Raw genomic sequence first — 45,691 nt, 5'->3', positions numbered from 1 at the left:
CTCCCCACCCCGCGACCGCGGGCGCCTCGACGCCCGGGTGACCTGGGAGGATGGTGTCATGACATATCCGGAGCCGCGCTACAAAGGTGAGACCGGCGAGCTGAGCGCCACGTACCGCCCGCTCGCCCATGAGCCCGAGCTGGTCTACCCGACCGGCAACACGGTCCACTACCTGGCCACCGGCGCCACCACCAACGGCCAGTTCGGCCTCTACCGCTGGGTCATGGGCCCGGAGCCGTCCGGGCCGAGCCCGCACTTCCACAAGTCGATCTCCGAGTCGTTCTACATCCTCGAAGGATCGGTGCGCATCTACGACGGCTCGCGCTGGATCGACACCAGCCCGGGCGACTGGGTGCACGTGCCGGAGGGCGGGGTGCACGGCTTCCGCAACGAGTCCGGCGCGCCCGCCACCATGCTGCTGCACTTCGCCCCGGGCGCGCCCAGGGAGGGCTACTTCGAGGGGCTGCTCGACCTGGCGGGCAGGAGCGAGGAGGAGAAGGCGGAGTTCTACATCCGCCACGACACCTACTGGCTGCCGTAGAGGCGGTAGGTGGACAGGATGTTGAGCCGGTGCAGGTCACGGCAGAGGGCGAGCATGCCTTCCTGCGCCAGTTCCCGCGGCACCGGGTAGCGGGCCAGGGCGGCCGACAGCGCCGGATCCAGGCGTTCGGCCCACGGGTTAGTGCACACCGCGAACGTCTCCTCCAGGCGGCGGCCCGCCTGCACACTGCCCAGGACCTCGTCGTGCAGCCGCTCCAGGTAGCCGATGAACCAGTCGATCGCGGCGGGCCCGTCGCCCATCGGGCCATGGCCGGGGACGATGGTCTCCAGCTCGGGCAGGGCCTCACGCATCCTGCGCAACGACTCCGCGTACGGCTCGGGGCCGCCCTGGAGCAGCATGTGGCCGACGCCGGCGTGGCAGACGAAGTTGCCGGTCCAGGCGGTGCGGGTGTCGGGGACGTACACGACGGTGTCGCCGGGGCCGTTGCCTGGGCCGAAGTGGTGGAGCTGGACCACCCGGCCGCCGAGGTCGATCTCGGCATGGGAGTCGAACGTGAGGTCGGGCCGCCGCCACGTGGTGACCGCGTCGAGGAGGGCGCCGTCGCCGTACATGTTGGCGGACCTGGTCTCCTTCTCGTACGCCAGGTCGCTCATGTTCTCCTTGTTGACCCGCGACGAGACGATCACCACCTCGTCGGGGAACGCGGCGTTGCCGAAGGTGTGGTCACCGTGGTAGGTCGTGTTGACCAGGTAGCGCAGTGGCCGGTCGGTGAGGTCGGCGACCGCCGCCCGGATCTTCGCCGACACTTCTGGCGTTATACCGGCGTCGATCACCAGCGCCGCGTCACGCCCGGCCACCACCCCGTTGTTGTCCTTGGGCGGGATGGTCGCCATCAGCGCGTACACGCCCTCGGCGAACTCGTGGGGCGCCAGCTCCAGCCCCACCGGCGACAGGTTCGGCCCGCCGAAGCCCTCGGGCCGCTCGGCGATCTCGCGCTCAGGAATCCGTGATCTGGACATCTTCGCTTCCTTTCCCTTCGTCTCTCTCTAAACTAATCGAACGATCGATTAATTTTCAAGGTGATTGGATGTCCTGGTGAGCACCACCACCGGCCGCCGCCGTCCCGGCCGCCCTTCCAAGGCCGAGGCAGGCGACACGAAGGCCGCGCTCCTCGACGCCGCGCTGCGCCTGTTCGCCCAGAAGGGCTACGCGGGCACCTCCGTCCGGGCCATCGCCAGGGAGGTGGGCCTGAGCGAGAGCGTCCTGTATGCCCACTTCGACGGCAAACGCGCGATCTACGACGCCGCCATGGCCCTGGCCGGGCCCCAGGCCGCCGTGGTGGCCGCCGACGAGGCGCCGCAGGACCCGGCCGCCTTCGTCGAGTCCTTCGCGGCGCGGGTGCTGGCGGCCTGGGACACCCCGCGGTCCTGGCAGGTCGTGAGCCTGGCCTCCCGCGACGGGCTGATCCACGACGAGGCGCTGAACGCCGGCATCGAGGACGCCCTCGCCCACTTGTCAGAGGTGTTCGGCGGGTGGTTGTCCGAGGGGCGGATCCGTACGGACCTGGGCGGTCCTGACGACCTCGCCTACGCCCTGCTCGCCCCGATGGCGCACGCCCGCGTGCTGTGGCTGCACTCGGACGCCACCCCGGCGCAGCGCGAGCGGGCCCGCCACCGCATGACGTCACACGCGGCGTTCTTCGCCCGCGCGCTCCAGAACCCCGGCGATCAGGCGCCGAGCTCGCCGTAGTCGCCCGCGCCCGCCAGAGCCCCGAGTTCGGCGTGGTCTCCCGCGCGCTCCAGAGCCCCGAGGCCGGCGTGGTCTCCCGCGCGCTCCAGAGCCCTGGCGGGGTCAGGCTCTGAGTTCGGCGTAGTCGAGGGCCTCCACCAGGCTTTCCAGGTCGCGCATGAGCTGCTCGGTCCGTTCCTGGCCGAACGCGAGCGCGATGAGCCGGTGGTGCTCGGCCACCGCGCCGTCCACCCGGGCGAGCAACTCGGCCCCCCGGTCCGAGACGAGCACCGCCACCCGCCGCCGATCGCCCATCGACGGCCCGCGATAGACCAGGGCCCGATCGATCAGCCGGTCGACGGCCTTGGTCAGCGTCGGCGCCGGCATCAGCACGGCCTCGGCCAGCACGCCCATCGAGTCTCCGTGCCCGTCGGCCAGCGCCCGCATGATGCGCCACTGCTCGACCGTGACCTCCTCACCGGCCAGCACCGCCGCCAGCGCCCTGTTGACGCTGCGGTCCGCACGGCTGAGGAGATAGGCAAGTGAGGACCCGAGCCCAGAGGTGGTCATGGTGCAGGTCCTTTCGTGGGGGTGCTAAGAGGGAGGATACTCGTACGCGTGGCGGCGATCGTCGATCCTTGGGAAGCCCGGCTCCTGCCCTCGACCTCGATCAGAATCGGCCTGGTCGTGCCCGTATCGGGGGTGCTCGGCCTGGTGGGGCCGTGCGCGATCAACTGCGCCGTGCTGGCCGCCGAGGAGCTCAACGCCAGGGGTGGCGTGCTTGGCCGGCCGGTCGAGCTGGTCCTGATCGACGGCGGGCGCCCGGCGCGCGAGGTGGCCGCCGAGGTCGCCGAGCTGGTCGGCTCTTGCACGATCGAGGCGGTCGCGGGCACGCACGCGAGCGACGTGCGGGTCGCGGTGGTGGCGGCGATCGCCGGGCGGGTGCCGTTCGTCTACGGGCCGCCCTACGAGGGCGGCGGCCACGCGCCGGGCGTCTACTTCCTCGGCGAGACCCCGGACCGGCAGCTGACGCCGGGCATCGAGTGGCTGGCCGGCCCGCGCCGGGCCCGCCGCTGGTATCTCCTGGGCAACGACTACATCTGGCCGCGCCTCGTGCACGCCGCCGCCCGCCACCGCCTGCACGCCCTGGGCGCGACCGTGGTGGGCGAGAGCCTCGTCCGCTTCGGCGAGGCGGTGCACCGGCTCGACCGGGTGGCCGCAGCCCGGCCGGACGCGATCCTGCTGACGCTGATCGGCAGCGATCTGATGGCGTTCAACCGCGCGTACGCCGCCGGCGGGCTCGGCGCGGCCCGGCTGTGCGGCGCGCTGGAGGAGCACGGCCTGCTGGGCATCGGCGGCGACGGCACCGGCGAGCTCTACGCGTCGATGGGCTACTTCCGCGACCTGCCGACCGAGGCCAGCCTCGACTTCGCCGAGCGGTACGCGGCCAGGTTCGGCCAGGACGCCCCCATGCTCAACGCCCACGGCCACGGCTGCTACGAGGCCGTCGCCATGCTGGCCGCCCTGTCGGGCCGGGCCGGTTCGCTGAGCGTGCCCGCGCTGGACGCGGTCGCCGACGGCACCGTGATCACCAGCGGGCGCGGCACTCTCACGCTGCTCGATCGGCAGGTGCGCCATCCGGTTCACCTCGGCCGGGCGGTCGGCCTCGATTTCTTTCTAGAGAAACCTTTTCACTAGAAAACTTTGGCTCTAAGGTGCGAAACGCCCCCCATGCAGCTAGGAGCCGTGCATGAGCACTATCGAGCAGTTCGGCTACCGCCAGGAACTCAAGCGGTCCCTGGGTTTCGCCGATCTGATGATCTATGGCCTGATCTTCATGGTGCCGATCGCGCCGTTCGGGATCTTCGGCAACGTCTTCTCCGTCTCCCACGGGATGGTGGCGCTCGCGTACGTCGTCGGTCTCGTGGCGATGGCGTTCACGGCGCTGTCGTACGCGCAGATGGCCAGGGCCTTCCCGATGGCCGGCTCGGTCTACACCTACGCGGGCCGCGGCATCGGCGCGCCCGTCGGATTCCTGGCCGGCTGGGCGATTCTGCTCGACTACGTGCTCATCCCGTCGTTGCTCTACCTGATCTCGAGCATGGCCATGAACTCGTTCGTGCCCGAGATCCCCGTCTGGGCGTGGCTGGCCGCGTTCGTGGTGCTCAACACCGTCGTCAACTATCTCGGCATCCAGATGACGGCCAAAATCACCCGGATCATGCTGGTGGCCGAGCTCGCCGTGCTGGCGATCTTCCTCGTGGCCGGCGGCGTCGCGCTGGCCCAGGGCCACGCGCAGACCGGCGCGTTCACGCCGATCTTCGAGTCCTCCGGGTTCACCTGGAGCGTGGTGCTGGCCGCCGCGTCGGTGGCCGTGCTGTCGTTCCTCGGCTTCGACGGCATCTCGACGCTGGCGGAGGAGAACCGGGAGGACGCCCAGCGGCTCGGCCGCTCCATGGTGGCCGCGCTCGGCCTGGCCGCGGTGCTGTTCGTGGTGCAGACGTGGGTGGCGGCGCTGCTCACCCCCAACCGCGACAGCCTGATCGCGAACGGCGACGCGGCCGGCAGCGCGTTCTACGACACCGCCGAGTTCGCCGGCGGGGCCTGGCTGTCGGTGCTCACCGCCGTCGCCACCGCGATCGCGTGGGGCTTCGCCAACTCGCTGGTCGCCCAGGCGGCCACCTCCCGTCTGCTGTTCGCGATGGGCCGCGACCGCCAGCTCCCCTCGTTCCTCGCCAAGGTGGACCCCAAGCACCAGGTGCCGGTCAACGCGACGCTGGTGGTCGCCGCCATCTCGCTCATCGTCGGCGTCTTCATGAGCATCAGGACCAACGGCGCCGGCGAGCTGACCCAGCTGGTCAACTTCGGTGCGATGACCGCGTTCCTGGTGCTGCACGTGGCCGTGGTCGTGCACTACGTGATCAAGCAACGCAGCCGCAACTGGTGGGCGCACCTGATCGCGCCCGTGATCGGCTTCGCCGTCCTGGTGGCCGTCGTGATCAACCAGGGGGTCGCGGCCCAGGCGGTCGGCGGCATCTGGCTGGCCGTCGGCGTGGTCATCCTCGGCATCTCCTACGCACGGGGCCGCAAGCCCGCACTACCCACGGAGGTCAAGTGAACGTTGGAGGTCGATTGAACGTTGGAGGTCAAGTGAACGTTGGAGGTCGATTGAACGTTGGAGGTCAAGTGAACGTCGTCTCCTACCATCCCGCGCCGGAGGAGCTGAGCTACACCTTCGGGGGTCGCGCGCCCGTCGGCAAGGTACGGCCAGGCACGATCATGGAGCTCTACACCGAGGACTGCTTCGCCGGCCGGGTCAGGACCGTGGCCGACCTGCCGTCGCGGGTGTGCGAGTTCCCCTACCTGAACCCCGTGACGGGCCCCTTCCACGTCGAGGGCGCCGAGCCAGGCGACACGCTGGCGCTGCACTTCATCAAGATCACGCCGGCCAGGGACTGGGCGGTGTCCACCACGTTCCCGCACTTCGGGGCGCTGACCGGCACCCACACCACGGCCATGCTCCAGCCGCCGCTCGAGGAGCGGGTCTGGCGCTACGACATCGATCTGGACAAGGGCGTGGCCGTCTACCACGCCCGCAACAGCGACTTCAGCGTGGCGCTGCCGCTCGACCCGATGCACGGCACCGTCGGCGTGGCGCCGGGCGCGAACGAGGCCCGCATGACGATCACGCCGGACGCGCACGGCGGCAACATGGACACCCCGGAACTGCGCGCGGGCGTCACGGTCTACCTGGGCGTCAACGTCGAGGGCGGGCTGTTCTCGATCGGCGACGGCCACGGGCTGCAGGGGCACGGCGAGGTGTGCGGGACCGCGGTGGAGTCGGCCATGAACACCGTGGTCGCCGTGGAGCTGATCAAGGGTGTGGCCACGCCGTGGCCGCGGCTGGAGGACGACCTGCACCTGATGTCGACCGGCTCGGCCAGGCCGCTTGAGGACGCGTACCGGATCAGTCAGCACGACCTGGTCACGTGGGCGTCGGAGCTGACCGGGCTGGACACGCTGGACGCGTACCAGCTCGTCAGCCAGGCCGGGCAGGCGCCGGTCGGGAACGTGTGCGACACCAACTACACGATGGTCGCCAAGATCCCCAAGGTGTACCTGGGCGACTCGGCGGTCTACGAGACCGCGCACGCCCGGCTGCGCGCGCTGGGAGCCGAGTACACGGGTTAGCCGCGGGTCTCCCGTTGGTAAACCTGCTCGTGTCGCAGGTCAGGGCATTGATCACCGGCCCCGTACAGTAGGCGGGTGCTCAGGTTGGTGCTGTCCCTCGTCCTGATCGATCCAGCCGCCGTCTCCGAGGTGCCGCAGCGAAACGTGCCTCAGTCCCGCGTGCTGACACCCGACGGCGACCGCCTGGGCTACGCGCCTGTGCCGCGCCCCTACACGGGGGTGCGGCGGCTGTCCGGGGTGCTGCTCGGCCAGGATCCCGTCACGCGGACGGACGTGTTCTGCGGCGGCACGGTGATCGGCTCGCGCAGCCGCAGCCTGGTGCTGACGGCCGCGCACTGCCTCTACCGCGAGGGACGGCCGCTCAGGAACCTGGCGTTCCTGCCGGCCTACGACCGGGGGCGGCCGCGGCTCGGGGTCTGGCCCGCGGTACGCGCGTGGGTGCCGCCTCAGTGGCGGAACCAGCCGTACTCCGCGGACCTGCTGCCGTACGACGTCGGCCTGGTCGGGGTCATACGCCGCAAGCGCCCGCTGGAGGCGGTGACCGGGCGGGGGCTGTCGCCGATGGCCACCGCGCGCGGCACCTCACTGCGCGGCCTCGAACTGCTCGGTTACCCCGTCGGCAGGGGCTATCCGGGCACCCGGATGTACCGCTGCCTGGGCGACACCGTCGAAGGGATCTCCAAGGGTCCCGGGCTGATGGTGACGCGCAACTGCCACGCCGCCGCGGGCGGCAGCGGCGGCCCCGCGCTGTACGGCGGCGCGCTGGCGGGCGTCGTGTCCTCCTCCAGCCCGTACAAGGACGCCAAGGGCTACACCGTGCTCACCAGGCTGGGCGGCAGGACGTTCGAGCGGATGTTCGCCAGGGCCGACCGGTCGATGCGGCTCAGGCGGCCCGGCTGACGATCTCCTCGCAGAGCGCGTGGGTGAGCAGGGCGTCACCGGCGTCGACGCGGCGGCCCTCGCGGACCGCGGCGAGGAACTCCAGGCAGATCTGCTCGATGCCGCGCTGCCTGGCCACCGGCACCCAGTCGGGGCGCCTGGTGACCGTCTCGCCGCCCCGGTAGTCGATGACGTCGCCGAGGTTGACCACCCGGCGCTTGACGCCGCCGCCCATGACCTCGCAGGACTCCTCGCCGGCGCCGCTCATCCTGTTCATGAGGCCGACGGCGGTCCAGCCGTCACCCGACAACTCCAGGACGATGTGCTCGATCAGGCCGTCCTTGACGCGGGTCCTGATCGTGGTGCCGGTGGCCGGCTCGAGGGCGAGGAACCTGAGGGTGTCCACCACATGGACGAAATCATCAAATATCGCCTGCCGGGGGTCGTCGGGGAGATTGTCGCGGTTCTTCTCCATCAGGATGAGATGACGGGGAAGGGCGGCAAGTCCGACATATCCGGGGGCGTAGCGCCTGTTGAAGCCGACCATCAGCGACCTGTCCTCGGCCCGCGCCAGGCGTACGAGGTGCTCGGCCGCGCCGAGGGTGTAGGCGATCGGCTTGTCGACGTAGACGTGGATCCCGGCGCTGAGCAGCGGCTCCACGATCTCCGGATGAGCCTCGGTGGCCGCGTGCACGAACGCCGCGTCGACCCCCGCCTTGATCACCTCGTCCACGCCCGTGGACCGCTCCCCGATCCGGTAGGCGTCGCCGAGCCGGTCGAGCCGGGCGCTGTCGCGGGTGCAGAGGTGCAGGTCGAGGGCGGGCTGGGCGGCCAGCACCGGAAGGTACGCCTTCTCCGCGATGTCGCCCAGGCCGATCATGGCTATCTTCACGCGTCGAGCGTAACCTTCAGCGCCGCCTCGATCGGGGTCGGCGCGACGCCGAACGTCCGCTCGAATGCCGACGAGTCCAGCACGAAAGGAGCGGTGAACTGATATCGGACGTGCCCCAACTCGTTCAGCATGGGCGAGAACAGGCCCGCCGCCCGCACCAGGGACCACGGCAGTTGCCGCATCCTGGGCGCCGGCCTGCCGAGCACGGCGGCCATCCGCTCCCCCATCTGGCGGAACGTCAGCGGCGCGCCGGTCGGCACGTGCCACGGCCGGCCCCAGGCCCGCTCGTCGGCGCCGGCCACGATCAGCGCGTCGGCCACGTCGGGCAGGTACGTCCAGCTGTGCGTCACGTCGACCGGCCAGGGGACCGAGACGGTCTTCCCCGCCCTGAGCGGCACGGTGAACCGGTCACCCAGGTAGGACTGGTCGGTGGAGCCGGGACCGAAGTAGTCGGAGCCGCGCACCTCTGTCGCCCTGATCCGGCCCGCCTCGTGCGCGGCCAGCGCGTCCTGCCACATCTTGGCACGTACCCGGAACTTGGGATCGGCGGAGGCGAGCGGCAGGTCCTCGGTCATCGGGCCGGTGACGGGCCCGTACGGGTAGAGGTTGCCGAGCATCACGTACGCCGCGCCGCTCGACTCGGCGGCGGCCAGGAACGACTCGGCCATCGGCGGCCAGTCGGTGAGCCAGCGGTGATACTGCGGGTTCACGCAGTTGTAGAGGACGTCGGCACCCTTGGCGAGGTCGATCAACCGTTCCTTGTCGGCGACGTCCGCGGCGGCCTTGACCGCTCCCGCCGGCCCGCTCCCCGAGCGGGTCACCACGACGACCTCGTGTCCCTGTGCGATCAGCTTGGCGGCCACGTGCGAGCCGACCTGGCCGGAGCCCACGACTACATGCTTACCCATGTTCAGACCTCGTTCCAGAAGATGCGGAGCACCGCGTTGACGATGAAGAGGGCGGCGAAGACGGCGGCGGGGACGGCCTGGCCCGCGGCGTAGAGCGCCACGGCGCCGCCACCGAACCAGATGATCTCCAGCGCGGCGCGGGCCAGGCCGGTCAGCGGGAACGTGGCGTTCGCGCCGCCGCCCGCCCCGAACAGGGTCCAGGCCGCCACGAACAGCGCCGGCCCGCCCAGCCCGGCCAGCAGCTTGACCGCCCAGTTCGGGCTGAGCGTGAAGCCCCAATAGGCCACGGAGACCAGCACACCGAGCTCGAGCAAGAACATGAGCGCCATGTTGGCACCCTTCGCGATGGTGAGCATTTCCGACCTCCAGTAGGTGACCGCCGTTCGCTTACGAGAGCAACGCTCTCTCAAAAGAGCGCCGATCGTCAAGAGCGGTGCTCTCGTTTATTTACACCGCTCTGGTAATCTGGCGCTCATGACAGCCAGCCGTACCGCAAGGGAACGCGTCAGAGCCGAGCTGACCAGGGAGATCACCGACATCGCGCGCCGCAGGCTCGCCACGGAGGGGGCGGGCGGCCTGTCGCTCCGGGCCGTGGCGCGGGAGATGGGCATGGTCTCCTCCGCCATCTACCGATATTTCCCGAGCCGCGATGACCTGCTCACGACACTGATCATCGACGGCTACAACGCGCTCGGCGAGGCCGTCGAGCGCGCCGACGCCGACTGCCCGCCGGACGACCACCCGGGCCGGTGGCTGACGGCCTGCCACGCGGTGCGCGCCTGGGCGGTGGCGCACCCCCACGAGTACGCCCTGATCTACGGCTCCCCCGTGCCCGGCTACCAGGCCCCGCAGGACACGATCGCGGCGAGGCTGCGCGACGTCACCGTGCTGGGCCGGATCCTCGCCGACGCCTGGAAGGCCGGCGCCGTGCGCCCGCCCGCGATCGAGCCGCCGGCCGGGCTCGCGGCGGAGGCGGGGGGGTTCCGTGAGCTCATGCCGGAGGTCCCCGACAGTGTGATCTGGGCCGGCGTCTCGGCGTGGACCGCGTTGTACGGATGGGTCGGCTTCGAGGTGTTCGGCCAGTTCAACAACACGATCGAGGACCGGCGCGCGGCCTTCGACCACTCGATGCGACTGGCGGCCGCCACCATGGGGCTTGCTTAGCGAAACTTACTAAGTTTTACTGAATACATGGCACGAAGGACACGAGAGCTCGGCCGCTTCACGGACGTGGCGCTGCTGGTGCTCATCAGCCTGGCCGAGGGACAGAAACACGGCTATCGAATGATCAACGATATCGAGGCGTTCTCGGGGACCTCGCTGGAGCCCGGCACGCTCTACGGCGCGCTGATGCGACTGGAGGAACGGGGCTGGATCGAGGCGGTCGAGTCGGCCGAGCGGCGCAAGCCGTACCGGATCACCGAGGGCGGTCGCGAGGCGCTGCGGGAGCAGCTCGCCACGCTGCGCCGCATCGAGCAGGCGGGCGCCGAACGCGTCAGAATCGTTTGGGGGACGGCATGATTCGGGTGATCGCGGAGGCGGTGCTCAGCCTCTATCCGAGGGCGTGGCGGCAGCGCTACGGCGCGGAGGTCGCCGACCTGATCGCATCGCGGCCCGTGCGCCCGCGCACGGTGCTCGACCTGGTCCGGGGCGCGGCCGACGCGTGGCTCCGGTATCGGCGTCTGCCTGGGCGCGGGCCGGTCAGGATCCCGCTGCCGCTCATGCTGGCACTCGCGGGGGCGGCCCTGTGGTTCCTCTGGAGTCCGGGGATCCTCGACGCGGCCGGCCTGCGGGCGACCTGGGCGCAGGCGTCGGGCGCGGTGACGTTCGCCGGGCTGTTGCAGGAGACGGCGAGCAGGTTGTTCGTCGTGGCCGGGCTCGTGGGGGTGCTCTCGGTGGCGCCGCTGCTGATCAGCGCGTACGCCGCCAGGAACGACCCCACGCAGGGCCTGGTCACCCGGGCCACGGCGCAGCTGGTGGTCGGTACGGGCCTGGTGCTGGCCGTGCCGGTCGCGCTGGTGTTCGCCGGCCTCGCCTTCGGCCTGATGGGTTCTCCGGCCGGGCCGCTGGGTGACGCGATGACCGGCGGATTCGTGATGCCCGTCATCCTGGCGCTGGTGCTGGGCCTGCCCATGACGGCCTCGGCCGCTCCAGCTCTCGGGGCCCAGGTGCGCGGCAGCGGCGTGCAGCTCGCGGTGGCGGCCATCTTCAACGGTCTGGCATGGCTGTCCGTGGGGGCCTTGGTGGTGCTGGGCCTGCCTGGGGAGTCGTGGACGTTCGTGGCCGTGGTGGCGGCGAGCGCCGTGCTCAGCGTCGGGATGTCGGCGGTGGTCGCTATGAGCGCGCTCAGGCGGGGCCGCGCGATGACAGGCCGGCTCAACCACGCCTGAACAGCAGGGCCGCGCGATGACAGGCCGGCTCAACCACGCCTGAACAGCAGGGCCGCGCGATGACAGGCCGGCTCAACCACGCGTGAACAGCAGGGCCGCGCGATGACGGGCCGGCTCAACCACGCGTGAACAGCAGGGCCGCGCGATGACGGGCCGGCTCAGCCACGCGTGAACAGCGGCACCAGCACCTCGTCCACGATCTCGACGACCAGTTCGTCGGGGATGGGCGTGCCCTGGAAGAGGAAGTGGTGGCGCAGCAGCGCGTGACCGGCGTCGAGCCGGCGCGGGGTGACCGCCTCCGGGTCGACCTCGCCGCGATCGACGGCGCGGCGGACGACCTCCGCCACCATCTTCCTGGCCGCGCCCTGCGAGTTCTCGCGCAGGGCGCTCAGCGGCGACTCGCCTCTGAGCGCCTCGCCCAGCAGCCCGCGCATCGCCTCTCCGGCCGGACCCGACAGCGCCGTGGCCACCCGGCCCAGCATGGCCACCAGGTCGTCGCGAAGGTTGCCCGTGTCGGGCGTCGACTCGGGGGTGGGCAATTCGTGGTAGACCGCGTCCATCACCAGCTCGATGCGGGTCGGCCAGCGCCGGTAGAGCGAGGCCTTGCTGGCCTTGGCCCGCTCGGCCACCCGCTCCATGGTCAGCCCGGCGTAGCCGACCTCGGCCAGCTCGTCGAGCACCGCCCGGTAGATGGCGGCGCTGAGCGCCTCGCCCCGGCGTCGTGGCAGCTTGCGGTGGTCGGTGACCATGACAAGCATCTTAGGTAGCCGCGGAGACCGTGCCGGCGTTTCCGTCCACGGTCACGATCTGGCCGTCCGTCAGTACGGCGGTGCCCTCGCCGGTACCCATGACGGCCGGGATTCCATACTCCCTGGCCACGATCGCCGCGTGCGACCCGGCGCCGCCGGTGTCCACGACCACCGCCGCGGCCTGCTGGAACAACGGCGTCCACGAGGGGTTCGTGTACGGGCAGACGAGCACGTCACCGCCGCCGAGCTTGCCGAACTCGGCCGGTCCCCTGATCACCTTCACCTGGCCCGTCGCCACGCCGCCGCTGGCGGGGGATCCGGCGACCAGCGCGTCTCCCGTCGCCTTGGCAGGGAAGACCACGGCGGGGTCGAGGAGCCGTACGCCGGCCAGCTCCTCCCGCTTGGCCGCCCGCGCCCGCACCGTCTCCCGCAACCGCTCCCTGCCGGCTCCGGCGGTCACGTCCTCGACGGCCGCCAATTCCTCGTCCGTTCCCACAATCACGTCCTCGATGGCCTCCAGGTCCTCGTCGGTTCCGGCAGTCACGTCCTTGATGGCCTCCAGTTCGTCCAGCCGTAGGTGGAACACGTCCTCCGGCCGGTCGAGCACCCCTGCTTCACCGAGCCGGCGGCCGATCTCCAGCAGCGACCGGCGCAGGATGGGCTGCGGCAGCATGAAGTAGAAGTGGCTGTCCTCGCGGAACGCGATGCCCGCGCGGGCCGCCTCGACCCAGCGCCTCATCCTGGCGCGCCGGCGCCCGGAGCGCAGGAGGGGGTGGGCGAGCAGCCGTTCGAGCGCATCATCCCGCTCGTCCAGTTCCTCCGGCACGTCCGGCTCCTCCGGCACGTCCGGCTCCTCCCGCGCGAGCGGCTCCTCCCGCACGTTCGGCTCCTCCCGCGCGAGCGGCCCCTTCCACGCAGGCGGCTCCTCCCGCGTGAGCGGGCCCTTCCGCGCGGGGGGCTCGGCGGCCAGGGTCTCGATCAGGGCGAGTACGGCCTCCGGGGCGTCCGCCCAGGTGGGCGTGGTGACGAGGATGGGACTGGCGATCTCGCGGTGGCCGTACTCGGCGAGGAATGCCCGTAGCCGCTCCTCGAACTCCGGCGGCCGCGGGTCCGCGTCGAGCGCGCCCGTGCGCCTGGCCAGCTCGGCCAGCTCCGACAGTGCCCGGTTGGCGTCGATGGTCCGGGTACGCGCCCCGTACAGCAGATCGCCGAACAGCTTGCCGCGCCCGAGCAGCTTGACCGCCACCAGCAGCCGCAGCAGGGCGAGCCCGGTGCCCGGCAGGTAGTCCACCCGCAGGTCGGCCACCGGCTCCACCAGGTTGAGCGCCTGCCTGGGCAGGCGGATCAACCGCGCCCACGGCAGCGCACCCGGGTCGCGGGCGGCCAGCTCCCTGGTCGCCGCGAGGTAGTCGCGGAAGCGCGGGTCCTCCGTCCACCGGGCCGGATCGTGGCGCCTGGCCTTGGCCACCAGCCGGAACGGAGTGGCCAGCATCCCTACCGTCGGATGCGGCGACGGCGGCACGAGCCGGTAGACGACACCGTCCTCCTCGCAAAGGAACCCCTCGAACGCCCCGCGCACCCCGAAGCTGCCCGTGACCTTGGCCATCAACCCGACCGGCCCGTACGGGATCCAGGTGGTCATGTCGATCGGATAGGGCCGTTCCGGAAGGTATTCCAGAAGGACGGTGGCTATGCGGCGGCGGACGGGGTTGAGCCGGCCGACGGGCGGCGGCGGCAGCGCCGTCATGGGGCGGGCCTGCAGCAGGTGGATCCGGCCGCCCGCATACGCCCACTCGATGTCCTGGGGGCGGCCGAAGTGCTCGGCGACCCGCCTGCCGAGCCTGGCCAGCTCCGCCAGCGCGGCGGCGGGCAGCGGCTCCCCTGCTTCGGCGTCGCCGGTCTCCCTGGTGACGCCGCCGCCGGCCGTACCCCGGATGACGACCTCGCGGCGGCCCGGCGTGAAGGCGGTCTTCCCCGAGTTGTCGATCACATAGTGGTCGGGCGTGACGAGCCCGGACACGACCGCCTCGCCCAGTCCGCTGCTGGCGTCGATCACCAGCTCGGTGCGGTCCCCGGTGACCGGGTTCGCGGTGAACATGACGCCGGCCGTGTCCGCCTCGACCATGCTCTGCACGACCACGGCGATCCGTACCTCGGAGTCGTCGATGCCGAGCCGGGCGCGGTAGGCGATGGCGCGGTCGGTCCAGAGGGAGGCCCAGCAGCGGCGTACGGCGTCGAGCAGGGCCTGCTCGCCCATGACGTTCAGGTAGGTGTCCTGCTGGCCGGCGAAGGCGGCGCCAGGCAGGTCCTCGGCGGTGGCGCTGGAACGCACCGCCACCGGCCCGCCGCCGAGCGCGGCGTAGGCGTCGATGATCGCCTGCTCCAGCTCGTCGGGCCACTCCTGGGCGGCCAGCTCGTAGGCGTGCGTGGTGACGACGAAGCCATCCGGGACGGGGAACGCGTTCCTGACGAGCTCCCCCAGGTTGGCCCCCTTGCCACCGGCCATGGCCAAGTCGCCGCAGTCGAAGGCGTTCAGGGGTGCGACGAGTTTCACAGCTTCTCCTCGACGTGGGCGGTGGTGCGGAGCGGGCGCGCCGGCAGCGCCAGCGCGAGGACGAACGCCACGACGAGCAACGGCGACATGGCGGCGAACACCGGCGGCACGGCGACCGCGAAGGCGTCGCGCACGCTGTCCGGCAGGTGGGACGGCTCGGTGGTGGCGAGGCCGGTTCTCGAGGTGATCAGCGCCCCCACCAGCGCGACGCCGGCCGACGCGCCGATCTGGCGGAGGAAGGTGACCGAGGAGGTGGCGGTGCCCAGGTCCTCGTACCGTACGGCGTTCTGCGCTGCCAGCACCATGACCTGCATGACCAGCCCGACCCCGAGCCCCGTCAGCAGCATCGCCCCCGCGAGGGCGACCGGCGCGTCCCCCGCGAGTCCGATCAGCCCGAGCCCGACCGCGGCCAGCGCGGTGCCCGCGACGGGGTACGGCTTGTACGTCCCGGTCCGCGTGATCAGCCGCCCTGACACGACGGTCGTGGTCAGCACCCCCGCCATGAGCGCGGTCACCATCAGCCCCGCCTGCGTGGCGCTGGTCCGCAGCGCGATCTGCAGGTACGCCGGCATGTACGTGATCGTCCCGAACAACGCGAACCCGATGAGCAGGCTGATCGCCACCGGCACGGCGAAGGCCCGGTCACGGAACAGCCGCAGCGGCAGGATCGGATCCTTGGCGAACCGCGCGCTGACCCCCCAGGCCACGAACCCGGCCGCCGCCACCACCAGCCACCCGACGCCCCTTGTCTGCCCCACCATGACCACGCCCACCACGGCGACCCCCAACGTGACGGCCCCCGCGACATCGAGCGGCGCCCGCGCACCGGCCCCGGAGGGGTCGACCGGCCCTCGTGCACTGGCCCCGGGGGCGTCAAGCGGCCTCCATGTGGCGGCGCCCTGGGCGTCGAGCGGTGCCCGCGCCGTGGGCTTGGGCAGGCGGAGGGTGACGGTCAGCACGACCAGCGCCAGCAGGCCCAGCGGTGGGTAGATGGCGAAGATCCACCGCCAGCTCAGCCGGTCGATGAGGAACCCGCCGATCAGCGGCCCGCCGACGGCGGCCACCACATAGGCGGCCCCGATGAGCCCGAGGTAGCGCCCCCGTTCCCGTGGGCTCACGATCTCCCCGATGATCGCCTGCGCTCCGATCATCAACCCGCCTCCACCCACGCCCTGCACAGCCCGGAAGGCGATGAGCTGCGGCATCGACGTCGCCACCGCGCACAGGACGGCGCCCGTGACGAAGACGACGATGGCGACCTGCATGGTGGGCTTGCGGCCGTACCTGTCGCCGAGCTTGCCGTAGACGGGCATGACGACGGTGGCGGCGACAAGGTAGGCACTGACGACGGCGGGCATCTGATCGAGCCCGCCCAGACTCCCCGCCACAGCGGGCAGTGCAGGCGCCATGATCGTCTGGTCGAGCGCCCCCAGCAACATCGCCAGCATCAAACCCGCCAACACGAGCCCCATGACGACCACCTTAGAGAACGAAGCGTTCTCTAATCAGAATATGGTTCATTCGGTAGAAACGCAACGTTCACCAACAGAGACCCGAACACCAAGCGGATCCCGGGTCTCGGCCACCACGACCGCCGGACATCGGATTTCTCCGTACGCTGTCCTTGCCACCTGCGACGGAGGAGATCACCCATGCCGGCCTCGACGGAAGACAACTGGCTCCACAGCATCCGTCCTCAGCTCAGCGGCATCTCCGCGGAGGAGTACGAGAAGCTTCCAGAAGAGATCTCAAGGGCGATTGAGATCGTGGACGGCCACGTGGTCTACCGCGAATCTCCGGCACCCAGCCACCAGATCGCCAGCAGACGGTTGGCCAACGTCCTGGAGCGCTGCGCCAGGCAGGCCATGAACCGTGGGCACGACTGTGTCACCGTCAACAACGACGTCGACCTTCGGTTGCGAGACGTGCCTCTGCTCAACCGCCGCCCAGATGTCGTGATGTACAGGTGCTTGGACCGGGATCGCGGCGAGAGACTTCCCGCTCAGCACTCAGCACGCGCTGCTGGTGGTCGAGATCGTATCGCCCGGCTCGGAGACACAGGACACGACTGACAAGCTTGGCGAATACGCGAAAGCAGGCATACCCCACTACTGGATCGTCCGCCTCGACCAGACCGGCGTATCCACCATCGAGCGCTACCGGCTCGACCCCGCCTCGATGCTCTACAAGAACGTGGGAACGTTGATGACAGAAGCCGATCCCGCCCCCACGATCACCAATCCGCTGCCCCTCACCATCGACTGGGCGGAGTTGCGCTTCTGAGTGCGACATTCACCGGTTGGCCTCGAAGCGGCCGAGGGCGCTGTTCGCGTGAGGCGTTATGGAAGCCTGCCGGCAAGATGCCGGACCCTTCTCCGCCACCGCCTGATCCACCGAGCCGGTACGGCCCGCGGCGCGAGAGCGCCGACATCGAATGGCCCCCGATGAAGGTGGGAAGGCGCGTCCATCGGGGGCCGGCCCGGCCTGGAGCCATGGGGAAGATCCCGGCCGGACGTTTCTGCACGGCTCAGCCACTCACCTCGGGGAGATCGGCACCGGCCGAGCAGTCAGCCAGAGCCGTACCAGTCCACTCATCCGGTGACCGGTTCGGGAGCGGAAGAGCCGATCGGATGGCGCACCAGACGGTACGGCCCAGCCCACGGCCGTGCTCGCGGACACCCCAGTCCTGGGAGATCTCACGGACGATCAGCAGCCCCCGGCCATCCTCCGCCGCGGGTTCCTGACGGATGTGCGGCCCGGAGAACGCGGAGCCGGGATCGCGTACCTCCAGGTAGACCATCTCCTCCGTCACGCTGAGGGTGACGCCGATGAGGTCGTACGGCCTGGCGTCGGAATGCCGGATCGCATTCGTCATGAGCTCGGACGCCGCCAGTACGACGTCGTCCACCGCAGGATGGTCGTCCCCGAGCCATCTCCGCACTTCGGAGCGTGCATGCGAAACGGATTCGCGCATGCCCAGCAGATGAATCGAACCGATGACCTCCGGCTCCGCGCTCGCTGCTTGCAAGGTTTCACCCCACTCGAAGAAGTCGGCCTCAACGGCCTTCCAACCATGGCAGCGCCTAGCTACAGTAAGTAGTCGATTGACTTCGCTAAGCCATCCACCGTTTCGGTGAAAGCTTCGTTGAAATCGCGGCGATCCCCCAGGAGGTCAGATGCCAAAGGAAAGTGCTCTATGCCCTGCCGACTCACCGACCGCACTCTTCGGTTTCGAACTGCGACGCCACCGCAAGGCCCGGGGCTGGTCCCAGATCCGCCTGTCAAAGGCGGTGTCTTACTCCGTCGGCACGATCAGCATGATCGAGACAGCCAGGCGGTCACCGACGGAGGAGTTCGCCCGCCACTGCGACGAGGCGCTGGAGGCGGAGGGAGCGCTGATGCGGCTCTGGCCGATGGTCAGCCACGCGTCGGCCCCGCCGTGGTTCCGGCCCTGGCTCGACGTGGAGGCCACGGCGGAGGCGATCCGCACCTGGGCGCCGATCGTCGTGCCCGGTCTGCTCCAGACTGAGGAGTACGCGAGAGCCGTACTGAGCGGCGAGGTCGGTGCGGCCCCTGAGCAGATCGAAGAGCGAGTGATCGCTCGAATGGAACGCCAGAGCATCCTCCAACGCCCCAAGCCGCCCCTGTTGTGGGTGGTCATCGACGAAGCTGCTCTGCATCGGCCCATCGGCAACCCCTCCGTGATGTCGGCGCAGCTGACTCACCTTTTGGAGGCAGGGCAAGCGCCCCGGATCACGATCCAGGTTCTCCCGCTCAAGACCTACTGCACGACCGGCCTTGCTGGCGGATTCTCAATCGCTCAAGCTCACGGCGTCTTCGACACGGCAAATGTCGAATCCGCTGGAATCGTGAGCCGGGTAACAGAGCGACCTGAGGACGTAAAGGTCCTAACATACAGATATGAGGCGATTCGCTCCGACGCACTCCCCCAACGCGAATCCCTAGAGCTGATCAAGGAGACGCTGCAGCGATGGACGAACTGATCCAGGAACTCAACGCTGCCACATGGCACAAGTCCACCCGATCTGGTCCCGACGGCGGCGACTGCGTTGAGGTCGCCGAACTCTCCAGAGGACGCAGAGGCGTCCGCGACAGCAAGAACCCCACCGGCCCCGCGCTAATCTTCACCTCCGGCGAATGGAGCGCCTTCATCACCGGCGTGAAGGACGGCGAATTCGACTAACTCCTACCGACCACCCTGCGGGGGAGACTGCCCCCACCTTCCCCGCAGACTCCACGTAACCACGTAACCCAGCGCTTGGCACAGCGCGACTGCATCGCGGTATCCCGGGTCACGGCCGCTCCGGTCCCAGCGCCCGCTCGACAGCCAGCTCGGCTCGGCTACCAAGACGCTGGGCCGTGCGGATGATCTGACTCCGAGTGGCCTCACCACGCTCCAGAAGTTCGGAGGCAGCCGAGTCGATCACATCCCGGTCAACTGCGTCGGCGGCGGACTCTGCAATCGACCGCAGCGGCGTGGTCACCTTGAATTCCTCACGGTCCTCGACCTCGCTGGGGAGCAACGCCGCACGGTGCAGGGCGACCTGGTCATTCTTCCGCCGGAATCCTGAGGGACGGTCAAGTGGATCTCGGCCGGGTCGGCGATCCCGAGATCGTGCACCACCAGCGCGCTGAGATGGGAGACTATGGCTCGCCGGCTGCTCCAGAGCCACCAACGGACGAGATGGTCATGCTCTTGCCCAGGCAGCATGGCGAACTCACGGAGCCGGTAGAGCCCTCGTTCGATGCGCAGCCAGTTGCCCCGCCGCACATGGAAGTGCTGGGCTTGGTGAGAGTAGCCCGCCTGAACGGCCTGGGCCGCGGTGAAATAGCCCCGCTGCCCCGCAGCGAGCTCCCACAGCTTGTCGCGGCGTGCGTTCTGGGGCCATAGGTGCCGCTCGATCGGCATGCCAAGACCATAGTCCGCAACAACTACAAGTCACTTGTAGTTCCACGGAACAGGCGTACACAAAACTAAAACTCAGTTGTAGTCATCAGCGAGCGTGACGTGGCGCGCGCCCGCTGGCCGCGCAGTTCCGTGGGCTGAGGACGAACCTGCAGACCTTGTCACCTGCGAACACCCGATACTCGACCATTCTGGGCCAAGTCTCACCCCCGGCTGTTTCAGTTGATGTTCAACGAACATCCGCCAGGTTTCATTCTCGTTGGGGAAAGAGATCCATGGGCCAAAGTCAATTCTTACTCGACAAGACCGACGGAAGATCACATTTCCACCAGACCGTAACGGTGACTTCGTCCACCCCTCCCTCTTTGCAGGCAACTCGACTCGCCCCTACCAGGCAAAACACCTCATTCTCGAACGAAATTCGAACGCGCTATACCTTTCACTTCATTTACGCTTGTTCTGTTGATGTGTTGTTGATTAGCGTGGGAACCTGCGGGAGGGCCGTCTCCTGATCTGTTCTGGTGCAGCGAGCCGTGCGGGGAGTGGGATCACGTGGTCAACCTCGACCGCCAAGCGATGCGGGCCGCGGCGGAGCGGATTCAGCGGCTGTCGGACGAGCACTGGTGGGCGCTCGATCCCTCCTGCCGTCTGATGGAGAACGACACGTGGGTGGGGCCGGCGGGCGCCCGGTTCGATGCCCAGGTCCACGCCGACCAGCGAGAGCTGTGGGACATGCTCAAGCAGGCCATGCACAGCGCGAACCAGAGGCTGGCATCCCTGCAGGACGCGCCATGACCGAGTTCACGGGAGTCAAGCAGCCTGAATTCGACACAATGGCGAACAAGCACACCGAGGCCGCCACGCGGCTGGAGGAACTGGCGCAGGCTCTGCACAGCGAGCTACAGAGCGCCGGACTCGATACCTCTCCGGCGGCGCGGCTGCGGCAGTTGGCCGGGCGGGTCATCGCACAGGCCGAGGACTTGCGGCGACGGCAAAAACTGGTCCACGAGCTGCAGCGGCAGAAGGCCACCTTCGGCATGAGCACGTCCGCTGGGAGCTTCCTGGAGATGCCTGACAGCCTGGAGGCCGCCACAGGGCTGCTGGACGGCACATTGGCGGGTCGTGCCGCGTTGAAGGCCGCGAACGGAGACACCAAGGCGCTGGCCGAGTTGGAAAAGTACGCGTCGCGGACCGGGGACGCGGCCTTCGTCAAAGCGTTCCTCGGCGTGGTGGGCGCCCAAGGTGTGACTCGGCTGCCCGGCACGCTCGCCGCACAACTACGCGACGCCAGAGCCCACGGGGACGCCAATCGCGTGGGCCTGCTGTCCGGTCAGGGCGGGAAGGCCCTGCGCATGCTCAGCTCGGCTCTAGCCAAGGCGACCGATCCGAAGAATCCGGCGTACATGGGCGCCGGGTTCCTCAACGACCTGGTGAAGGAGGGCCGGGCCGAGCACAAGGCCAGCGGCACGACGTACTCGGGCTACCAGGCGCAGGCGCTCATCTGGCGTGCCCACGACGGGAAGCCGCCGTACTCGAAGGAGTTCATGGAGGTCGTCGGGCGCGACGTGATCGTCTACGAGCACGAGCAGCGCAAGGACCAATGGGCGGCGAGCAAGGACCTGCTGGGCCGTACCTTCGGGGGCGCTCAGATCCCCATCGTCGACCTGGCCGGCGCGCTCGGCCTCGGTACCCTGCTGAGACCGGACATTCAAGCGGGCAGTCCAGGCATGAAGACCACGTCATCGGTCGTGGACGACCTGTTCCACGCGGCGAAGTCCAGCCGCGAAGCATCCCAGGCACTGCTGAACCACACTCCGGCCGGGTGGGAGGAGTCCGTGCTGGACTACCTGCTGACGACCCGATGGGGCGCTTCCCGCCAACTGGGCGACTACAAGCCGATCAGCGACATGCTGGTGACCGCGACGACCGGCCAGGACCCGACCTCCCAGAAGCTGGCCGCCGAAATGACCAAGGTCCTCGCCGACGAAGTACGCGGTGCCTTCGGCAAAGCCGATGACGGCAACCTTGAGATCAGGAACAGGGACATATTCGGTCGGTACGCACCCATGAGTTACCCACTGGCCCGCGCGATCTCAGCCAACATCGACCAGCTCTCCCGTCTCTACTTGAACCATGCGACCTTCGGCAAGGTCGCAGCCGAGGACATGTCCCACGCGCTGGTTCTCGCCACCTCCCACGACACCGGGTTCGAGGCGCTGGTGAGAGCACAGACCGAACACATGCGGGCGGCGCTCGACACCGTCCCCCCGGTCGGTCTCGACACTTCCAACGCTGAGCGGCTCGGTTTTACAAAGGCCGACGTCAAACGGTTCGACCTCAATGAGAATGGACGGGTCGATAGGACCGATGTCACGCAGTTCCTGACGGACCGGACTGTGGAGGAAGCACGTCCCTTCTCCCACATCGTGGAGACCCGCCGTCAGGTGTTGATCGCTCAAGGGGTGGACGACAAGAAGGCGGATAACTCATTGAAGACCATGGTGGGCGACGCGATCGGTCTGCTCCCGGTGCCGGGAGCCAGACGGGTAGGCGAGCTGGCCACCGGAGCTTTCGGCGAGTTGGTCGGTAAGGGGTACGACAAGCTCACCGGAATCGCGTATGACGAGGTCGCCAGACAGGTCGCCCAGCGGATGTCCGAACACGGGCGGGGCCTGGACGAGACACACCGAACGCTCGCGGACAACCGGCTGGCGGTGGAGAGGCTGGCGGAGCAGATGCTCGCCACAGCCATGCTGAACAAGGGGCTGCTCAACGAACTGGAACTGAGCAAGCAGCCATTCGCGGTCGGCAATTCGCGTACGATCAAGCCTTTCACCGAGATGACTCCGCAGGAATACAGCCAGTTCCTCGAGTGGGCTCGGGCAAGGGGTGGCAGTAGCGAACTGCTCAATGGCTTCAGCAACACCTTCCGCAGTACCAGTGAGGTGGACGACTATCTCGACCTGGAGATCCCCTCCTCCGGTGGTCGCAGATGAGGCGTTCTCGTTTTTTCGTCGCTCTGGCTGTCCTCGTATTGCTCGACGCAGCATGTACCCCAGAGAAGCAGATCGTCTCCACACCGACCCCAGCACCGCAGCAGGTCGTAGATTCCTCACCATACGTCTGCAAGCTCATCCCCGAGCATGCGTTTCGCCTCGTCAGTGGTGTGACTGGACCTCTCGTCGAAAGAATCAACGGCACTGAAAGCAACGGCGACTGCCGGGCTCCCAACACGACCCCGCGTCCTCTACAGGTGTGGTGGGCGCGGGAGGGCTCCGGGATGCCTCGTGAGCACATGGACTTCCTCATGGATGAGGACAGGCGTCCGCTCTACAGGCAGCACGGCGGAGTCGCCCTTCCTCCTGACCTTGGTGATGGCATGGCCGCATACGTGCGGAGTGCCCCGTTCGCCGACCAGCCGTACCGAGTGAGCGCCAAGTTCGGCTGCGGCGGCAGAGACCGAATGATCGATATCTACCTGCCACAGGTTGCGAAGGGCAGGGATGGGATCAAGGATTTGATCGAGCTCATGCGTATCGCGCAGAAACGCTACGGCGAGGTGTACGACTGCACTCCCGGAAGGTAAGAGCCCTGAGTCCCCATGACCGAGGGCTCGGGTGTAGGAGGTCAGCGGGAGGCGCGGTTGACTGCGGAGATGATGGCCTTGAGGGAGGCGGTGGTGGCGTTGGCGTCCACGCCGACGCCCCACAGCACCTTGCCGTCCACTTCGCACTCCAGGTAGGAGGCGGCCTTGGCGTCGGTGCCGGCGCTCACCGCGTGCTCAACGTAGTCGAGGACACGCACCTGGAAGCCCACCTCGTGATGGCGTCAATGAACGCAGAGATCGGGCCATTGCCCGTGCAGCCCTCGCCGGTCCATGTCAGGCAGCTTGGTGGGGCATGAACCCGATGGTCAGATCCGCGTCCAGCGCAGCGGCCAACCGCCCGAGTGACGCCACGGTGATGTTGCCACCTCCCGTCTCCAAACGGGACACCTGCGGTTGTGTCATCCCCGCACGCTCGGCCAACTCCGCCTGTGACAGACCAAGAGCGACGCGCCGGTCGTAGACAAGCTGGCCAAGCCGCTGCTCAGCCTCAGCTTCTTCGTAAAACCTGGCGTACTCGGGGTCATTCATCTCACCAGCGAGCCGACGATGCCGGGTTGTCTGCCACTTACTGTGCCCGCTCACAGCTCCTCCTTGAATTCTCTGTGGTACGCCTGGCGCGCCGGACCATGACTACTTTCACAGGCTATTTGTACCCGCTCCGCTCGGTCGACCTGCATCGTCTCCCTGCGTCTTGTCTTGTAGAAGGCGGTCAGCAACACAACCCGACGGTCGGAGGCCAGCCAGTACGTGATGCGTGCCTGGCGGCGTGACAACGTCAACCTCAGCTCACGCACCTTGCCTCGCAGGTGCTTGGAGTACGGTTCGTCTAGCGTCTCCGCCTCGGCGGCAAGCCTGCCGACAAGGGCATTTACTTTGGCGTAGTCGACCTTGGCCAGCGCGTCGAGCCAGGAGACCACCTCCGGTTCCAACTCGACGTCATACAGCTCGCTCATACATTTTATTGTATAAAGATCTCACGGTATGACGTGGCCAGATCCAATCCTCGCGCTGTGCCTTGGCGCGATCTTCCTCAACAGGGGACCGAACGCGCCAGGGCGTCATGCCAAGCAGGGTCAGTGGGAGGCGCGGTTGATTGCGGAGATGATGGCCTTGAGGGAGGCGGTGGTGGCGTTGGCGTCCACGCCGACGCCCCACAGCACCTTGCCGTCCACTTCGCACTCCAGGTAGGAGGCGGCCTTGGCGTCGGTGCCGGCGCTCATCGCGTGCTCCACGTAGTCGAGGACGCGCACCCGGACCCCCACGCCCGTCATGGCGTCGATGAAGGCCGAGATCGGGCCGTTGCCCGTGCCGGCGATCTCGCGGATCTCGCCGTCGAGGCGGACGTCGGCGCTGATGCGGTCCTTGTCGTCCACCGTGGACTCGTGGCGGTGGGCCATGAGGCTCAGGCGGCCCCAGCGGTTCGCCGGGTTGGGGAGGTATTCGTCGCGGAAGATGCCGTACATCGCGGCCGGGCTGATCTCGCCGCCCTCGCTGTCGGTACGGGCCTGCACCACCTTGGAGAACTCGATCTGCAGCCGCCGCGGCAGGTCGAGCTGGTGGTCGGCCTTCATGATGTACGCGACCCCGCCCTTGCCCGACTGGCTGTTGACCCGGATGACGGCCTCGTAGCTGCGGCCGATGTCCTTCGGGTCGATCGGCAGGTAGGGCACCGCCCAGGTGAAGTCGTCCACCGGCACGCCCGCGGCGGCGGCGTCCTTCTCGAGATGCTCGAAGCCCTTCTTGATGGCGTCCTGGTGGGAGCCGGAGAAGGCGGTGTAGACCAGCTCGCCGCCCCACGGGTGTCGCGGGTGCACGGGCAGCTGGTTGCAGTATTCGGTGACGCGGCGGACCTCGTCGATGTCACTGAAGTCGATCTCGGGGTCGACGCCCTGGGAGAACAGGTTCATCCCCAGGGTGACCAGGCATACGTTGCCGGTACGCTCGCCGTTGCCGAACAGGCAGCCCTCGATGCGGTCGGCGCCGGCCAGGTAGCCCAGCTCGGCGGCGGCCACGGCGCTGCCGCGGTCGTTGTGCGGGTGCAGCGACAGGATGATGGAGTCGCGGTGCTTGAGGTTGCGGTGCATCCACTCGATCTGGTCGGCGTAGACGTTGGGCGTGGCCATCTCGACCGTGGCGGGCAGGTTGACGATGACCTTGCGGTCGGGGGTGGGCTGCCACACCTCGTTGACCGCGTCGCACACCTCGACGGCGTATTCCAGCTCGGTGCCGGTGAACGACTCCGGGGAATACTGGAAGCGTACGTCCACGTCGCTCGCGTCGGCGAGCTTCTTGACCAGCTTGGCGCCCTCGACCGCGATGGCCGTGATGCCGTCCTTGTCCAGACCGAACACGACCCGGCGCTGCAGGGTGGAGGTGGAGTTGTAGAGGTGGACGATGGCCTGCTCGGCGCCCTCGATCGACTCGAAGGTCCGCTCGATCAGCTCCGGCCTGGCCTGGGTCAGCACCTGGATGACGACGTCGTCCGGGATGCGGCCCTCTTCGATGATCTGGCGGATGAAGTCGAAGTCGGTCTGCGAGGCGGCCGGGAACCCTACCTCGATCTCCTTGTAACCCATGCGTACCAGCAGCTCGAACATCTGGAGCTTGCGGTGGGCGTCCATCGGGTCGATCAGGGCCTGGTTGCCGTCGCGCAGGTCCACCGCGCACCAGCGGGGCGCCTTGGTGACGACCTGGTCGGGCCAGGTGCGGTCGGTCAGCCGGACCGGCTGATAGGCCTCATAGCGATGGATCGGCATGGAACTGGGCTGCTGAGCGGTCATGTCGGATGCTCCTCGTCGGTCTTTCCCAGGAAAGCGGCCGACGCGCACGACTGGCTCCGCGGCGAGGGAGCCGGCCTCAGAGGCCCCCGCCGCGGCAGCTAAGAAGCAGTCCGCGCAGCATGTCATGCACGCTACCAGACGTCTCGCGATGAGCCGTCCTGGGTCTCACATCGTGAGAGGCCCAGCCTCCCGGGGGCATCGTGAGAGGTCCGATGCGCGGGGCGAGGTGCGGGTCCGGTACGAGGGACTGCGTGCGGGTCGTCAATCCGGGATGAGGACGCTGAGGCAGGTCACGCAGCCTTCCAGCTTCTCAAACTCCGAAATATCAACTCTCGTCACGATAAAACCGCGCTGTTCGAGCATGGTGGCGGTCTGCGGCGCGGAGGCGGCCATCAGGACACGGTCGCCGCCCACCGGCACCACGTGCGACCCCTCCTCCTCCGGCGGCACCAGCAGCCCGGGCAGGTCCACATGCGCGGGATCGCCGATGAGCGTCCCGTCGGGCAGCGCCGTCACCCCCGACTTCAGGTGCAGCACGCCGGACAGGTCCACGGGCACGATCCGGCGTTCCGGCAGCAGGGCCGTGAGCCGGCCGATCCCGGCGCCGTTGGTACGGGCCGACCTGCCCACGTACACCGTGAGCCCGGCCTGCAGGACGTCGCCGCCGTCGAGCGTGCCGGGCCGGGTGATCCGCACCACCTTGAGCCCCAGCTCCCGTACGGCCGAGGCCACGGACTCCACCTCGGGCCGTCGTTCCGGCGCCCCTGGCCGCGTCAGCACGGCCAGGCGCCCCGACACCACCACCGTGTCCTCCACGAACGGCGCGTCGGGCAACTCGTCCGCCGCCGGTACGTACACGGGCCGCCACCCGCTCTCCGCCAGCGCCTGGACGTAGGCGTCGTGCTGTGCGAGCGCCCGTTCGTGATCGACCGGTTCGCGCTCGAGATGGGTGACGATGCCCTCGGAGATCCGCGGGCCGGGCTTCCTTACGAGTGCGATACCAGACATAGGGCGTGTTCTATCACGCAGTGATTAGAGTCTTTGTCATGCGGGACGACGAGATTCTCAGCAGGATCAGCGATCTGGTCAACGAGGAGCACGAGTTGCGCGACCGGCTGACGGCCGGCGAAGTGGCCTCGGAGGAGGAGCACGCGCGGATCAAGGAGTTGGAGACCGCCCTCGACCAGTGCTGGGACCTGCTCAGGCAGCGCCGGGCCAGGCGAAAGGCGGGCGAGAACCCCGACGATGCCACCGCCCGTTCGGCAGGCGAGGTGCAGAACTACCGCCAGTGAACGAGGCGGCCAGACCACCGGCGGTGAAATTCGGTCGCCCCGGCCGTTCTGGTGCGCTTTGCTGGGCGCATGCGGATCCAGCCCATCGGCCTCGACCAGGCGGACGGCCTGCTCGCGGGCCTCCACGATGCCTACCTGGCCGCCTCCGGCGACGACCCCGGCCCCCAGTTGTCGCTCCCCCGCTTCCGCCACGAGGTGTGCAGGGACGACCCAGGCGCGGGAGCCGAACTCTGGGCGGCGGTCGAGGACGGCGCGGTCGTGGGCGGCTACGGCCTGTCGCTCCCCCGGCTCGACAACACGCACATGGCGGGGATGTTCCCGCTCGTGGTCCGGCCGGAGCGGCGCGGCAGGGGGCTCGGCTCGGCGCTGCTTGAGCACGTACGCGACCGGTTGCGTGCCCATGGACGGCGGCTGCTGCTGACCCAGACGCCCGCCACAGGGGCGGGCGCCCGCTTCGCGCGAGCGCGCGGGCTGAAGGTCTCGCTCGTCGAGGCCCGCCGCACGCTCGACCTGCGCAAGGCCGGCTGGGAGGCGCTGGAGCGGATGCTCCCCGAGGTCTCGGGCTACTCCCTGGAGCGCTGGATCGGCCCGACACGTCCCGAGTTGCTGCCCGACCTCGCCACGATCATGAACGGCATGAACGACGCCCCGCGCGACGGCGACGTCGAGGACATGAACTGGGACGTCGAACGCCTTCGCGCCCGCGAGGAGGGCATCCCGTCGAGCGGCCAGTCCTGCTACACCATCATCGCCCGGCGCGACTCCAACGGCGAACCTGCCGGATACACGCGCATATACGTCACCGCCGGCCGCTCCGACGGCTGGGGTCGCCAGGCGGACACGACGGTGCTGCCCGAGCACCGCGGCCACCGCCTGGGCCTGCTGATGAAGCTGAGCAACCTGTTCTGGCTGCGGGAGCGGGAGCCGCACATCGACCGGATCCAGACCTGGAACGCCACCTCCAACACCCACATGCTCGCCATCAACGACGCCATGGGCTTCGAGCTCTTCGACGAATGGAACGAGTGGCGGCTGGCGATCTAGGAATGGCCCGGGAATGGAACGCCGCCGGGGCGGGAGCTAACCTGGCGGGATATGACCTTGGAGACGTTGAGAGACGGGGACCCGGGGCAGGTGGGGCAATACACCCTCCTGGGTCGGCTGGGCGAAGGCGGGATGGGCGTCGTCTACCTGGGCCGGGACCCGGAGGGCACGCGGGTGGCGGTCAAGCTGATCCACGCCAGGATGGACGCGGACGCCGGCTTCAGGCGGCGCTTCGCCCGCGAGGTGGCGGCCGCCAAGCGCGTGGCCAGGTTCTGCACCGCCCCAGTGCTCGACGCCGATGTCCAGGGCGAGATGGCCTATCTGGTCACCGAATACGTCGAGGGGCCCAGTCTGGGCGCGGCCGTGCGCGAGTCTGGGCCGCTGAAGGGGTCGGCGCTCGACGGACTTGCGGCCTCGATGGCGATGGCGTTGCGGGCCATCCACGGGGCCGGGGTCGTGCACCGCGACCTCAAGCCATCCAACGTGCTGCTGTCCCAGGTGGGTCCCAAGGTCATCGACTTCGGGATCGCGCACCTGACCGGCTCGGATATGAGCAGCACGATCGTGGGGACGCCGTCGTACATGTCGCCTGAGCATGTGTCGGGCGGCGAGGTCGGTCCGGCCTCGGACATCTTCGCGTGGGGCTGCACCGTCGCCTTCGCCGCGAGCGGCGTACCGCCGTTCGGCACGGGCTCGGTGCCCGCGGTCCTGTTGCGCATCGTCAACCACCCGCCGGACGTGCGCGGCCTGTCCGGGTCCCTGCGCGATCTGGTTCTGGCGGCCCTGGCCAAGGACCCGGCCGCCCGGCCCACGGCCCAGGAGCTCATGGATCACTTGAGCACCTCGACCCCGCCCACGGTCGTCCCTGACGCGAGCTCGCCGACCGGCGTGTCGGCACATGCGGGCCGAGCGGACGCGGCGCCCGCCGACGAAGGGACGCGGCCGGCTGGGCGGCGCGGAAAGCTGCTGGCAGCGGCGGCGGCACTGGTCGTGGCGGTGGCGGGCGGGTCGGCGGTGCTCGCGTGGCGAGGGCAGAGCTCCCCGTCAGAGGCAGGAACCCCGGCGACCGGCGCGGCGACGGGCAACCCGCTGCGGGCCCGGGACAACGTCCCCTTCTACGCCCCACCCGAGCCCGGCGCGAGCCGGCAGGCCGGCCTCTGGGCGGACGACCGCCCCGCGGACGCCGAGTTGATGCGGAAGCTGGCCGCAGTCCCCCACGCCATCCGCCTCGGCCAGCCCGAGGTCCAGTCCAAGGTGGACGCCACGATCAGAGCGGCCAGGCGGGCGGGCGGCGTGCCGGTGTTCCTGGTCAACTACATGCCGGGCAGCGGCTGCCTGCCCGTCGGCGCGGCCGACATGGCCGCGTACCAGGAGTGGATCAAGGGGATAGCCGGCCGGATCGGCGACGCGCCGGCCGTGGTCATCCTCGAACCGGGCAGCCTGGTCAAAATCCCCGGCTCCAAGGACTGCGCTATGCGGGGCTCGCCCGCGCAGCGCTACCAGGGCCTGCGCGAGGCCGTACAGACTCTCAAGGCGAACCCCGGCACGGCCGTCTACCTCGACGGCAGTCAGGACTTCTGGCCGGGCACCGAGATCATGGCGGAGCGGCTGATCGGGGCGGGGGTCGACCGGGCCGACGGGTTCTTCGTCAACACGGCCGGCTACCAGCGCACCGAGAACAGCGTCGAGTACGCCAGGAAGCTGTCCGCCTGCGTCGGCGTCCGGCTCGCCACGGGCAGGAAGGGCTGCCCGGCGGAGGTGAGCGCGGACCCGGCCAGGATGCCGCACTTCGTCGTCGACACCAGCAGGAACGGGCAGGGTTCGTGGGCCCCGACGCGGAAATACCCGGACCCGCAAGCTTGGTGCAACCCTCCCGGCAGGGGCGTGGGCGACCGGCCGACGACCGTCACCGGCGAGGAGCTGGCGGACGCGTACCTGTGGATCGCCAGGCCGGGCGTCTCCAGCGGCAGATGCCCGCGCGGCACCGCGGGCCAGAAGGACCCGGAGCGGGGCGTCGTGTCCCCGCAGGCCGGCCAGTGGTGGGCCGAGCTGGCACTCGAAAGGGTCAAGAATGCCAATCCCCCGTTGCGGTGACGTTACGGCCGCGTAAGACGTCATGTTAAGCGGAGGTTAGATCCAGCCTGCCTCCCTTGTCCGGACAACCTTCTGCGGAGATGCTCTGACCTGCACCTGATCCCCCCAGGAGGTTCTCTGTGAGCAAGGCACGCGTGCCGTGGAAAGCGGTGGTCGGCGGTTCCGTCGGCAACCTGGTCGAGTGGTACGACTGGTTTGTCTACAGCAGTTTCGCCGTCTACTTCGCGGCGGCCTTCTTCCCTGAGGGCGACGACACCGCGAAGCTGCTCAACACCGCGGCCATCTTCGCCGTCGGCTTCTTCATGCGCCCGCTCGGCGGCTGGCTGCTCGGCCGCTACGCCGACAGGAAGGGCCGCAAGGCCGCGCTCACGCTCACCGTCACGCTGATGTCGGCCAGCGCCCTGCTGATCGCGATCGCGCCGACGTACGAGACGGTCGGCTACTTCGGCGCGCTGGTGCTGGTGGTGGCGCGCCTCCTGCAGGGCCTGTCGGTCGGCGGTGAGTACGCGGCCAGCGCCACCTACCTCACCGAGGCCACCCCGCGCGGCCGCCGCGGCTTCGCCTCCAGCTTCCAGTACGTCTCCATGACCGCCGGCCAGCTCGTCGGCCTCGGTCTGCAGATCATCCTGCAGAACTCGATGTCCACCGAGGCACTCGGCTCCTACGGCTGGCGCATCCCGTTCGTGGTGGGGGCGCTGGCCGCCGCGGTCGTGTTCTACCTGCGCCGCAACCTCCTGGAGACGGAGGCGTACGGCGAGGAGGAGCGGGCGGACGAGCAGGACCGGCGCGGCACGATCAAGGGGTTGCTCGACCACAGGAAGGAAGCGCTGCTGGTCATCGCGCTGACCATGGGCGGCACGGTCGCGTACTACACATACACGACGTACCTCACCAAATACCTCTCGAACTCGGCGGGCCTGCCCAAGGAGACGGCCACGCTGGTGAGCTTCTGCGCGCTGTTCATCTTCATGTGCGTCCAGCCGCTGGCCGGGGCGCTGTCGGACCGGATCGGGCGCAGGCCGTTGCTGGTCACGTTCGGGCTGGGGTCGATGCTCGGCACGGTGCCGCTGATGACGGCGCTGGGCGGGGCCGGCGGGTTCGGCGGCGCGCTCGTGCTCTCGCTCACCGGCCTGATCATCGTCACCGGTTACACCTCGATCAACGCCGTGGTGAAGGCCGAGCTCTTCCCCACGCACGTGCGTGCCCTCGGCGTGGCCCTCCCCTACGCGATCGCGAACGCCCTCTTCGGCGGCACCGCCGAGTACGTGGCGCTGTGGTTCAAGGACACCGGCATCGAGTCCGGCTACTTCTGGTACGTCTCCGGCTGCGCCGCGGTGTCGCTCGTCGTGTACCTCACCATGCGCGAGACCAGGGACGCCGCGCTCTCCCGCGCCGAGCGGGCCAGGGAGGATTCGGTGCCGGAGCACGTCTAACCTGGCGTCATGCGGGTTCTCCTGGTCGAGGACGACGATCGGCTCGCCTCCGCGCTCACCACGGCCCTCACCCGGCACGGCCATCAGGTCACCCGTGCCGGGCTGGCCGTCGACGCCCTCCGCCTGGCGGGTGGCGCCGACTTCGTCCTGCTCGACCTGGGCCTGCCCGACCTGGACGGGCTCGACGTGCTGCGCCGCCTGCGCCGGGTGTCGGCGGTGCCGCTCATCGTGGTGACGGCCCGCACGGAGGAGCGCGAGGTGCTGCGCGGCCTGCGTTCCGGGGCCGACGACTACCTGATCAAGCCGTTCCGCACGGTCGAGCTGATGGCGCGCATGGAGGCGGTGGTGCGGCGCGGCACCCGGCCGCGGCCGCGGCGCGACGAAGTGGTGAGCGTCGGGGACGTCCGCATCGACCTCTCGTCCAGGCAGGTCACGGTGGCCGGCGAGCCGGTGACGCTGACCAGGCGGGAGTTCGACGTGCTGGCGCTGCTGGCCCGCGAGCCCGGCGTGGTGCGCGGCCGGGAGGAGATCCTCGACGAGGTCTGGGGCGACCCGCTGCTGTCGGCGTCCCGGTCGCTGGACGTGCACGTGGCCGGGCTGCGCTCGAAGACGGGCCGTCCCGGGCTCGTGGAGACGCTGCGCGGCACCGGCTACCGGCTGGGCTCCACCACGTGAACTCACGGCTGGTGGTCACGTTCACCACGCTGATCGTCTTCCTGATCGCGGCGCTGGCCGTGCCGCTCGGCCTGGCCTACGCCTCCCACCGCACGAACCGCCTGCTCCTCGACCGCCGCGCCGACGCCACCCGCTTCGCGGAGCTGGCCGACCAGGCCGCGCGCGAGGACGACCGCACGGGGTTGCTCGCCGAGATCACCCGCTACGCCGGCCTGTACGACGCCGCCGTACGCGTACGCGACAGGGACGGTTCCGTACGCGCCACCGCCGGCCGTTTCGAGGCCGACGACCACGACGCGGTACGCCTGGCGTTGTCCGGCCGCACCACCGAGGAATTGCCCACGATCACCCCGTTCGGCCCGTCGCGGGTGCTGCTGGCAGAGCCGGCCGGCCGCGACGCGCAGTTGTCCGGCGTGGTCCTGCTGGAGACGCCCACCGAGCAGGCCAGGCTGGACGTGTCGCTGGTCTGGGGATCCCTGGCGCTCGGCGCGCTGGTCGCACTGGCCTACTCGGCGCTGGCGGCCAGGCGGCTGGCCCACTGGATCCTGCGCCCGGTCGTCGAGCTGGACCGCACCACCCAGGCCATCGCCCAGGGGCGGCTGGATGCTCGGGCGCGGCCCGGCGCGGGCCCCTCGGAGTTGCGGCGGCTGGAGGAGCGCTTCAACACGATGGCCGACGCGGTCTCGAACGCGATGGAGCGGCAGCGGGCGTTCGTGGCGGACGCGTCGCACGAGCTGCGCACCCCGCTCACCGTGCTGGGCCTGCGCCTGGAGAACCTGGAGCCGCACCTTCGCGCCGAGGGCACGGCCGAGTACGACGAGGCGCTGGCGGAGCTCGACCGGCTGACGCTGCTGGTGGCGGACCTGCTGACGCTGGCCAAGGTGGAGGCGGGGGCCGAGGGGGACAAGGAGATCCCGCTCGCGCCCCGGCTGGCGGCGTGGCGGGAGGTGTACGCGGCCAGAGGCGTCCACCTCATGACCGACATTTCCGAAATATCTGTCGTGCCGGAGGCGGCGGCCAGGGTCGCCGACATCGCCCTCGACAACGCCCAGAAGTTCGTCCCCGACGGCGGCACGGTGACGGTCACCCTGGCGGACGGGGTGCTGCGGGTGGCCGACGACGGTCCTGGGCTGGGCGAGGAGGAGCGGGCCGAGGCGCTGGGACGGTTCTGGCGGTCGGGAACGCATGCCAACGTGCCGGGCAGCGGCCTCGGCCTGGCCATCGCCGCCGAACTGGCCAGGGCGTGCGGTGCCGCCCTGACCCTGCTCCCCGCCGAACCCCACGGACTCGTCGTCGAACTACGCCTGCCCGCCCAGGCTCCGGCGCAGCCGTAGCCGAAACCCGCCCGGGTCCGCGATCCCGATCGGCCGTAGCTGGTCCGGGATCCGGGTCAGCCGTAGGGGGTCCGGTTCCTGATCGGCCGTAGCGGGTCCAGGTGTCTGATCCGGCCGTAGCGGTCCAGGTTTCGGGTCAGGCGTAGACGGAGCGGTAGTAGCGGGCGGCGCCCGGGTGGAGCGGCACGTTGCCGGTCCCGATGGCGTAGCGCTTGTCGAGGAGGCCGCCGGGGGCCGACGGGGCCTGGAGGCGGTCGCGGGCACGGAAGAGCGTTTCCGTGATCGTGTAGGCGGGCTCATCGGGAAGCGAGGTCCGGCACATCAGATAGCTGGGGGTGCCCACGGTCGGTACGGGTCGCGCGCCGCCGTACACGCCCGATGGGACGGACGCGTGCTCGTACACCGTGCCGAACCGCCGCCGCAGCACCGCCACCAGCGGTTCGAGCGGCACGAGCCGGATGCCGGAGAGCGCGGCGAGCGCGGGTGTGGGCACGCCGCCCGACCAGAAGAACGCCTCCACCTCGCCGTCACGCAGCGCCTTGATCGAGGCGTCCAGCCCCAGCCTGACGGCCTCGGGCGGGCTCGCGGGCGCCGCGGCGGCCAGCACGCGGGTCGCGGTCACCGCCGTGCCCGAACCCTCGGCCCCGATGGACACCGCCCGCCCCGCCAGGTCCCCGACCTCGCCGATCCGCGAACCTGCGCCGACGACCAGATGGACGTAGTTCATGTACATCCTGGCCAGCGCCGACACCGGCTGGTGGCGTACGCGTACCGCGTCGTCGGCGCTGTCGGCCAGTGCGAACCCGACGTCGGCCCGCCCGTCGGTCATCATCGTGAGGTTCTGCACACTGGCGGCCGTCTCGATCACCCGGACGCCGAGCCCGTCACGCCGCAACTCCTCCGCGAGCCGGTCCCCGAGCTGCCCGTACGGCCCGCCGGCCAGGCCCGTCGCGAGCCGTACCGGGGCCTGCCCGTACCCGCCCGCCGAGCACCCCGCGGCCAGTGCGGCGAGCCCGAGGAAGGTTCGGCGGCTGATCGGCATGAATTCACGTTATCCGGTGCCACAGAATGGACCTTGTGAGCACACGTGTCCGCATCGCCTCGGAGCTGAGGATGTTCCTGCCGGTGAACCGCCGCCAGGAGTGGCTGGAAGTCGTCCCCGACGGCACCTCCACGCTCGGCCACCACGTCGAGTCGATGGGCATCCCACTGACCGAGGTCGGCCCGATGATCGTGAGCGGCCGCGGCGTCTCGCCCTCCTACCAGCTCGCCCCCGGCGACGTGGCGGAGATCCACCCGGTGCACCGGCCGCAGCAGTTGCCCGAGGAGCCGCGCTTCCTGCTGGACGTGCACCTGGGCACGCTGGCCAGGCGGCTGCGGCTGCTCGGCATCGACGCCGCGTACCACAACGACATGGACGACCCGGCGCTGGTGGCGCAGGCCAACGAGGAGCATCGGGTGCTGCTCACCCAGGACCGCGGCCTGCTGCGCCGCCGCGCCCTGTGGCTGGGCGCGTACGTGCACGGCTCGCGCCCCGCCGACCAGCTCCGCGACCTGCTCGAACGCTTCGCCCCGCCGCTGCGCCCGTGGACCCGCTGCACGGCGTGCAACGGCGAGCTGGAGACCGTGTCCAAGCACGAGGTCGAGCCCATGCTGGAGTCGGGGACGCGGCGCAACTACGACGCGTACGGCCGGTGCGGCCGGTGCGGGCAGGTCTACTGGCACGGCGCCCACAGCGACCACCTGGAGGAGATCATCAGGACGGCCCGCGCCTGGACGTCCTGACGATCGGCCGGTCAGACCGCCAGAAGCCTGCGGACGTCCCGACGATCGACCCTTCAGACCGCCAGAAGCCTGACGTCCTGACGATCGGCCGTTCAGACCGCCAGGAGTCGGCGGACGTCCTCGCGGTGCAGGTCCTCGGCTTCCCCGGTGCGTACGACGTGACCGCCGTCGAGGATGAGGAACCTGTCGGCCAGCCGCAGCGCGATGTCCAGGTACTGCTCCACGAGCAGCACCGCCAGCCCGGAGGCGTGCAGTCGCTCGATGGCCGACTCGATCTCCAGGATGATCGACGGCTGGATGCCCTCGGTCGGCTCGTCGAGGATGAGCATTCTCGGCTTGGTCACCAGGGCGCGGGCCATGGCCAGCTGTTGCTGCTGGCCGCCGGACAGGTGCCCGGCGCTCCGCTTGAGCAACGACCGCAGCGCGGGGAAGATCTCCAACGCCTCGTCGATGGCCTCCTTGGGCTGCTTGGCGGCCTCCACGGTCACCAGCAGGTTGCCCATGACGGACAGCTGGGGGAAGCACTGGTGGCCCTGGGGGACGTACCCCATGCCGAGCCTCACGCGTTCGTGCGGCTTGAGCCTGGTGATGTCGCGCCCGTCGAACGTGACCGTGCCCGCCGTCGCGGGCAGGACGCCCATGACGGTGTTGAGCAGCGTGGTCTTGCCCACGCCGTTCCGTCCCATGACGCACACGAGCTGTCCGGGCTCGACCTCCAGCGAGACCCCGAACAGCACGCGCGCCCTCCCATAGCCGGACTCAAGGCCGGTTACCGACAGCATCCTGTCTCCTCCCCAGGTAAACCTCCTGCACCCGGGGGTCGGCGCTGACCTGCTCGACCGACCCCTCCACGAGGACCTTGCCCTCGTGCAGCACGGTCACCTTCGAGGCGTGCCGCCGCAGGAAATCCATGTCGTGCTCCACCACGATCACCGTGTGGTCGTCGGCGATCTGGGTGAGCAGCTCGCCGGTACGCTCGCGTTCGTCCTTGGACATGCCCGCCACCGGCTCGTCCAGGAGCAGCAGCCTGGGCCGCTGCGCCAGCAGCATCCCGATCTCCAGCCACTGGCGCTGACCGTGGGAGAGAACGCCGGCTGAACTCCCGGCGAGCTCTTCGAGTCCCGTCCTGGCCAGCGCCTCCTCGACGGCCTCCGACACGCCCTTGCGCCGCCTGGTCAGCGACCACAGCGGCTTGCGGAAGCTGGCCGCGAGGTCGAGGTTCTCCAGGACGGTGAGCTCCTCGAACACCACCGAGGTCTGGAAGGTACGGCCGACGCCGAGCCGGACGATCTGGTGCTCCTTCCTGCCCACCAGGTCGTCGCCGCCGAACCTGACGCTGCCCGACGCCGGCCTGGTCAGCCCGGTGATCACGTCGATCAGCGTGGTCTTGCCCGCGCCGTTGGGCCCGATCAGGAAGCGCAGCTCCCCCTCGGGCACGGTCAGGTCCACGCCGTCGAGCGCGCGGAAGCCGTCGAACACCACCTGGACGTCACGTAGCTCGAGCACGTCGCAACCTCCCTGCCATGCCGATGATCCCCTTCGGGGCGAGAGTCATGACCAGGATGAACAGCGCCCCCTGGAGGTAGAGCCAGCCGTCGGCGAACTGCTCGCTGAACGCCGTCTTCGCATAGCCCATGAGGACCGCGCCCAGCACGGCCCCGGCCAGCGCGTGCCGCCCGCCCACGGCCACCGCGACGACCAGTTCGAGCGATGGGACCACGCCCAGGAGCGCGGGCGAGAAGATGCCGACGACCGGCACGAACAGCGCTCCCGCAAGCCCCGCCATGCCCGCCGACGCGGCGAAGGTGATGGTCTTGACCAGAGCCGGGTCGTAGCCGAGGAAGCGCACCCGGTCCTCGCCGTCCCTGACGGCGACGAGCAGCCGGCCGTACCTGCTGTTCACGAGCTGCCGGGTGGCGAGGTACAGGATCCCCAGTACGAAGGCCACCACCAGGTACAGGCCCCGCTGCGTGGAGTCCTCGGCCAGGTCCTGGCCGAACAGGTCGAAGAAGTTGGTCATGCCGTTGGTGCCGCCGGTCAGGCCCTGCTGGCCGACCAGCAGGATGACCATGGCGGCGGCCAGCGCCTGGGTGAGGATGGCGAAGTACGCGCCGCGTACGCGCTGCCTGAACACGAGCAGGCCCAGGATCAGCGCGAGCGCCACGGGCCCGAGGACGGCCATCCCGATGGCGAAGACGGGGTTCGCGAACGGCACCCAGAGGGCGGGCAGCTCCTCGACCCCGCTCCACACCATGAAGTCGGGCAGCCCGCCGCCCTCGGTCAGCTTGAGGTACATCGCCATCGAGTAGCCGCCGAGCCCGAAGAACACGCCCTGGCCGAGCGTGAGCATGCCGCCCTGGCCCCAGGCCAGCCCGATGCCGAGCGCGACGATGGCGTAGCACAGGTATTTGGCCAGCAGCCCCAGGCGGAAGGGTTCGAGCAGCAGCGGCGCGGCCACCAGGGCGATCACGGCGATGGCCGCGAAGGGCACGTGTCTCTTGATCAGGGGCAGCTGTCTCTTGATCATGTGAGCACCCTCGACCTCAGCACGAACATGCCCTGCGGCCGTACCTGCAGGAAGGCGATGATGACGGCGAACACGATCACCTTCGCGAGCGAGGCGTCCGACCAGAACTCGGCGTAGGAGTTCAGCAGCCCGAGTCCGACGGCCGCGAGCACCGCGCCGCGCAGTTGCCCCAGCCCGCCGGCCACGACGACGAGGAACGCGTCCACGATGTAGTACGTCCCGAGCGCCGGCCCGACGGGCCCGATGAGCGTCAGCGCCACCCCGGCCACGCCCGCGAGGCCCGAGCCGATGAAGAACGTCAGCATGTCCACCCGGCCGGTGTCGATCCCGCTGGTCGCGGCGAGCTGCCGGTTCTGCACCACGGCCTGCGTCCTGCGGCCGAGCCCGGTGCGGTTGAGGTACGCCCAGATCGCCACCACGCCGGCCACCGCGAGCCCCATGATGAACAGCCGGTTGTACGGCAGGATCCCCACCCCTCCCGCCAGCCAGGAGGGGGCGGCCACCTGCACGTTCGGCGCCCCGAACAGGTCGCGGGCGAGCTGCTGCAGCACCAGGCTCACGCCCCAGGTGAGCAGCAGCGTGTCCAGCGGCCTGCCGTAGAAGTGCCTGACGGCGGCCCGCTCCAGGATCAGCCCCATGACACCGGCCACCACGAACGCCGCCGGCAGCGCGAGCACCATGTCCTGCAGCAGGAACGCGGTGTACGCCCCCGCCATGATGAACTCGCCGTGCGCCATGTTGATCACGCCCATCTGCCCGAACGTGAACGTCAGCCCGAGCGCGATCAGCAGCAGCACCGCCCCGATGGACAGCCCGATGGGGAGCTGGTTGACGAAGGCCGTCATCAGCCGGTCGCCAGCCCGGTCGCCCACGGGTAGCCCTTGAGGTACGGATCGGGTTTGATCGGCTCGCCCGAGTCCCACACCTGCTTGATCAGGCCGTCGGGCTGGATGATGCCGATGCGGGCCGTCTTGTACATGTGCTGGTTCTCCCCGTCGATGGTGACCAGGCCCTCAGGGCGTTCGAGCGCGATGCCGGGCGCGGCCTTCTTCACGGCCTCGACCTCGGTCGTACCGGCCTTCTTGACCGCCTCGGCCCACAGGTAGACGGCGTTGTAGCCGGCCTCCATGGGGTCGGAGGTGACCTTGTCCTGCCCGTACTTGGCCTTGTACGCCTTGACGAAGGCGTCGTTGGCCGCGGTCTCGGTGGTCTGGTAGTAGTTCCAGGCGACGGGCTGGCCGGCGATGTTGTCCACGCCGATGCCGGTGACCTCCTCCTCGGCGATGCTGACCGACAGCACCGGCATGCTCTCCGCCGTGGCGCCCGCGCTCCTGAGCTGCTTGAAGAAGGCCACGTTGCTGTCGCCGTTCAGGGTGTTGAACACGGCGTCAGGCCTGGCCTGCGTGACCTTGTTGACGAGCGTGGAGTATTCGGTGTGGCCGAGCGGCGTGTACTCCTCGCCGAGGACCTGCATCCCGTTCGCGGCCGCGTACGCCTTGATGATCTTGTTCGCGGTACGCGGGAAGACGTAGTCGCTGCCGACCAGGAACAGCGACTTCTTGCCCTGTTCCTTCAGGTAGTCGAGGCCGGGGATGATCTGCTGGTTGGTGGTGGCCCCGGTGTAGAAGATGTACGGCGAGCTCTCCAGCCCCTCGTACTGCACCGGATACCACAGCAGCGCCTTGTAGCGTTCGAAGACCGGCAGCATCGCCTTCCTGCTGGCCGACGTCCAGCCGCCGAAGACGGTGGCGACCTTGTCCTGCCTGATCAGCTTGGTGGCCTTCTCGGCGAACGTGGGCCAGTCGGAGGCGCCGTCCTCGACGACGGGGACGAGTTTCTTGCCGAGCACGCCTCCGGCCTTGTTGATCTCCTCGATCGCGAGCAGTTCGGCGTCGCGCACGGTGACCTCGCTGATCGCCATCGTGCCACTGAGGGAGTGGAGGAGCCCGACCTTGATCTCGTTCTGCTCGGCGGCGGGCTGGGCGTCGGATCCGCAGGCCGCAAGAGCCAACAGGACGAGCGCGGAGACGATCGGGCGGGATATGCGCACGGCGATTCCTTCCTGCCAAGCGGTACTGGGAGAAAGGTGACTCCGCGGAATTTCACCAGAAGATCCGGCGTGTTAAGACACGATTGCCAGACGTTCACAGAGGCGCAAAAACTGACATGTCCGAATTCATCGGAGTGTGAAACCGACACGACATCGTGCGGCAACAGTGTGGAAACGGCCGGTTTCTATGGTCCGGCCATGCGGCTTACCTCACACGAGCAGGAGCGGCTGCTCATCCACGTCGCCGCCGGAGTGGCGCGCGGGCGGCAGGCCAGGGGCCTGCGGCTCAACCATCCCGAGGCTACCGCCGTCATCGCGTCCTTCCTCATGGAAGGGGCCAGGGACGGGCGCACTGTGGCCGACCTCATGGAGGCGGGCCGGTCGGTGCTCAGCCGGGCCGACGTCATGCAGGGCGTGCCGGAGATGCTGGAGAGCGTGCAGATCGAGGCGACGTTCCCCGACGGCACGAAGCTGGTCACCGTGCACAGGCCGATTCCATGATCCCGGGCGAGTACATCCATCCAGAGGGCGCGCTCGTGCTCAACCCCGGGCGCGAGCGGGTGACCGTACGCGTGGTCAACACGGCGGACCGGCCGGTGCAGGTGGGCTCGCACTACCACTTCGCGGCGGCGAACCCCGGGCTGGAGTTCGACAGGAAGGCCGCGTGGGGGATGCGCCTCGACGTGCCCGCCGGGACCGCGATCAGGTTCGAGCCCGGCCTGGAACGCGACGTGACGCTCGTGCCACTGGCGGGCCACCGGGTGGTGCCGGGCCTGCGGCCGGAGTGGGCGGGGCCGCTCGATGACTGAAATCACCCGGGCCCGGTACGCGGCGCTGTACGGGCCCACCGTCGGAGACCAGGTCAGGCTGGCCGACACCGACCTGTTCATCGAGGTCACAGAGGACCTGTCGATGGGACCCTCCGGGCCGGGCGACGAGGCGGTGTTCGGCGGCGGCAAGGTCATCCGCGAGTCCATGGGCCAGGCGCGGACCACCCGGGCCGAGGGCGCGGCCGACCTGGTCATCACCGGCGCGGTCATCCTCGACCACTGGGGTGTGGTGAAGGCCGACGTCGGCATCCGCGACGGCCGCGTCCACGCCATCGGCAAGGCCGGCAACCCCGACACGATGGACGGCGTGGACCTGGTCATCGGACCGTCCACGGAGGTGCTCGCGGGCAACGGCAAGATCCTCACCGCCGGGGCCGTCGACTCGCACGTCCACCTGATCTGCCCGCAGCTGCTCGACGAGGCGATCGGGTCCGGCGTCACCACAATCGTCGGGGGCGGCACCGGACCCGTCGAGGGCACCAAGGCGACGACCGTCACCGGGACCTGGTACCTCGGCCGCATGCTGGAGTCGCTGGACGCGTACCCGCTGAACTTCGCCCTGCTCGGCAAGGGCAACACGGTCAGCGCCGACGGCCTGCGCGAGCAGCTCCAGGCCGGGGCCTCCGGCTTCAAGCTGCACGAGGACTGGGGTACGACGCCCGCCGCCATCGACGCCTGCCTCACCGTGGCCGACGCCACCGGGGTGCAGGTGACGATCCACACCGACACGCTGAACGAGGCCGGCTTCGTCGAGTCGACGCTCAAGGCCATCGGGAACCGGACGATCCACGCGTACCACACGGAGGGCGCGGGGGGCGGGCACGCGCCGGACATCATCCGCGTCGCCTCCTACCCCAACGTCCTGGCCTCCTCAACCAACCCCACCAGGCCGCACACCGTCAACACGCTCGACGAGCACCTCGACATGCTGATGGTCTGCCACCACCTCAACCCGTCGATCCCCGAGGACCTGGCGTTCGCCGAGTCACGGATCAGGCCGTCGACGATGGCCGCCGAGGACGTCCTGCACGACATGGGGGCGATCTCGATGATCGGGTCGGACTCGCAGGCCATGGGCCGGATCGGCGAGACGATCATCCGTACGTGGCAGACGGCGCACGTGATGAAGGCACGCCGGGGGTCGCTGGGCGACGGCCCGGCCGACAATCTCCGCGCACGGCGATACATCGCGAAATATACGATATGTCCGGCTATCGCCCATGGGTTGGACGGCGAGGTCGGCTCCGTCGAGCAGGGCAAGCTCGCCGACCTCGTCCTCTGGGACCCGGCGTTCTTCGGGGTCAAGCCGGACCTGGTGCTCAAGGGCGGCGTGGTGGCCTGGGCCCAGATGGGCGACGCCAACGCCTCCATCCCCACACCCCAGCCGGTGCTCCCGCGTCCGATGTTCGGCGCCTCACCGGTCACCGCCGCGGCCACCTCACTCCACTTCGTCGCGCCCCTCGCCCTGGAGTCCGGCCTCCCCGACCGGCTGGCCGTCCGCCGCCGCCTGGCCCCGGTCGCCGACGTACGCGGGCGCGGCAAGTCCGCGATGCCCCTCAACGACGCGCTGCCACGGATCGACGTGGCACCCGACACCTTCGAGGTACGCATCGACGGCGACCTGATCGAACCGTCCCCCGCCACCACCCTGCCGATGACCCAACGCTACTTCCTCTTCTGACGAGCCCCCGATGCCCCTCCCAACACAACGCCCGGCAACGCTCCCGACACGACGCCCGACCAACCCCCCAACGCGACACCTGACAAGACGCCCGACGAGACGCCTGGGGGGACGTCCGACGACCCTCCCGACACGACACCTGACAAGACGCCCGATGAGCCTTCTGATGAGGCGCCGCCGATGAACCCGGGCCTGCTCCTCCTCACCGACTCCCGCCTTCCTGCGGGCGGCCACGCCCACTCGGGCACCACCGAACAGGCCATCACGTCGGGCGCGGTCCACGACGTCCCCTCGCTGGCCGCCTTCCTGCGCGGCCGCCTGCACACCACAGGCACGGTCGCCGCCGCCCTCACGGCCGCCGCCTGCGCCGCCGCGGGAACGAGGGACCGAGCAGGCGCCGACCGCACCCAACCCGCCGGCACGACCGGCGGGACCAACTACGCCAGCACCGGCGGCGCCAGGAGCGGCGGGATGAACGGCAGCGGCACGGGCGGTGGCAGCACCAGCGGCAGCGGCAGCGGCAGCACGAACGACAGCGGCACGAACGGAGGCCGCACGGGCGACAGCCGCACCAGCAGCCTCAGCAACGACAGCCGCACGAACGACGGCGGCACGAGCAGCCGCAGCACGAACGACGGCCGCACGAACGACGGCGGCACGGGCGGCGGCGGCACGGGCGGCGGCGGCACGGGCGGCGGCGGCACGGGCGGCGGCGGCAGCGACGTCGACAGCGCCGGAGCCGGCGGCGGGGCTGGAGGGGAGGCCCGTAACTGGTTGCGGCTCGACGCCGAGGTGGACGCGAGGACGGCCTCACCGGCCCAGCGGGACGCGTCCAGGACGCAGGGGCGGCTGCTGATCAGGGTGGCCCGGCGCGTGTGGCCGTCGGCGGTGCTGGACGAACTGGCGGCGGCCGTACCGAATCCTCATCACCCGATCGCGCTCGGAGCGGCGGCGCACGCGGCCGGTGCCACGCCCGGGGAGGCGGCGCTGGCGGCGGCGTACCACGCGATCAGCGGAGCGGCCACGGCGGCGGTCCGGCTCCTCGGCCTCGATCCGGTCGCCGTGCACGGTCTGCTGGCCGACCTCGCGCCCGACCTCGACGCCGTGGCCTCGCAAGCCTGGCCAACCACCGGCACGCCCCCAGACACCGAAGCCTGGCCAGCCACCAGCGCGCCCCACACCGAAACCCGGCCCGACACCGGCACGCGCACAGACACCGAAACCCGGCCCGACACCGGCACGCGCGTAGACACCGAAACCCGGCCGGGCACCGGCACGCGCGTAGACGCCTGGCCGGGCACCGGCACGCCTCCACACGCCGCCCGCTGGGCGGCGTTGCCCGCATATTCAGCACCAGCACTGGACCTCCTGGCCGAGCGCCACGCGCTGGCCGAGGTCAGGCTGTTCGTCTCTTAGGGAGGACCCCCGAACATGGGCGCCAATCACGACGACCACCACCGCACCCCCGACGGCCGCGGCAGAGCGCTGCGGCTGGGGGTGGGCGGCCCGGTGGGCAGCGGTAAGACGGCCCTGGTGGCCGCGTTGTGCAGGACGCTGGGCCCGACGATGTCGCTGGGCGTGGTGACGAACGACATCTACACCACCGAGGACGCCGACTTCCTGCGCAAGGCAGGCGTACTGGACGAGGAACGCATCCTCGCCGTCGAGACCGGCTGCTGCCCCCACACCGCCATCCGCGACGACATCGCCGCCAACCTCGACGCCGTGGAGACCCTAGAGTACCGGTTCGGGCCGCTGGACCTGGTGATCGTGGAGAGCGGCGGGGACAACCTGACGGCCACGTTCAGCCGGGGTCTGGCGGACAAGCAGATCTTCGTGCTGGACGTGTCGGGCGGCGACAAGGTGCCGCGCAAGGGCGGCCCCGGAGTGACCACGGCAGATCTGCTGGTCGTCAACAAGACCGACTTGGCGCCGATGGTGGGCGCCGACCTGGACGTGATGGCCCGCGACTCGGCGGCGGTACGGGGCGACCGGCCGGTCCAGTTCACCTCGATCAGGCAGGATCCCGGCGCCGCCACCGTCGCCGCCTGGGTCTCGGAGCAGGTCGCGGCCTGGTCCCACATGCACGCGGCACCCATCTCCTGATGCGGGCACGGGCTGGTGTGGCGACCGCGGCGGCGGCGGACGGCCGGACCCTCATCAGCCGCCTGGCCTCGGCGCCACCGCTGACGCTGCGCCAGACGGGTCCGTACACCGTTCACCTCATCTCCACGGCGGCGGGCCCGCTCGGCGGCGACCGGCTGGCGCTGGACCTCGACATCGCGCCGCGCACCACCCTGGAGGTGGCCTCGGTCGCCGCCACGCTCGTGCTGCCCGGCGACGGCGAGTCCGAGATGCTGGTCACCGCCCGGGTGGGCGCGGGTGCCACGCTGCGCTTCGGCCCTGAGCCGACGGTGCTCGCCGCCGGCTGCCACCACCGCCTGCTGGTACGCCTCACGCTGGAGTCGGACGCGACCGTGTTCTGGCGCGAGGAGATCGTCTTCGGCCGGTACGGCGAACAGCCCGGCCGCTGCCATGCCCGCTTCGACGCCACCCGCGACGACCTGCCCCTGCTCCGGCAGGAGTACACCGTCGGCGACCCCGCCCTCGACGCCTCCACTGCGGTCTACGGCACGGCCCGCTGCGTCGGGACCACGTTCCTCACCGCGTCGGCCAAGGAGGCCGCCGTGGCCACCGGCGTCGCGGTGCTTCCGCTGGCCACCACCGGCACGCTGGTGTCCGCCCTGGCCGCCGACGCGGTCGAGTTGCGCTCCCGCCTGGAGTGGGGGGAACGCCTCGTCCAAGCCCCGCCCCACCAGTGAGGTGCCTCGTCCAGCCC

Annotated in this window: 50 protein-coding genes and 1 pseudogene; 29 read left to right on the top strand and 22 right to left on the bottom strand. The window is 69.7% G+C overall.

Annotated elements, in window-relative coordinates; translation table 11 throughout:
* The coding region (locus ITP53_RS22505; protein WP_328815393.1) for a cupin domain-containing protein at positions 1 to 541 on the top strand (541 nt) is incomplete at its 5' end.
* Here the strand turns inward: ITP53_RS22505 and ITP53_RS22500 are convergent.
* Entirely contained in the window at positions 526 to 1,521 is a 996-nt protein-coding gene (locus tag ITP53_RS22500; protein WP_195897397.1) for an MBL fold metallo-hydrolase, read from the bottom strand. The two genes, ITP53_RS22505 and ITP53_RS22500, sit on opposite strands and share 16 nt — an antisense overlap.
* Before the next feature lie 76 nt (positions 1,522 to 1,597).
* On the opposite strand from ITP53_RS22500, the gene ITP53_RS22495 reads away from it, so the two are divergent.
* Positions 1,598 to 2,251 carry a TetR/AcrR family transcriptional regulator gene (locus tag ITP53_RS22495; protein ID WP_195897396.1) on the top strand — a complete coding sequence of 218 codons (654 nt, stop codon included), beginning with the start codon at positions 1,598 to 1,600 and terminating at the stop codon, positions 2,249 to 2,251.
* A 102-nt stretch (positions 2,252 to 2,353) separates the two neighbouring features.
* On the opposite strand, the gene ITP53_RS22490 is transcribed toward ITP53_RS22495, so the two are convergent.
* Positions 2,354 to 2,800 carry a MarR family winged helix-turn-helix transcriptional regulator gene (locus ITP53_RS22490; protein WP_195897395.1) on the bottom strand — a complete coding sequence of 149 codons (447 nt, stop codon included), beginning with the start codon at positions 2,798 to 2,800 and terminating at the stop codon, positions 2,354 to 2,356.
* 48 nt (positions 2,801 to 2,848) lie between these two features.
* Here ITP53_RS22490 and ITP53_RS22485 point away from each other — a divergent pair, with 48 nt between their 5' ends.
* From ITP53_RS22485 to ITP53_RS22470, 4 genes are all read left to right on the top strand, one after another.
* Positions 2,849 to 3,928 carry a substrate-binding domain-containing protein gene (locus ITP53_RS22485; protein WP_328815390.1) on the top strand — a complete coding sequence of 360 codons (1,080 nt, stop codon included), beginning with the start codon at positions 2,849 to 2,851 and terminating at the stop codon, positions 3,926 to 3,928.
* A 52-nt stretch (positions 3,929 to 3,980) separates the two neighbouring features.
* Entirely contained in the window at positions 3,981 to 5,348 is a 1,368-nt protein-coding gene (locus tag ITP53_RS22480; RefSeq protein ID WP_195897394.1) for an APC family permease, read from the top strand.
* Positions 5,349 to 5,416: 68 nt separating this feature from the next.
* The gene (locus ITP53_RS22475) at positions 5,417 to 6,421 is read left to right on the top strand and encodes an acetamidase/formamidase family protein (RefSeq protein WP_195897393.1); all 1,005 of its coding nucleotides are present in this window, start codon (positions 5,417 to 5,419) and stop codon (positions 6,419 to 6,421) included.
* Positions 6,422 to 6,496: 75 nt separating this feature from the next.
* The gene (locus ITP53_RS22470; RefSeq protein ID WP_195897392.1) at positions 6,497 to 7,321 is read left to right on the top strand and encodes a trypsin-like serine peptidase; all 825 of its coding nucleotides are present in this window, start codon (positions 6,497 to 6,499) and stop codon (positions 7,319 to 7,321) included.
* Here ITP53_RS22470 and ITP53_RS22465 read toward each other — a convergent pair.
* Genes ITP53_RS22465 through ITP53_RS22455 form a run of 3 tightly spaced genes read right to left on the bottom strand, consistent with a single transcriptional unit; the run spans position 7,305 to position 9,420 of the window.
* Entirely contained in the window at positions 7,305 to 8,192 is an 888-nt protein-coding gene (locus tag ITP53_RS22465; RefSeq protein ID WP_195897391.1) for a Gfo/Idh/MocA family protein, read from the bottom strand. The genes ITP53_RS22470 and ITP53_RS22465 overlap by 17 nt on opposite strands.
* A complete protein-coding gene (locus ITP53_RS22460; RefSeq protein WP_195897390.1) occupies positions 8,189 to 9,100 on the bottom strand; it encodes an NAD-dependent epimerase/dehydratase family protein in 912 nt (303 codons plus the stop codon). Before ITP53_RS22460 ends, ITP53_RS22465 begins: the two co-directional genes overlap by 4 nt.
* A 2-nt stretch (positions 9,101 to 9,102) precedes the next feature.
* A complete protein-coding gene (locus ITP53_RS22455; protein WP_236051083.1) occupies positions 9,103 to 9,420 on the bottom strand; it encodes a YrdB family protein in 318 nt (105 codons plus the stop codon).
* 154 nt (positions 9,421 to 9,574) lie between these two features.
* Here ITP53_RS22455 and ITP53_RS22450 point away from each other — a divergent pair, with 154 nt between their 5' ends.
* Genes ITP53_RS22450 through ITP53_RS22440 form a run of 3 tightly spaced genes read left to right on the top strand, consistent with a single transcriptional unit; the run spans position 9,575 to position 11,490 of the window.
* The gene (locus tag ITP53_RS22450; RefSeq protein ID WP_195897388.1) at positions 9,575 to 10,264 is read left to right on the top strand and encodes a TetR/AcrR family transcriptional regulator; all 690 of its coding nucleotides are present in this window, start codon (positions 9,575 to 9,577) and stop codon (positions 10,262 to 10,264) included.
* A gap of 27 nt (positions 10,265 to 10,291) precedes the next feature.
* The gene (locus ITP53_RS22445; protein WP_195897387.1) at positions 10,292 to 10,621 is read left to right on the top strand and encodes a PadR family transcriptional regulator; all 330 of its coding nucleotides are present in this window, start codon (positions 10,292 to 10,294) and stop codon (positions 10,619 to 10,621) included.
* Positions 10,618 to 11,490 carry a hypothetical protein gene (locus ITP53_RS22440; protein WP_195897386.1) on the top strand — a complete coding sequence of 291 codons (873 nt, stop codon included), beginning with the start codon at positions 10,618 to 10,620 and terminating at the stop codon, positions 11,488 to 11,490. Before ITP53_RS22445 ends, ITP53_RS22440 begins: the two co-directional genes overlap by 4 nt.
* Positions 11,491 to 11,648: 158 nt before the next feature.
* Here ITP53_RS22440 and ITP53_RS22435 read toward each other — a convergent pair whose 3' ends face one another.
* The 3 genes from ITP53_RS22435 to ITP53_RS22425 are packed head-to-tail and all read right to left on the bottom strand — an operon-like array spanning position 11,649 to position 16,265.
* Positions 11,649 to 12,248, bottom strand: a complete 600-nt coding sequence (locus ITP53_RS22435; RefSeq protein WP_207756279.1) for a TetR/AcrR family transcriptional regulator — start codon at positions 12,246 to 12,248, stop codon at positions 11,649 to 11,651.
* Between the two features lies 1 nt (position 12,249).
* Positions 12,250 to 14,793 carry a PEP/pyruvate-binding domain-containing protein gene (locus ITP53_RS22430; RefSeq protein WP_407941283.1) on the bottom strand — a complete coding sequence of 848 codons (2,544 nt, stop codon included), beginning with the start codon at positions 14,791 to 14,793 and terminating at the stop codon, positions 12,250 to 12,252.
* The gene (locus ITP53_RS22425; RefSeq protein WP_195897384.1) at positions 14,790 to 16,265 is read right to left on the bottom strand and encodes an MFS transporter; all 1,476 of its coding nucleotides are present in this window, start codon (positions 16,263 to 16,265) and stop codon (positions 14,790 to 14,792) included. The genes ITP53_RS22430 and ITP53_RS22425 overlap by 4 nt, the downstream gene beginning before the upstream one ends.
* A gap of 180 nt (positions 16,266 to 16,445) precedes the next feature.
* Between ITP53_RS22425 and ITP53_RS61190 the strand changes: the two genes are divergently transcribed.
* On the top strand, positions 16,446 to 16,865 hold the full coding sequence (locus tag ITP53_RS61190) for a Uma2 family endonuclease (protein ID WP_207756278.1): 420 nt from the start codon (positions 16,446 to 16,448) through the stop codon (positions 16,863 to 16,865).
* Positions 16,819 to 17,076, top strand: a complete 258-nt coding sequence (locus ITP53_RS59370) for a Uma2 family endonuclease (RefSeq protein ID WP_207756277.1) — start codon at positions 16,819 to 16,821, stop codon at positions 17,074 to 17,076. The genes ITP53_RS61190 and ITP53_RS59370 overlap by 47 nt, the downstream gene beginning before the upstream one ends.
* 244 nt (positions 17,077 to 17,320) lie before the next feature.
* On the opposite strand, the gene ITP53_RS22415 is transcribed toward ITP53_RS59370, so the two are convergent.
* Entirely contained in the window at positions 17,321 to 17,767 is a 447-nt protein-coding gene (locus tag ITP53_RS22415; protein WP_236051082.1) for an ATP-binding protein, read from the bottom strand.
* A gap of 202 nt (positions 17,768 to 17,969) precedes the next feature.
* On the opposite strand from ITP53_RS22415, the gene ITP53_RS22410 reads away from it, so the two are divergent.
* Together ITP53_RS22410 and ITP53_RS22405 are read left to right on the top strand one after the other, a co-directional pair.
* Positions 17,970 to 18,797, top strand: a complete 828-nt coding sequence (locus tag ITP53_RS22410; protein WP_195897382.1) for a helix-turn-helix domain-containing protein — start codon at positions 17,970 to 17,972, stop codon at positions 18,795 to 18,797.
* Positions 18,785 to 18,997, top strand: a complete 213-nt coding sequence (locus tag ITP53_RS22405) for a DUF397 domain-containing protein (protein WP_195897381.1) — start codon at positions 18,785 to 18,787, stop codon at positions 18,995 to 18,997. The genes ITP53_RS22410 and ITP53_RS22405 overlap by 13 nt, the downstream gene beginning before the upstream one ends.
* 109 nt (positions 18,998 to 19,106) lie before the next feature.
* Here the strand turns inward: ITP53_RS22405 and ITP53_RS56155 are convergent, their stop codons facing one another.
* Both ITP53_RS56155 and ITP53_RS61185 read right to left on the bottom strand, forming a co-directional pair.
* Positions 19,107 to 19,337: a hypothetical protein gene (locus ITP53_RS56155; protein ID WP_207756276.1), complete on the bottom strand. Its 231-nt coding sequence runs from the start codon at positions 19,335 to 19,337 to the stop codon at positions 19,107 to 19,109.
* The gene (locus tag ITP53_RS61185; protein ID WP_407941282.1) at positions 19,295 to 19,723 is read right to left on the bottom strand and encodes a type IV toxin-antitoxin system AbiEi family antitoxin domain-containing protein; all 429 of its coding nucleotides are present in this window, start codon (positions 19,721 to 19,723) and stop codon (positions 19,295 to 19,297) included. The genes ITP53_RS56155 and ITP53_RS61185 overlap by 43 nt, the downstream gene beginning before the upstream one ends.
* 549 nt (positions 19,724 to 20,272) lie before the next feature.
* On the opposite strand from ITP53_RS61185, the gene ITP53_RS22395 reads away from it, so the two are divergent.
* The 3 genes from ITP53_RS22395 to ITP53_RS22385 all read left to right on the top strand — a co-directional run bounded on the left by ITP53_RS22395 (position 20,273) and on the right by ITP53_RS22385 (position 23,306).
* Positions 20,273 to 20,515, top strand: coding sequence for a hypothetical protein (locus ITP53_RS22395; protein WP_195897380.1), 243 nt, complete (start codon positions 20,273 to 20,275; stop codon positions 20,513 to 20,515).
* A complete protein-coding gene (locus tag ITP53_RS22390) occupies positions 20,512 to 22,716 on the top strand; it encodes a hypothetical protein (protein WP_195897379.1) in 2,205 nt (734 codons plus the stop codon). The genes ITP53_RS22395 and ITP53_RS22390 overlap by 4 nt, the downstream gene beginning before the upstream one ends.
* A gap of 299 nt (positions 22,717 to 23,015) precedes the next feature.
* A complete protein-coding gene (locus ITP53_RS22385; protein WP_195897378.1) occupies positions 23,016 to 23,306 on the top strand; it encodes a hypothetical protein in 291 nt (96 codons plus the stop codon).
* A 41-nt stretch (positions 23,307 to 23,347) separates the two neighbouring features.
* On the opposite strand, the pseudogene ITP53_RS22380 reads toward ITP53_RS22385, so the two are convergent.
* From ITP53_RS22380 to ddaH, 5 genes and pseudogenes are all read right to left on the bottom strand, one after another.
* Positions 23,348 to 23,580, bottom strand: a pseudogene (locus ITP53_RS22380) (alpha-isopropylmalate synthase regulatory domain-containing protein); the annotation flags it as partial.
* A 20-nt stretch (positions 23,581 to 23,600) separates the two neighbouring features.
* Positions 23,601 to 23,909 carry a helix-turn-helix domain-containing protein gene (locus ITP53_RS22375; RefSeq protein WP_328815381.1) on the bottom strand — a complete coding sequence of 103 codons (309 nt, stop codon included), beginning with the start codon at positions 23,907 to 23,909 and terminating at the stop codon, positions 23,601 to 23,603.
* Positions 23,906 to 24,280, bottom strand: coding sequence for a type II toxin-antitoxin system RelE/ParE family toxin (locus ITP53_RS22370; protein ID WP_195897377.1), 375 nt, complete (start codon positions 24,278 to 24,280; stop codon positions 23,906 to 23,908). The genes ITP53_RS22375 and ITP53_RS22370 overlap by 4 nt, the downstream gene beginning before the upstream one ends.
* A gap of 120 nt (positions 24,281 to 24,400) precedes the next feature.
* A complete protein-coding gene (gene leuA, locus ITP53_RS22365; RefSeq protein WP_195897376.1) occupies positions 24,401 to 26,107 on the bottom strand; it encodes a 2-isopropylmalate synthase in 1,707 nt (568 codons plus the stop codon).
* A 261-nt stretch (positions 26,108 to 26,368) separates the two neighbouring features.
* On the bottom strand, positions 26,369 to 27,115 hold the full coding sequence (gene ddaH / locus ITP53_RS22360) for a dimethylargininase (RefSeq protein ID WP_195897375.1): 747 nt from the start codon (positions 27,113 to 27,115) through the stop codon (positions 26,369 to 26,371).
* A 38-nt stretch (positions 27,116 to 27,153) separates the two neighbouring features.
* Here ddaH and ITP53_RS22355 point away from each other — a divergent pair, with 38 nt between their 5' ends.
* The 6 genes from ITP53_RS22355 (at position 27,154) to ITP53_RS22330 (ending at position 33,979) form a co-directional block, all read left to right on the top strand.
* Positions 27,154 to 27,399, top strand: coding sequence for a DUF2630 family protein (locus ITP53_RS22355; protein WP_195897374.1), 246 nt, complete (start codon positions 27,154 to 27,156; stop codon positions 27,397 to 27,399).
* 69 nt (positions 27,400 to 27,468) lie between these two features.
* Complete coding sequence (locus ITP53_RS22350) at positions 27,469 to 28,443, top strand: GNAT family N-acetyltransferase (RefSeq protein WP_195897373.1); 975 nt, start codon at positions 27,469 to 27,471, stop codon at positions 28,441 to 28,443.
* 51 nt (positions 28,444 to 28,494) lie between these two features.
* Positions 28,495 to 30,537, top strand: a complete 2,043-nt coding sequence (locus ITP53_RS22345; protein WP_195897372.1) for a glycoside hydrolase family 6 protein — start codon at positions 28,495 to 28,497, stop codon at positions 30,535 to 30,537.
* A 119-nt stretch (positions 30,538 to 30,656) separates the two neighbouring features.
* Positions 30,657 to 31,970: an MFS transporter gene (locus ITP53_RS22340; protein WP_195897371.1), complete on the top strand. Its 1,314-nt coding sequence runs from the start codon at positions 30,657 to 30,659 to the stop codon at positions 31,968 to 31,970.
* A gap of 9 nt (positions 31,971 to 31,979) precedes the next feature.
* On the top strand, positions 31,980 to 32,645 hold the full coding sequence (locus tag ITP53_RS22335) for a response regulator transcription factor (RefSeq protein ID WP_195897370.1): 666 nt from the start codon (positions 31,980 to 31,982) through the stop codon (positions 32,643 to 32,645).
* Positions 32,642 to 33,979, top strand: coding sequence for a sensor histidine kinase (locus ITP53_RS22330; RefSeq protein WP_195897369.1), 1,338 nt, complete (start codon positions 32,642 to 32,644; stop codon positions 33,977 to 33,979). Before ITP53_RS22335 ends, ITP53_RS22330 begins: the two co-directional genes overlap by 4 nt.
* Positions 33,980 to 34,115: 136 nt before the next feature.
* On the opposite strand, the gene ITP53_RS22325 is transcribed toward ITP53_RS22330, so the two are convergent.
* Positions 34,116 to 35,021, bottom strand: coding sequence for a TAXI family TRAP transporter solute-binding subunit (locus ITP53_RS22325; protein WP_207756275.1), 906 nt, complete (start codon positions 35,019 to 35,021; stop codon positions 34,116 to 34,118).
* Positions 35,022 to 35,047: 26 nt separating this feature from the next.
* On the opposite strand from ITP53_RS22325, the gene ITP53_RS22320 reads away from it, so the two are divergent.
* Positions 35,048 to 35,764 carry a Mut7-C RNAse domain-containing protein gene (locus ITP53_RS22320; protein ID WP_195897368.1) on the top strand — a complete coding sequence of 239 codons (717 nt, stop codon included), beginning with the start codon at positions 35,048 to 35,050 and terminating at the stop codon, positions 35,762 to 35,764.
* Between the two features lie 92 nt (positions 35,765 to 35,856).
* Here the strand turns inward: ITP53_RS22320 and urtE are convergent, their stop codons facing one another.
* From urtE to urtA, 5 genes are read right to left on the bottom strand one after another with little or no spacing between them, the layout of a single operon-like run.
* The gene (gene urtE, locus ITP53_RS22315; protein ID WP_195897367.1) at positions 35,857 to 36,546 is read right to left on the bottom strand and encodes an urea ABC transporter ATP-binding subunit UrtE; all 690 of its coding nucleotides are present in this window, start codon (positions 36,544 to 36,546) and stop codon (positions 35,857 to 35,859) included.
* Positions 36,524 to 37,270 carry an urea ABC transporter ATP-binding protein UrtD gene (gene urtD, locus ITP53_RS22310; RefSeq protein ID WP_195897366.1) on the bottom strand — a complete coding sequence of 249 codons (747 nt, stop codon included), beginning with the start codon at positions 37,268 to 37,270 and terminating at the stop codon, positions 36,524 to 36,526. The genes urtE and urtD overlap by 23 nt, the downstream gene beginning before the upstream one ends.
* Positions 37,254 to 38,291, bottom strand: coding sequence for an urea ABC transporter permease subunit UrtC (gene urtC / locus ITP53_RS22305; protein ID WP_195897365.1), 1,038 nt, complete (start codon positions 38,289 to 38,291; stop codon positions 37,254 to 37,256). The genes urtD and urtC overlap by 17 nt, the downstream gene beginning before the upstream one ends.
* Positions 38,288 to 39,136: an urea ABC transporter permease subunit UrtB gene (urtB, locus tag ITP53_RS22300; RefSeq protein ID WP_195897399.1), complete on the bottom strand. Its 849-nt coding sequence runs from the start codon at positions 39,134 to 39,136 to the stop codon at positions 38,288 to 38,290. Before urtB ends, urtC begins: the two co-directional genes overlap by 4 nt.
* A complete protein-coding gene (urtA, locus tag ITP53_RS22295; protein ID WP_195897364.1) occupies positions 39,136 to 40,341 on the bottom strand; it encodes an urea ABC transporter substrate-binding protein in 1,206 nt (401 codons plus the stop codon). Before urtA ends, urtB begins: the two co-directional genes overlap by 1 nt.
* A gap of 198 nt (positions 40,342 to 40,539) precedes the next feature.
* On the opposite strand from urtA, the gene ITP53_RS22290 reads away from it, so the two are divergent.
* From ITP53_RS22290 to ITP53_RS22260, 6 genes are all read left to right on the top strand, one after another.
* Complete coding sequence (locus ITP53_RS22290) at positions 40,540 to 40,842, top strand: urease subunit gamma (protein WP_195897363.1); 303 nt, start codon at positions 40,540 to 40,542, stop codon at positions 40,840 to 40,842.
* Positions 40,839 to 41,150: an urease subunit beta gene (locus ITP53_RS22285; protein WP_195897362.1), complete on the top strand. Its 312-nt coding sequence runs from the start codon at positions 40,839 to 40,841 to the stop codon at positions 41,148 to 41,150. Before ITP53_RS22290 ends, ITP53_RS22285 begins: the two co-directional genes overlap by 4 nt.
* Complete coding sequence (locus tag ITP53_RS22280) at positions 41,143 to 42,852, top strand: urease subunit alpha (protein ID WP_195897361.1); 1,710 nt, start codon at positions 41,143 to 41,145, stop codon at positions 42,850 to 42,852. The genes ITP53_RS22285 and ITP53_RS22280 overlap by 8 nt, the downstream gene beginning before the upstream one ends.
* A 180-nt stretch (positions 42,853 to 43,032) precedes the next feature.
* Positions 43,033 to 44,268: an urease accessory protein UreF gene (locus tag ITP53_RS22270; protein WP_268961105.1), complete on the top strand. Its 1,236-nt coding sequence runs from the start codon at positions 43,033 to 43,035 to the stop codon at positions 44,266 to 44,268.
* A gap of 15 nt (positions 44,269 to 44,283) precedes the next feature.
* On the top strand, positions 44,284 to 44,958 hold the full coding sequence (ureG, locus tag ITP53_RS22265) for an urease accessory protein UreG (RefSeq protein ID WP_195897360.1): 675 nt from the start codon (positions 44,284 to 44,286) through the stop codon (positions 44,956 to 44,958).
* Positions 44,958 to 45,674: an urease accessory protein UreD gene (locus ITP53_RS22260; RefSeq protein WP_195897359.1), complete on the top strand. Its 717-nt coding sequence runs from the start codon at positions 44,958 to 44,960 to the stop codon at positions 45,672 to 45,674. The genes ureG and ITP53_RS22260 overlap by 1 nt, the downstream gene beginning before the upstream one ends.
* Positions 45,675 to 45,691: the final 17 nt, after the last annotated feature.

The sequence above is a fragment of the Nonomuraea cypriaca genome (assembly GCF_015645445.1).
Lineage (GTDB): Bacteria > Actinomycetota > Actinomycetes > Streptosporangiales > Streptosporangiaceae > Nonomuraea > Nonomuraea cypriaca.
This window is presented reverse-complemented; position numbering and strand designations above follow the sequence as displayed.

Coding starts and splice junctions, on each gene's coding strand:
- ITP53_RS22500 (WP_195897397.1), bottom strand. CDS start 1,521: ATGTCCAGATCACGGATTCCTGAGCGCGAGATCGCCGAGCGGCCCGAG.
- ITP53_RS22490 (WP_195897395.1), bottom strand. CDS start 2,800: ATGACCACCTCTGGGCTCGGGTCCTCACTTGCCTATCTCCTCAGCCGT.
- ITP53_RS22480 (WP_195897394.1), top strand. CDS start 3,981: ATGAGCACTATCGAGCAGTTCGGCTACCGCCAGGAACTCAAGCGGTCC.
- ITP53_RS22460 (WP_195897390.1), bottom strand. CDS start 9,100: ATGGGTAAGCATGTAGTCGTGGGCTCCGGCCAGGTCGGCTCGCACGTG.
- ITP53_RS22455 (WP_236051083.1), bottom strand. CDS start 9,420: ATGTTCTTGCTCGAGCTCGGTGTGCTGGTCTCCGTGGCCTATTGGGGC.
- ITP53_RS22450 (WP_195897388.1), top strand. CDS start 9,575: ATGACAGCCAGCCGTACCGCAAGGGAACGCGTCAGAGCCGAGCTGACC.
- ITP53_RS22445 (WP_195897387.1), top strand. CDS start 10,292: ATGGCACGAAGGACACGAGAGCTCGGCCGCTTCACGGACGTGGCGCTG.
- ITP53_RS22440 (WP_195897386.1), top strand. CDS start 10,618: ATGATTCGGGTGATCGCGGAGGCGGTGCTCAGCCTCTATCCGAGGGCG.
- ITP53_RS22435 (WP_207756279.1), bottom strand. CDS start 12,248: ATGCTTGTCATGGTCACCGACCACCGCAAGCTGCCACGACGCCGGGGC.
- ITP53_RS22425 (WP_195897384.1), bottom strand. CDS start 16,265: ATGGGGCTCGTGTTGGCGGGTTTGATGCTGGCGATGTTGCTGGGGGCG.
- ITP53_RS61190 (WP_207756278.1), top strand. CDS start 16,446: ATGCCGGCCTCGACGGAAGACAACTGGCTCCACAGCATCCGTCCTCAG.
- ITP53_RS22415 (WP_236051082.1), bottom strand. CDS start 17,767: ATGCGCGAATCCGTTTCGCATGCACGCTCCGAAGTGCGGAGATGGCTC.
- ITP53_RS22410 (WP_195897382.1), top strand. CDS start 17,970: ATGCCAAAGGAAAGTGCTCTATGCCCTGCCGACTCACCGACCGCACTC.
- ITP53_RS22405 (WP_195897381.1), top strand. CDS start 18,785: ATGGACGAACTGATCCAGGAACTCAACGCTGCCACATGGCACAAGTCC.
- ITP53_RS61185 (WP_407941282.1), bottom strand. CDS start 19,723: ATGCCGATCGAGCGGCACCTATGGCCCCAGAACGCACGCCGCGACAAG.
- ITP53_RS22390 (WP_195897379.1), top strand. CDS start 20,512: ATGACCGAGTTCACGGGAGTCAAGCAGCCTGAATTCGACACAATGGCG.
- ITP53_RS22385 (WP_195897378.1), top strand. CDS start 23,016: ATGGACTTCCTCATGGATGAGGACAGGCGTCCGCTCTACAGGCAGCAC.
- ITP53_RS22370 (WP_195897377.1), bottom strand. CDS start 24,280: ATGAGCGAGCTGTATGACGTCGAGTTGGAACCGGAGGTGGTCTCCTGG.
- leuA (WP_195897376.1), bottom strand. CDS start 26,107: ATGACCGCTCAGCAGCCCAGTTCCATGCCGATCCATCGCTATGAGGCC.
- ddaH (WP_195897375.1), bottom strand. CDS start 27,115: ATGTCTGGTATCGCACTCGTAAGGAAGCCCGGCCCGCGGATCTCCGAG.
- ITP53_RS22355 (WP_195897374.1), top strand. CDS start 27,154: ATGCGGGACGACGAGATTCTCAGCAGGATCAGCGATCTGGTCAACGAG.
- ITP53_RS22350 (WP_195897373.1), top strand. CDS start 27,469: ATGCGGATCCAGCCCATCGGCCTCGACCAGGCGGACGGCCTGCTCGCG.
- ITP53_RS22345 (WP_195897372.1), top strand. CDS start 28,495: ATGACCTTGGAGACGTTGAGAGACGGGGACCCGGGGCAGGTGGGGCAA.
- ITP53_RS22335 (WP_195897370.1), top strand. CDS start 31,980: ATGCGGGTTCTCCTGGTCGAGGACGACGATCGGCTCGCCTCCGCGCTC.
- ITP53_RS22325 (WP_207756275.1), bottom strand. CDS start 35,021: ATGCCGATCAGCCGCCGAACCTTCCTCGGGCTCGCCGCACTGGCCGCG.
- ITP53_RS22320 (WP_195897368.1), top strand. CDS start 35,048: ATGGACCTTGTGAGCACACGTGTCCGCATCGCCTCGGAGCTGAGGATG.
- urtE (WP_195897367.1), bottom strand. CDS start 36,546: ATGCTGTCGGTAACCGGCCTTGAGTCCGGCTATGGGAGGGCGCGCGTG.
- urtC (WP_195897365.1), bottom strand. CDS start 38,291: ATGATCAAGAGACAGCTGCCCCTGATCAAGAGACACGTGCCCTTCGCG.
- urtB (WP_195897399.1), bottom strand. CDS start 39,136: ATGACGGCCTTCGTCAACCAGCTCCCCATCGGGCTGTCCATCGGGGCG.
- ITP53_RS22290 (WP_195897363.1), top strand. CDS start 40,540: ATGCGGCTTACCTCACACGAGCAGGAGCGGCTGCTCATCCACGTCGCC.
- ITP53_RS22285 (WP_195897362.1), top strand. CDS start 40,839: ATGATCCCGGGCGAGTACATCCATCCAGAGGGCGCGCTCGTGCTCAAC.
- ITP53_RS22280 (WP_195897361.1), top strand. CDS start 41,143: ATGACTGAAATCACCCGGGCCCGGTACGCGGCGCTGTACGGGCCCACC.
- ITP53_RS22270 (WP_268961105.1), top strand. CDS start 43,033: ATGAACCCGGGCCTGCTCCTCCTCACCGACTCCCGCCTTCCTGCGGGC.
- ureG (WP_195897360.1), top strand. CDS start 44,284: ATGGGCGCCAATCACGACGACCACCACCGCACCCCCGACGGCCGCGGC.
- ITP53_RS22260 (WP_195897359.1), top strand. CDS start 44,958: ATGCGGGCACGGGCTGGTGTGGCGACCGCGGCGGCGGCGGACGGCCGG.